Genomic DNA, 57,671 nt, shown 5'->3' with positions numbered 1-57,671 from the left:
TGATTAGCACGGTGGCTGCAGATTTATTACGCCGCTATTTGGAAAAGAAACCGATGTTTGGTGAGTATTTCTCGGTGACAAAAGTTAAAGAGATGTTTGTACCGAGCAGTCTCGTGAAATAAATCTGTTGGGTTAAGCGCGATTTGTTTTTGCCCACGCAGAAATGAAAAGAGCCAGCATATTTTTTGCTGGCTCTCTGTTTCTCGGTCAAAAAACACTAAGCGCGTTTTTCTTTCATCACGTAATTGACGTCACTCAATATCACATCTGTTTTCGCGCGGCAGATACACGGCAAAATCTCATTGCTTTGCGTATAGGCCATGGCAAAACCCACATACTCCACTTCGCCAGACTCAAGCTTGCAGCGACATGCACCACAGTGCCCATCCCGACAGTTATATTCTGGCAGCAACCCTGCTTGTTCCATCGTTTCCAAAATGGTGTTAGCACGATTGGATTCAAAACTGTGTAGTTTGTTGATGCGGATTTTAGGCATTAGAGTTCAAAACCCTCAAAATCGTCTGAGTGAACTTCGTTGTCAATTTGTCCTACCAAGTAAGAGGAAATTTCCGCTTCCTGTGGTGCCACTTGCACGTTGTCAGAAGACAACCAAGCGTTAATCCAAGGAATTGGGTTCGAGGTTGCATTCGGGTATGCGACTGGAAGACCAACGGCTTGCATGCGGATGTTGGTAATGTATTCAACGTACTGACAAAGAATGTCTTTGTTCAGGCCAATCATCGAACCATCTTTGAACAGGTATTCTGCCCATTCTTTCTCTTGCTCAGCTGCTTCTTTGAACAAATCAAAACACTGTTGCTTGGCTTCTTCTGCTATTTGCATGAAAGAGAAATCATCTTGACCATTGCGCAGTATGTTAATCATATGCTGAGTACCGTTAAGATGCAGTGCTTCGTCACGAGCGATCAGTTTGATGATTTTTGCATTGCCTTCCATAAGCTCACGCTCTGCGAAAGCAAATGAACATGCAAAGCTCACGTAGAAGCGAATGGCTTCGAGCGCGTTAACGGACATCAGACACAAGTAGAGCTTTTTCTTCAGCTCGTACAGGCTAACTTTAATGGTTTCGCCATTCACCACGTGCTCACCTTCGCCAAAGCGGTGGTAGTCGTTGGTCAATTGAATCAAATCATCGTAGTAGTGTGCGATATCTTTCGCACGCTTAAGAATATGTTCGTTTTCGACGATGTCATCAAACACGACACTTGGATCATTGACGATATTACGAATGATGTGCGTGTAAGAACGAGAGTGAATCGTTTCAGAGAAAGACCAAGTTTCAATCCATGTCTCTAGCTCAGGAAGAGAAACTAACGGAAGCAATGCCACGTTCGGGCTACGGCCTTGGATCGAATCAAGCAGCGTTTGGTACTTCAAGTTTGAGATGAAGATGTGCTTCTCATGATCAGGCAGTTTGTTGTAGTCGATGCGATCGCTCGATACGTCGACTTCTTCTGGGCGCCAGAAGAAAGACAATTGTTTTTCGATCAGCTTTTCAAAGATCTCGAACTTTTGCTGGTCGTAACGTGCAACGTTAACCGATTGGCCCAAAAACATCGGTTCTTTGAGCTGGTCATTTTTAGTTTGGTTAAAAGTACTGTAAGCCATGATGCCTCAATTCCTTTTAACCTCCCCTTCAGGGGAGGCATTCGATAGTCTGTATTGGTTTCGATTATGGGTGGGGAAGATTAAATCTTACAACCGCCGCCTGCACAATCGTCATCTTGTGGTTGAACTGCGTCTTTTTGCTCGTCTTTCGCGCCATCACGGGTGTTATGGTAGTAAAGCGTTTTTACGCCAAACTTGTACGCGGTGAGCAAATCTTGCAGCAGTTTCTTCATTGGCACTTTACCGCTCTCGTAGCGAGCAGGATCATAGTTCGTGTTTGCCGAAATGGCTTGGTCTACGAACTTCTGCATGATACCAACAAGATGTAGGTAGCCATCGTTTGAGCCGATATTCCACAATAGCTCATAGTTGTTCTTCAACTCGATGAAGTCAGGCACAACCTGCTTCAAAATACCGTCTTTCGATGCTTTGACCGACACATAACCACGTGGTGGCTCGATACCGTTCGTCGCGTTAGAAATCTGAGAAGAGGTCTCGGAAGGCATTAGCGCGGTGAGTGTCGAGTTACGTAGACCATGTTCCATGATCTCAGCACGCAGTGCATCCCAGTCGTAATGAAGGGGTTCATCACAGATCAAATCGATGTCTTTCTTGTACGTGTCGATCGGCATTAAGCCTTTTGCATAGTTGGTTTCGTGGAACAGTGGGCACTTACCTTGTTCTTTCGCCAACTCAACCGATGCTTTCAATAGGTAGTACTGAATCGCTTCAAACGTACGGTGAGTCAAACCATTGGCACTGCCATCTGAGTATTTCACACCATGTTTGGCAAGGTAGTACGCGTAGTTGATCACACCCACACCCAAAGTACGACGGTTCATCGTTGATTTGTACGCCGCTGGTAGTGGGTAATCTTGATAATCAAGCAGTGCATCCAGAGCACGCACCACCAATTCAGACAACTCTTTTAGATCGTCAAGTGTGTTGATTGCACCAAGGTTGAAAGCCGACAAGGTACAGAGCGCGATTTCGCCTGAATCATCTTCTACGTTAGCAAGTGGTTTGGTTGGCAGTGCAATTTCCAGACACAAGTTTGACTGGCGAACTGGCGCGACTTCTGCGTCAAACGGGCTGTGTGTATTACAGTGGTCCACGTTCTGAATGTAAATACGGCCAGTAGACGCACGCTCTTGCATGAGCAATGTAAACATCTCGAGCGCTTTTACCGTCTCTTTCTTAATTGACGGATCGTTTTCGTATTTCACATACAGACGTTCAAATTCCGCTTGGTTCTCGAAAAACGCATCGTAAAGTCCTGGGACATCGGATGGTGAGAACAGAGTGATGTTGCCACCCTCAACTAGACGTTGGTACATCAGTTTGTTCAACTGAACGCCGTAGTCCATGTGGCGGACACGGTTTTCTTCAACGCCGCGGTTGTTTTTCAGTACCATGAGTGAGCGAGCTTCGCCGTGCCACATTGGGTAGAATACTGTTGCTGCACCACCACGCACACCACCCTGAGAACAACATTTCACGGCAGTTTGGAAGTATTTGTAGAACGGAATACAACCCGTGTGGAACGCTTCACCACCACGGATTTCAGACCCCAACGCACGAATACGACCTGCGTTGATACCGATACCCGCACGTTGAGAAACGTAACGTACGATAGAGCTCGCTGTCGCATTAATCGAATCTAGGCTGTCACCACATTCGATCAGAACGCATGAGCTGAACTGACGAGTCGGTGTACGCACGCCAGACATGATTGGCGTTGGTAGCGAAATCTTAAAGGTCGATGTCGCGTCATAGAAACGCTTAACGTAATCTAGGCGTGTCTCTCTTGGGTATTTTGCAAATAGGCAAGCGGCTACCAAAATGTACAGGAACTGTGCACTTTCGTAGATTTGACCACTTACACGGTTTTGCACGAAATACTTACCTTCAAGCTGTTTTACAGCCGCGTAAGAGAAATCGAGGTCACGTTTGTGATCGAGGTAAGCATCCAGTTCATCGAGCTCTGCTTTGGTATAGTCTTCAAGGATATGCTTGTCGTATTTGCCCATATCAACGAGGCGCGCAACGTGATCGTACAGCGTTGGTGGCTCATATTGACCGTATGCTTTTTTACGCAAGTGGAAGACTGCAAGACGAGCCGCCAAATATTGGTAATCTGGCGTCTCTTCAGAAATCAAGTCAGCAGCAGATTTGATGATAGTCTCGTGGATATCGCTCGTCGTGATGCCATCATAGAACTGAATGTGAGCGCGCAGTTCTACTTGTGAAACAGAGACGTTGTCTAGGCCTTCGGCGGCCCAAGTAATCACGCGATGGAGCTTCTCTAGATCGATGTTTTCTTTACGGCCATCACGCTTGGTGACGGTAAGTTGTTGGTTCATTCTGCTTTCTTTCCCTAACAAAACTGATAAAAGCCTTATTTTTGTGTGTTTCTATTGAAACAACTGTAAATTTCTTCGTGGCTTTGTGATCAAAGTCTATCTACATATTGTAGTTCAAACACAACATATAGGGGTACTAATGTTTTCGGGTTACAAGATAGTGCTATTGGCATCGGTTTTCAAGGCACAGACTCTGGATGACTTGTGGATAACTTGCAAAATTACAAAAAACTGTAAGTAAACACTTACCGATGAGAAAAGAGCGCACTTGGATGAAGAAAAGTGTGATTTTTGGATCGGTTTATTCTTAACCGCAAACGAAAATATTTTTCTTGATCTTTATGCTTTTTTGTATGCGAAAACTGGCTTGGTTAAAATGGAATCGCAAGCACAAAAAACGTGCATGCTTTAACTAAAAAAGGCAGTAGTTTTGTGCTACTGCCTTTAAAAATTACATTCACTTTACGTTAAAACTTCTGAGTGTGAACGATGTAATTGACATCAACATTACGCCCTAATTTGTAGGTGTCGCTCAGCGGGTTGTAGTGCAAGCCGGTGATGCCTTGTTCACACAAATCGGTTTGGTCGATCATCTTAATCAATTCAGAAGGGCGGATGAACTTGTCATGGTCGTGTGTTCCTTCGGGAACGATTTTCAATAGTTTCTCCGCACCAACAATCGCAAACAGATACGATTTGATATTGCGATTTAAGGTAGAAAAGAACACGTGGCCGCCCGGTTTAACCAGTGCGGCACAAGAACGAATTACAGACTGTGGGTCGGGAACGTGCTCTAGCATTTCCATGCATGTCACGACATCGTACATTTGTGCATTTTCAGCAGCGTGATCTTCAATAGTGCTTTGGATATACGTGAGTTTGGTACCGGTTTCAAGAGCATGCAGACGAGCAACCTCAAGGGGTTCTTTGCCCATGTCCAATCCCGTCACAACAGCGCCTTCTTTTGCCATGCTTTCGGCTAAAATGCCACCGCCGCAGCCGACATCGAGCACTTTCTTGCCAAATAAACCATCTGCTTTTGACAGTACGTAATCCAGACGCAACGGGTTGATTTGGTGAAGTGGCTTAAACTCACCTTCCAAGTCCCACCAGCGAGAAGCCATGTCTTCGAATTTTTTGATTTCGTTTGGGTCAACGTTTTGTGTTTTAGTCATAAGCGCTGCTCTGGATGATTCTGCTTCCTTGAAAATAGGACGGCATTATAACGCCTTCGCTTTTTTCCTCCATAGAGAAACTGCTTTTTGTGCTGAACTGGTCAAAATTACATCCTTTATCAGCAGCATAGACAAAAAATGTGCAATTTCTCTTCGATTGATTCTCAACCGAGGTCACAACCTGATAAAAGGACAGGGAAAGTGATGCCGAACTAGGGAATTGTGTGTTATATTTTTGCACCTTACACGTATTGTACATACGATCAGAAAATAGAGGGATAATGGCTCTATGAGCGATCTAGCTAAAGAGATCACGCCCGTAAACATTGAAGATGAGCTAAGAGGTTCATACCTTGACTACGCGATGTCCGTTATCGTGGGTCGTGCTCTTCCGGATGTGCGTGATGGCCTAAAACCAGTACACCGCCGCGTGCTTTACGCGATGAATGTACTAGGCAACGACTGGAATAAACCATATAAAAAATCTGCCCGTGTCGTCGGCGACGTAATCGGTAAATATCACCCTCATGGTGATAGTGCGGTATACGACACCATCGTGCGTATGGCACAACCGTTCTCGCTACGTTACATGCTGGTCGATGGCCAAGGTAACTTTGGTTCGATCGATGGTGACTCCGCGGCAGCAATGCGTTATACCGAAGTTCGCATGGCGAAAATCGCCCACGAGCTTTTGGCTGACCTAGATAAAGAAACCGTGGATTACGTACCAAACTATGACGGTACAGAACAGATCCCTGCGGTTCTTCCTACGAAAATTCCAAACCTGCTGGTCAACGGTTCTTCCGGCATCGCAGTAGGTATGGCAACCAACATTCCTCCGCACAACTTGACGGAAGTGATTGATGGCTGTCTTGCATACATCAATAACGAAGCCATCACGATTGATGAGCTGATGGATTACATTCCTGGTCCAGATTTCCCTACGGCTGCTTTGATTAGCGGACGTAAAGGCATTATTGACGCGTACAAAACTGGTCGCGGCAAAATCTACATGCGTTCAAAAGCGGAAATCGAAGTCGAGAAGAATGGCAAAGAGACCATCATCGTTACTGAGATCCCATATCAAGTGAACAAAGCTCGTTTGATCGAAAAGATCGCTGAGCTGGTGAAAGATAAGAAAGTTGAAGGCATCAGTGCACTGCGCGACGAGTCAGACAAAGACGGTATGCGCATTGTTATTGAATGTAAGCGCGACGCAGTGGGTGAAGTGGTTCTAAACAACCTTTACGCCCAAACTCAGCTGCAAACGACTTTCGGCATCAACATGGTTGCGCTTGATAACGGCCAGCCAAAGCTATTCAACTTGAAAGAGATGTTGAAGTGCTTCGTTGATCACCGTCGTGAAGTCGTCACTCGTCGTACTATCTTCGAGTTGAAGAAAGCACGCGATCGTGCCCACATCCTTGAAGCATTGGCGCTGGCTCTTGCGAACATCGATGAAATCATCGAACTGATCCGTAACGCAGCGACTCCTGCAGAAGCGAAAGCGGGCTTAGTAGCTCGTGGCTGGGATCTGGGCAACGTAGCTGCCATGCTTGAAAGCGCCGGGACTGACGCTGCTCGTCCAGATTGGCTTGAACCTCAGTACGGCATCCGTGATGGTCAGTACTTCCTAACGGAAACTCAGGCTCAAGCGATTCTTGATCTACGCCTACACAAGTTAACTGGCCTAGAACACGAGAAGATCCTAGACGAATACAAAGCGCTACTGGACGAAATCAAAGAGTTGATGCATATCCTTGCAAGCACTGAACGTTTGATGGAAGTGATTCGTGAAGAGCTGCAATCGGTTCGTGATGCCTTTGGCGATGTTCGCCGTACTGAGATCACAGCGGCTACGCATGATATCGATTTGGAAGAGCTGATCGCTCGTGAAGACGTTGTTGTGACGCTTTCTCACGAAGGTTACGTTAAGTACCAAATTCTAAGCGACTACGAAGCACAGCGTCGTGGTGGTAAAGGTAAGAGCGCAACTAAGATGAAAGATGAAGATTACATCGAACGTCTGTTGGTTGCGAATACGCACGATAACATTCTATTGTTCTCAACACGTGGTAAGACTTACCGCCTGAAAGTATACCAATTGCCTCTCGCCAGCCGCACGGCTCGTGGTAAGCCAATTGTTAACTTGTTGCCGCTTGAAGAAAACGAACGTATTACGGCTATTCTGCCTGTGACAGAGTTCAGTGCTGATAAGTTTATCTTCATGGCGACTGGTGATGGTACCGTTAAGAAGACCTCACTTGATCAGTTCTCTAACGTACGTGCAAATGGTCTTATTGCTGTTAACTTACGTGACGAAGATTCGCTGATTGGTGTAGATATCACTGACGGCGAAAGCGAAATCATGTTGTTCTCTAAATCTGGTAAAGTGGTGCGCTTCAAAGAAGCTGAAGAGAGCCCAGTACTGGATGAAAATGGTCAACCAGTTCTTGATGAGAATGGTCAGCCAGAGATCAAGTTCAAAGGTGTACGTCCAATGGGCCGTACCGCGGCGGGTGTTCGTGGTATGAAACTCGCTGACGGCGATCAAGTTGTATCGCTGATCGTGCCTAAGAATGAAGGCGATGTACTGACTGTGACTGAAAATGGTTACGGTAAACGTACAGTGCTGTCAGAGTACCCAACCAAAGGCCGCGGCACTCAGGGTGTTGTGTCTATCAAGGTTTCTGAGCGTAACGGTAGTGTTGTTGGCGCGGTTCAAGTTGAAGACGGCGACGAATTCATGATGATCACGGACGCTGGTACACTAGTACGTACTCGTGTGGCGGAAGTGAGCCAAGTGGGTCGTAACACTCAAGGTGTCACTCTGATCCGTACTGCAGAAGACGAATCGGTCGTGGGCTTACAGCGCATTGATGAAGTTGAAGAAACTGAGCTGCCAGAAGGCGAAGAAGTGGACGCAACGGAAGCAACTGAGCAAGCACCTCAGGCACAAGCTCCTCAAGCAGACAACGATGACGCAGCCGACCAAGAGTAATCTTGCTTAGCAACGACATAACAAAGCCAGATAGTGCAAACTATCTGGCTTTTTTCTTTTTTGTCGATAGGAAGTTGGTAATGGGTCAAAGCGGGCGCTGAAAAAGTTTGCTAAGCTGAATGCTCATTTTCTAAAGGATAATCATATGGATAGCTGGTTAATTATCGCGACAATTATGATGCTGTTTTTTCTGATCAGTATCTGGATGGCGGCCGCGAAATGGGCGGCGAAACAATGGTATCTACTTAGCTTCTTAACGCTGGTTGGTGCTGTGATTACCTATGGTGTACTGCAGAGCTCCCGCCCTGAACCAAAGCCAGAAAATGCGATGTTAAAGAGCATGACGGTAGAGGACTTGATGGCGCAACTGCAAGTTCAATTAAAAGAGAATCCGAATGATGCGGAGTTGTGGTTTCAACTTGGGCAAGGGTACCTGCTTAATAAAGAGTTGGATGCTGCTTTGATCTGTTTCGACTATGCAATACAGCTGACCGAGCAGCCGTCCTCTACTCAACTTGCGGCAAAAGCAACCGCATTGTACTACCTTGGATCTCAGCAAATGGGTGATGAGGTCAGTCTTTTACTTGAGCAAGCCTTACAACTTGAACCTTACAATGAAGCCGCCTTATCGCTGGTCGCGAATGATCATTTTATCTCTTTTCGTTTTCAGCAAGCGATTAATACGTGGACCTATTTGCTGGATTCTAATGATCCTAAATTGGACAGAGAATCGGTCATCCGCTCCATTGATCAAGCCAAGGCATTGATGCAAACTCCAACCCGTTAAGCGTTTTGTGGCTAAGCAGTACATTAATTGGCGTTGTTCAAGTAAATGTTGCCAAACATGAGATGGGTTTCGGGATTTTTGAAACTGGGTGCTGCCATATGACCATTTTCCTAACCAACTCTGCTATCCTCCTCAGGTAATTCCTTGGCGCAAGCGTCAGCAAGGTTGTTGTATGGCTTACTCACTCTAAGCAAAGAGTTTGCTGTGTTTAAACAGGTGGCCTGACCGCGAATTGTAACGCTAAGCTGCTAGGGTATTGTTTAGGTATATGGAAGTATTCTTATAGGGAGGTAACCAGGATGGAACTACTCTCAACCTATCTGACGATCATTATGGTAATGCTTATTGCTTATCCGTTTGTTTTAGTCGGTTTAAAAGCGGCCAGTAACGGATGTGAGGTTACAAAAGTCAAAGTAACCAATCGTTTTAACTATGGATTTTCGTTGATTCTTTTGATTTTCATGATAGCGCATATCCAGACAGAAACTTTTTACGCCGCAGGTTTGCTTGAAATGTTCAAACCAGAATAAGCAACAATCGCTCAATAAAAACGTCAGCCTGAAGGCTGACGTTTTTGGTTAGTTGTACTTGGCTAGTATTTAGACTCGCGCTCCGCAGCGGCTTTATCCCAGTCAGGCACAACGGTTTTTAAGAAGTGTTGTTTCTCTGCGTTCATTTTCTCCATATCCATACCAAGTGCTTTTTGTGCAGCAGCTTTGCTGGAAATGTCTGGAATTTGAACTGGCTCGGTAATGCCTTTCGTAGCAAGGAGACGAACGAGCTTGGTTCTGGCATCTGCTGCACGATCGACCGCAGTGCCTAACACTTCAAGTGCCACTTCAGGTGCGTGCATATGGACGCCGTGTGATGCGATCGCGTAGTCCCAACGCCATTGAGCATGACGAATATCTTGCAAAATCGGTTTCATCTCATCTTCAGTAGCGCCCGCTTTCCACGCTGCACCCGCTTCAAAGTGAGCCGCTACGATTTGTTTTTCGGCAGTCAACTTCATGTTTAGTACCTGCGCTTTGCGGGTAGAGACAATTTCACGTAGCTGATCTTTACTCTGAGTGTGGCACTGTGCACAGGTATCTTCGAAACGGTCGAAAGGATTACCTACTTTGTGATCGGTGTAGACGGTACCATCTTCTTTCTTCACTTTCGGCATATGGCAATCAACACAAACCACTTTATTTTTGCCATGAATACCTTCACGCCAGGTCTCAAAACCTGGGTGCTGCGCTTTTAACATGGGTGCTTTAGAGACCGCATGCGTCCAGTCAGCAAAGCCTAGAGCGTCATAGTACTCTTCCATTTGTTGTACGCCTGTGCCCATATCCCAAGGGAATTTGACGGCTTTGGTTGGGCCAGTAAAGTAGTATTCAACGTGGCACTGAGCACAAACCGATGCTTGTTTGTCTAAGCGAGATTGCTGTTCAAACGGTTTGTTGATCGCTTGGAAAGCGCGTTCTACATAAGGGCGGGTCAATGCGAGCTCTGGCTCACCGTTTTTGAACTTCTCGCTACGGGTATCGTGACAGTCGGCACAGCCAATAGGATTAGCAATTTCCGCCCCTAAACGTGCCCACTTACCTTCAAAGTAACCATCTTCGCCACGCTCATCAATTACGCGGGCAACATCTGGGCTTTTACAGCTCCAACAAGCCATTGGCATTGGGCCTGATTTCGCATCTTGGGGTCCGCCAGTACGCAGTGTCTGTCTGACATCGTCCAATGCGTAAAAGTGGCCGCGCGCTTTGTTGTAATCTTTAGCAAAGCCATAGCCCGCCCAGAGAATCACCATATTTGGATCTTCTGCTAAGGCATCTTCAATTTCGACGCTTTCAGAGGTTTTTTTCCAAGATTGATATTGGTCTGGGTGATTTAGTTCAAATGCGTCGTTACGCGGATCAACCAGTCCTTTTTCTTCTGCAGAAACTGCAGTGATATTCAGCAATGCTGTCATCACAAGGGCAGTCACTGAGACTGAGGAAGCCATCCAGTGTTTTATGCTCACGGTGTTATCTCCATATTCGTTTTTATTAGCAGCGTTGTGAGTTTGCTATTTCCAAATAAGAATTGGAGATCTGATGTTTATATTAGGTCAGTAACATTTAGAAAAGAATTGGCGAAAATATATTCATTGCTTTAGATCAATTTAGATAGGTGATCGCTATCACGATAAGATCTATATACCCCTAAAGGGGTAGGTTTATTCTTTTTTAACTCAATGATTTAGCAAAATTTCACAACAGAAAATGAGTGACTAAGGTCGCTTTTTAAGCAAAAAATAGATACTACTAAAGAGTAGTAGAGTTATGATGAATGGCAGGTATAGCGTTGTGGCTTTTCCGAAATAAGAATTGATGTCATTTGAAATAATCGTGTTATTTCGAAGGAATTAATTTATCACCAAAGAAATAATTGAAAATAATTCTCAATTATTATTTGGATAAGGAAAGGATAAAATGGGCAATATAAAATTGGCCATAGTCATAATGCTGAAATCTATTCTCGCATTCTCTTTCTATGGCTATTCATTCTCAGCGATAGCAGACACTTCTGTAGCCACAGAAGCCACTGACTCGTCGCGATTCCAGGTCGAACTGATCCGTGACCGTGATTACAAATGCGTTCAATGCCATAAGGACTCGAAGGAAACACTTTCTGGTTCTCATGGAGAAGATGCGCATAAAATTCTCGGTCGAGAAGTTAACTGTACGGAATGTCACAACAACATTGGACCAGACCACCGAGAGGGCGCACCCCTTGTTACTAAATACTCTTCGGCGCAATCTAAACAAGGTACGGAAAAAGTGTTCATGGACACCAGTGCTATTCTGAAAGCCAACAGTGCTTGTACCGACTGCCACCAACCTCAGTATCTGCAAGAAGACAGTTGGACCCATGATGTGCACGCGAAAAATCTGACTTGCTCGAATTGTCATGATGTTCATGCCAACAAAGCCAAAGTATTGGGCTTGGAGCGCAAAGAGAAAATCAAGATGTGTGTGGATTGCCACTCTGACTTTAACCAGAAAGAAGAGGAGAGGTAATATGAGTTGTTCAAGACGAAATTTCCTAGCTGGTGGTGGTGCGTTGATCATGACAACGGGCATTGCTGGCACTTCTATGGTGACTGGGCGCTTAGCGTTTGCGGAGGAGGATAAGGGCCAAGCGATTCGTTATGGCATGATCCACGACGAGACCGCCTGTATCGGATGTACGGCTTGTACCGATGCCTGCCGAGAAGTGAATAAGGTTCCTGAAGGTGTGAGTCGGTTGGAGATCATACGCAGTGAGCCGCACGGTGAGTATCCGAATGTCGATTACCGTTTCACCCGTAAATCTTGCCAACACTGTGAAAACCCACCTTGTGTTTATGTTTGCCCTACCGGTGCGGCGTACAAAGATGAAAAAACGGGTATCGTGGATGTACACAAAGAAAAATGTGTCGGTTGCGGTTATTGTCTTGCCGCGTGTCCATATCAAGTGCGCTTCTTTAACCCAGTTGATCACTCGGCCGATAAATGTAATTTCTGTCGTGACACCAATTTGGCTCAAGGCAAACTACCTGCATGTGTGGAATCTTGTCCAACTAAGGCACTAATTTTTGGTGATTTAAATGATCCGCAAAGTGACGTGAATCGAGTATTGACTGAGAAGGTCTATTACCGCGACAAAGTGCACTTAGGCACGAAACCCAAATTATTCAAAATCCCACATCAAAAAGGGGAGGTGTAGCATGAACGGATTTGAATCTGCATTCCACTTTGATTCTCTGGTTTGGGATTGGATCATTGCGATCTATCTTTTCCTTGCCGGTATGTCTGCAGGGGCGGTGATGATCACCGTGTACTTAAAACGCAAGGTGATTGTCGGCGATCCAGCACAAAATGGCATCATGAAAGCGATGGCTTGGCTGGCGCCGTTTGGCATCATTTCGGGTTTAACGATCTTGATTTTTCACTTAACCAAACCTCTTGAGTTTTGGAAGATCATGATTTTCTACAATCCAACTTCCGTTATGTCGATGGGGGTTATTCTCTTCCAAGTGTACATGGCTGTGTTGTTTGTTTGGATTGGGATTATCTTTCAGAAAACGATCGTTGATTTTCTCGGTGATAAGTTGACCTTTGTTGATGGCTTGTTGACCTGGTTCAAGCGTTTTGAAAACAGCATCGAGTTGTTTTTAGCCTTTTTAGCGTTAGTGCTCGCGGCTTATACGGGTTTCCTGCTGTCTGCATTGAAAACGTATCCGATGCTCAATAATCCAGTGTTGCCACTGCTGTTTCTTTTCTCCAGTTTGTCTTCAGGTGCTGCCGCGTGTTTGATGTTCGGTATTTTGGTGTTTAAAGAGTCAGTAAAAGATCCAAGTGTCAGTTGGGTACATGGCTTTGAGCGTCCTGTGGTCTTGTTTGAGTTATTTGTATTGGTCACATTCTTCACCGGGTTGATCTTTGCGGGTGGACAAGCGGAAATGGCGGCTTGGAATGCTATCTCTGGTGGATTTTGGGCGCAGTGGTTTTGGGTTGGTGTGGTGCTGATTGGTATGTTGCTACCGCTGACACTCAACTGGTTAGTACCAGCCGAAGTGAGGCATAAACATGCTTATATTTTTGTGGTCACGACACTTAGCATGGTTGGCGTTTTGATGCTGCGTACCTTTATTTTGTACGCCGGCCAGATGACGGTTGTCTAATTAAGGAGTATAGATGGAGGCAGAACTGGGCCTAATTTGCCTGATTTTTGCGGCAGTCGGCAGTAGTGTGGCAGTGATACTGCATGCCATGAATCGACTGTTATCGAAGCAAACACCCCTCGCATTAATGTTGGGTTGTGGGTATTTAGTGGCGCTCAGCTCTGCTTTTTCCTTGTTGTATCTGATTCTTGCTTTCGTTGCTGATGATTTCGCATTGGCTTACGTGGCAAGCCATTCCAATAGCCAATTACCCGTGATTTTTAAAATTGCGGCGAGTTGGGGAGGACATCAAGGCTCGATGCTGTTTTGGGTCGTCACCTTAAGTTTATGGGCTTGCTTGATTCGATCTCGTGATGAGTTCTCATCGCAGTATAAAGCCGATTATATTGCGGTAATGCTCATGCTGACTGCCATTTTCGCCTGGTTTACTCTGTTAACCTCAAACCCATTCGAGTACGCGCCATCACTGGCCAGTGATGGACGCGATCTCAACCCAATGTTGCAAGATGTTGGGCTCATTTTGCATCCTCCGTTACTGTACCTTGGTTATGTTGGTTTCGCTTCTATCCTGGCGTTGGGGGTGGCGGCGTTGTTACAGCCATCGTCCATCCATCATTGGTTTCAGGCTGGCCGAGACTGGGCGATGGTTGCGTGGGGCTTTCTCACCTTAGGCATTATTGTCGGCTCCTGGTGGGCATACAATGAATTAGGCTGGGGAGGTTGGTGGTTCTGGGATCCGGTTGAAAATGCCTCTTTGCTACCTTGGTTAACAGCAACCGCCTTGTTACACACACTTGTTCAATCAAAGCGGCAAGGTGGGGTCAATAAATCCAGCTATGTGCTCGCGTTTTTGACCTTCGGTTTCAGTGTTCTCGGCACTTTTATTGTCCGCTCGGGGATTTTGACATCGGTCCATGCGTTTGCCGTGGATCCAACCAAAGGTATTGTGCTTTTGCTGGTCATGGCGTTCATTTTTTTATTCACTTTTGCGTTATTGATCCTCAAAAGCGATAGCATTCCCGCCAAAGCCATTACCCATTGGCTAAGTCGCCAATACCTTACACTGGTGGCGATGGGACTGTTACTGATCGCAACCAGTACCGTGTTCCTTGGCACCTTCTACCCAATGATTTATGAGCTGTTGCGGCTTGGAAGCATCTCAGTGGGTGCACCGTATTTCAATACGATGATTGCACCATTAAGCCTCTTAGGGCTGCTAGCAATGGGGTGGGGGCCGTTACTAAAATGGCAGCAAGGACTGTTTCAGAGCCGCAAACGCGTTTTGACGGAGTTTGTGCTCTCAGCGGTACTCGGTGCCATGCTCTATTTGCTGCAAGTGCAGGTATGGGCGCCAATGACTTTGTTGTTCTGGTGTGTTACGACCTGGGTGATCGTCAGTCACCTTCGGCTATTGTTTGTGATGCCACCGACAAAGAGGCGCCAAAAACTGCCAATGGTGCTTTCTCATATTGGTATTGCATTGGTGTGCCTGGGCGCGATGATGAATGCCCAACATTCGTTTGAACGAAATGTTCGTGTGGAACCTGACTCGTACCATCAGTTTGATGGCTTTTCCATTCGTTATCAGGGGATTGACTGGTCCATTGGACCAAACTATACCGCAGAGCGAGCGTCGGTCGCACTCATCCTTGCCGATAGGCAATTTCAATTGTTGCCTGAAAGACGGCATTATCCGGTGAGGGTTATGAACATGACAGAGCCCGCGATCAAGTCTTTTTGGCATGGGGATTACTACCTGACTCTGGGTGAGAAAGTCGGGCCCAAAGCCTATGCGTTGAAGATCCAATACCGTGCTTACATTTGGTGGATCTGGCTAGGCGGTTTGATGGTTGTCGCTGCGGTGTTCACTGCATTGCAGCCAGTTCAGCAACGCGTTAAGGTGGAGCGCTACTGTGAACAACAAAGTTATTAAGTTGCTTGTGTTGGTGAGCATCGTCGGCATCGTTACGTTTACCGCAGTCTTGGGCATTGAACGACAAAATGCTGGTCACACAACGCCTGCCACTGTGATTCCCTTGCCCAATATTGACGCAAAAGATCTTTTTTCGGCGAATACGATCACAACGCAAGATCTTATTTCCGATCAATACCGTGTGATGAACGTTTGGGCATCTTGGTGTGGGATTTGTCGAGATGAGCATACGTTTATTATGTCGCTTAAACAGCAGGGTATTGACGTGATTGGCTTAAATTATCGTGATAATAAGCGAGAAGCGTTGGACTATTTGGAAAGTGAAGGTAACCCTTATTCCAAGGTGATTTATGATCCAGACGGGATCGTCTCAATCGATTTTGGCGTGATTGGCACACCGGAAACCTACTTAATAAACCCTAATGGGGAAATAATGATCAAATTTCGAGGTAAATTAGATCAAAAACAGTGGGATAAACATTTTGCTACGTATTTTAAATAGAACATTATTATCGACATGGATTGTCTTATTCATTGCTTTTGTCTCTTTCTCTAGTCAGGCAGAGAACGTGAATACAAGCTCTAATCACGTTGATTTGTTTCAGTTTCATAGTGTCGAGCTGCAAGAGAGAGCAATACGTTTATCCAAGGAACTGCGCTGCCCCCAATGCCAGAATCAGAATCTGCTTGAATCCAATGCGCAAGTGGCGCGAGATCTGCGTTTTATTGTGTATAGCCAAATAAATGATGGGAAAAGCGATCAAGAAGTGGTGGACTTTATGACCAGCCGATATGGCAATATGGTGTTATATAATCCGCCAATAAATAGCAGTACATTATTACTTTGGATCTTTCCTGTCGTTATTTTGATCATTTTCTTTGTTATTTCGATCCGAAATATTCACACAAAAAGAATGTGACAATTATTCCATAACAAGTAATTAATTGTGCAATTATCATACAAGCTGTTATCATTTTTGAAAATTATATGAAATAGTTAATTCAGTTATTGTAGGTTTACTGACGGGTAATCAGAGTGGATACAATTAAGACGCAATTAAAAAAGGATTTTTATTCGCAAATTTATTCACTGCAATCAAGTGCATCGTCGCATACGACTTCAACACTTGCTTTACTTACAGAAGAAGAAATCAGTGAACTTGAAGCGTTATGGATTGAATTGGTGGTTTGGAAGAAGAGCCAAACACATTAAAAGCAAACGAATTTAAACAAAAAACCTCAAACCATGTTTGAGGTTTTTTGTTTCTCAGCATCCCGTAGGTGCATTGTCCTTCGCAGCAAGTGCATGCTAGTTAAAACGCAGTGCTAATCTGGGTAACGGCAAGTAGAGGCTCTCAATCATTTCATCCAGCATCTCATCGTAGCAACGGAAAATCGTGGCTGAGATGAGCGAGGTTAGCTCATAGGCGTTAACCTTGTTCAACTTTTCCTGCTGCAAGTTCGCGTACATTTCTAGCTCGCGTATGACTTCTACGCTCGCCGGTGCTGCAATGTGATAAGGGCTAAGTAAAGTGAGCTGATTCAAACGCCTAACCATGCGCTGCGCACAATGGGCAAAGCGTTCCCTTCCTTGTGGTTGATGTAAGTCTTGAATCGCAATACGCAATTGCGTCAATGCATCGAGATTTTCAATGATCACCTGCCAATGACAATGATACTCATCAATTAGTTCGTCGCGCTCAGATTCCGCTAGCCAAGCCACGGTCGTTTCATCGACAAGAAACAATGTGTGGCGCAGCATTTTGCCGTGCAAAAACTGATTCTTGGCAATGCTCTGTTCCTGCCAGTGTGAGAATAGAGTTTGATATTGACTGAGTAAAATCCGATACAACGGTTTGCTTTCTCCTGAAGCAAGCTCGATCAGTGCTTGGCATTTGGCCAGTACTTCCGTTTGGGTACGATGGATTTCGCTAGAGTGCACTTGTTTATACAAAAGACTCAAGTGGGTTGCGCTGCGATGCTGTCTCAAAAGCTGCACAATCTCACGTAGTGTGCTGATCACTTGATATTTTTGCTCTTGTTGACGCTCTCGTTTGTGGGAGAGATAAAACAGTACGAGCAAGATTGCAATTGAAATGAGAGATGATAGTAGAACGAACATAGCAGACTCCTTGTATGCATGATACTCAGCCCTTCCATGTTGGATCTACTACGGTGCGTTGTGGTTCTCTACAGCACAAGATCTCTATGCGTAGGGAGAATCACTCATACTCTATCGACCAGCAGTAGCAACTGGCTTGGGCATGGCATAATAGGAGCAGTTTTGATGCCATATTAAATCTCTTTACAAAACAATGAGATGAAATGTTCTAATTTGAGTCTATGGTTAATTTGGTGCATCAAATGCACTAATAGTGTGATTTTGGGCACAAAAAAGCCCTGCGGGTGCAGGGCTTTGAAAGATTGAAGTGTTGAATTACATCACGCGCATGCCTGGCTGCGCGCCTTCATGTGGTTCAAGGATCCAAAGATCTTTGCCACCAGGGCCTGCCGCTAGGATCATGCCTTCAGACATACCAAACTTCATCTTACGTGGTTTCAAGTTTGCCACAACCACTGTGTACTTGCCGACAAGATCTTCAGGATTGTACGCCGCTTTGATACCAGAGAAGACTTGACGCATTTCACCGCCGATATCCAATTGGAATTTCAACAGTTTGTCAGCTTTTGGCACCGATTCACAAGCAACGATTTTGGCAATACGAAGGTCCACTTTGGCGAAGTCATCAAACTCAATTTCTTCGGCAATTGGATCTTTGCTTAGCTCAGTCTCTTGAGCTGCATTAGAGGCTTCTGCTTTCTCTTTTGCCGCCATTTCAGCCGCCGCATCTTCTTTTGATGCTTCAATCATGGCTTCGATGTTTTTCGGATCGATACGATTGAACAGCGCTTTAAATGCGGTGATTTCGTGTGCCGTTAATGGCTGAGCAACACCTTCCCAGGTCAGCTCTTCATTTAAGAAGGCTTCAGTGCGAGCGGCGAGAGCAGGCATGACTGGTTTCAAGTAAGTCATTAGAACGCGGAACAGGTTAATACCAACAGAACAGATTTCCTGAAGTTCCTGATCTTTGCCTTCTTGTTTTGCCACAACCCAAGGTGCTTTTTCATCAACGTATTGGTTAGCTTTGTCCGCCAATGCTGTGATTTCACGGATTGCACGACCGAACTCACGCGCTTCGTAAAGTTCAGCAATACGATCTGCCGCGGCAACAAATTCGTTGTAAAGCTCTGGCTCGACGAAGTTTTCAGCGAGCTTGCCTTCAAAGCGTTTCGCAATGAAGCCTGCATTACGTGATGCTAGGTTAACAATTTTGTTGACGACGTCAGCGTTTACGCGCTGAGTAAAGTCTTCAAGGTTAAGGTCTAGGTCGTCAATGCGGCTGTTTAGTTTCGCGGCGTAGTAGTAACGCAGACACTCTGGATCTAGGTGGTCAAGGTAAGTGCTCGCTTTCACGAACGTACCTTTAGACTTCGACATCTTCGCACCGTTTACGGTTACGTAGCCGTGAACAAAAACGTTATTTGGCTTACGGAAACCAGAGCCATCCAGCATTGCTGGCCAGAACAGGCTGTGGAAGTAAACGATGTCTTTACCGATGAAGTGGTACAGCTCCGTTTTGCTGTCTTTATTCCAGTATTCATCGAAATCAAGATCATCACGCTTATCACAGAGGTTTTTGAATGAACCCATGTAGCCGATTGGCGCATCTAGCCAAACGTAGAAAAACTTGTCTTTTTCGCCTGGAATTTCAAAACCGAAGTAAGGTGCATCACGTGAGATATCCCACTGCTGCAGACCAGACTCAAACCACTCTTGCATTTTGTTTGCGGTTTCAGTTTGTAGAGAGCCAGAGCGAGTCCACTCTTTTAGCATGCTTTCAAACTGAGGCAGGTCGAAGAAGAAGTGCTCTGAATCTTTCATCACTGGCGTCGCGCCTGAGACGGCAGATTTTGGATTGATCAATTCTGTTGGGCTGTAGGTTTCGCCACAAGCATCACAGTTGTCACCGTATTGATCTTCAGACTTGCACTTCGGACACGTTCCCTTCACGAAACGATCGGGTAGGAACATCTCTTTTTCTGGGTCGAACAGCTGAGAAATAGTGCGGCTTGAAATAAACCCATTTTTTTTCAGTTGCAGATAAATGTGAGAAGCCAGTTCACGGTTCTCATCGGAATGCGTACTGTGATAGTTATCGAAGCTAATATCAAAGCCAGCGAAATCTTTTTGGTGCTCGATGCTCACCGCAGCAATCATCTCTTCTGGAGACATACCCATCTGTTGCGCTTTAAGCATGATTGGCGTGCCGTGAGCGTCGTCAGCACAGATGAAGTTTACAATGTTGCCGCGTAGGCGTTGGTAACGAACCCAAATGTCCGCTTGGATATGCTCAAGCATATGGCCAAGGTGGATCGAACCGTTAGCGTACGGAAGGGCACAAGTTACCAGCAATTTCCTTGGGGGAAAGTTTCTTGGATCGTTTGCCATACTTAATATTCGCTTATCTCGATAGGTATAAAAATTGATTGGTAATACTAACTCAGGAAACCTTTAAGTCCAAGGTGCTGACAAGGATAATCACCTGGTTTTTTTAGGGTTCAGTCAGACAAGACTCGGTGATAGGATGTCGAAAAAGGAGGAGTTATGCATCAGTTCACTTCTAAACAAGATTTTTGTCATTGGTTGAATCAGTTTGAGCACGAAACGTTAGCCCCGCAATGGAGCGAAGTGCATGGTGTTGTGATGGTTCAAGCCGATGGTACTTTCGCCATTCAGTTCCCATTTGCTGCTCAGCAACTTCAAGACGCGCTCAGCGAGTGGATTGTTCAGCAACAGCAGCGTGGTGCGGTTCCACCGTTTGCATTCACGGTAAGTCAGCAAGTTAAGGCGTTAGAAACTCAAGTTTCTCAGCCTGTTCGTGGGGTTAAGAATATTATTGCCGTCACGTCCGCTAAAGGCGGTGTGGGTAAATCAACCACAGCGGTGAATTTTGCGCTAGCGATCGCTTCTCAAGGCGCAAAAGTGGGATTACTAGACGCGGATATCTATGGGCCTTCTTTGCCTATCATGCTGGGGAGTGTCGATCAAAGACCGGATGTTCGTGACGGAAAATGGATGCAGCCGATCCTCGCGCACGGCATCTACACCAACTCTATTGGTTACTTGGTGGATAAGAATGAAGCGGCCATTTGGCGTGGGCCGATGGCATCGAAAGCGCTCTCTCAACTACTGAATGAAACTGAGTGGCCAGATTTGGACTACTTAGTGATCGATATGCCTCCTGGCACTGGGGATATTCAGTTGACTCTTTCACAGCAAATACCCGTTACTACCAGTGTTATCGTCACCACACCGCAGGATCTTGCGTTAGCCGATGCGAAGAAGGGCGCCGCGATGTTTGAAAAGATCGGTGTTCCCGTGGCGGGTATTGTGGAAAACATGAGCTACCACATTTGCAGACAATGCGGTGCCAAAGAGCACATTTTTGGCCAAGGTGGTGCGGTACAAATGGCGCAACAGTTTGGTTTATCTTTGCTGGCGCAAGTGCCATTGCATATCAGCGTTCGTGAAGATCTCGACTCGGGTGTGCCGACGGTGGTCGCAAGGCCAGAGAGCGAGCACGGCAGAATATACCGTCAGCTTGCTTTGCAGATATGCAGCTCGATGTATTGGAATGGTAAGGCAAAGCCTGAAACGATCCTGTTTACCCGTATAGACGGATGATTTTATTGCGAGTTAAAGAATAAATAATGACCAGGTAAACGTTTGCCTGGTTTATTATTCTTCGTAGTACACACAATGCACCACGAAACTGGGAAAAGCGACTAGTATCTAATGAGTGAACTCCTTATAATCAGGCGGTTTATCTTATTCCCACTGCAAAAAATCATCATCGGGTGCAACTAATGTCTGAAAAAAGTCAATGCGTCATCGTCGGTATTGCTGGCGCTTCTGCTTCTGGTAAAAGCCTCATCGCCAGTACGATTTATAACGAACTACGTGCAAAGGTGGGAGACCATCAAATCGGTGTGATTACGGAAGATTGCTACTATAACGACCAAAGCCATCTGAGTATGGAAGAGCGCGTTAAAACAAACTATGACCACCCGAATGCACTTGATCACGATCTTCTTTGTGAACACTTAGAAAAGTTAATGAAAGGCGAGTCGGTTGAAGTACCTGAATACAGCTACACGGAACACACTCGTACTGAAAACACCACCACGATGACACCAAAGAAGGTGATCATTCTAGAAGGCATCCTGCTTCTGACGGATCCTCGTCTGCGTGATCTGATGCATGCGACTGTGTTTATGGACACGCCACTTGATATCTGTCTACTTCGCCGTGTGAAACGCGATGTGGAAGAGCGTGGTCGTACGATGGAATCGGTACTCAAACAGTATCAAAAAACCGTTCGTCCAATGTTTATGCAGTTTATTGAGCCGTCTAAACAGTACGCAGATATCATCGTTCCACGTGGTGGTAAAAACCGCATCGCGATTGACGTACTGAAAGCGCACATTGCAAAACTATTGAAAGCTTAAGTCATTGTCTTGTCAGCGAGCTTTATTTTTATTTAAGAAAGTGGCACTTTAAGTGCCACTTTCTTTTTTTGGAGCAAGAACCGCGTAAAATAGGTGTTATCTCTGTTCTTGTCTCAACTCTTGCATGCAAAGGAATACGCATATGAAAAAACTGTTCCTTATTCTGGCTGCGCCTATCACGGTTGTCGTAATGGCTGCGATAGCGCTAGTGACCTTAGTGAACCCCAATCAATTTAAACCGCTGATCACCGAACAAGTGGCCAAGCAAACGGGTTTAGAATTGGTGATTGAAGGCGACATTGAATGGCAATTTTTTCCTTCGATTGGTTTTTCTCTAGGCAAAACGGAATTAAAGAATCCTCAGGGCTTTTCTCAAGAAAACTTATTTAAAGTTGAGAGCGTTGGGATCGATATCTCGGTGATGCCTCTGCTTGATAAAGTCTTGCAAATTGGTGATGTTCGCCTTGATGGTGCGGAGTTCCATCTAGAGACGCGTAAAGATGGGCAAAAGAATATTGATGCGTTGACTCAGCAGCAGAAAGCGCAACAAGAAACGGTTCAGCAAGAGGTGAGTTCGGAGCCTACCACGGATGCATCCCAGCAACCTGGTGCGGCGGCAGGTTGGCGTATGGAGCTGGCCGGGATCACGGTGAGCAATGCCAAACTCGTTAACCAAGATCGACAAGCAGGTACTTCACTTGAACTCTATGATGTGAATTTCTCACTTTCAGAGTTCGCCTTTGATCAATGGACCAAAGCGGAATTTTCAGCCAAAGGAAAAAACAACCAGCAACAGTTCAGTGCAAACGGCAAGCTTGAGTTTCAGTTGGCGCAAGATTTCTCTTCTTATGCTCTGCGTAATATCGAGCTAAACAGCCAGTTTAGCGATCCAGCCACGAAGATGGATACCATCAAGTTGGTACTGGACACTTTCGAGTTTGATAAAGACAACGCACTGACATTTGAAATCAAAGGCCAAGCATCGGGCATGGAGCTTTCGGCCAATGGCTCGGCGCAGTTGCATGTGGATGCAGCCATCAGCACAGTGATGGTGAAGGCATTCCAGTTGGAGTCACAATTAAATGGGAAATCACTGCCTCAATCGCCAATGAAGGTGGCAATGAGCTCCGAGGTGACCTTTGATGTGCCAAGCAGCCATCTATCGCTTGTGCTGAATAAACTGACCGCCAACGCCATTGCATTAGACGGTAAAGCCGATGTGACGTTAGCTGAGATTCCGAAAGTGCGCTTTTCATTGCATAGTCCAGAGATTGATCTCGATGAATTTCTCGGCCTAACGCAGCCATCGCAAGAAACGGCAAGCACAAACAGCAGCAATGACAAAAACGCGCATCCAGAGGCAAACAACGAAGTTGAGCCTGACCTGAGTGCATTAAAAACGTTGGATGTGATTGGCCAAGTGAGTATTGATAAGCTCAAAGCCAATAATGCCAAGCTGCAAAATGTCATCACCAAGTTCACGGTGAACCGTGGCATCGCGACGTTAGATCGCTTTGATGCCAATCTGTATCAAGGTTCTATTAATGCCAGCGCGAAACTGGATGCACGTCGTTCACCAGCCACTTATAGTGTGAAAAAACGCATCAAAGGTGTTCAGGTGCAACCGCTGTTGGTGGACGTGGCACAAAACGACAAGCTGGAAGGTACTGGCAATATCGATGTTGATGTGAAGGGATCAAGCTTAACGCCAAGCGGTATTCAGAAAAACCTTGTCGGCACGGTTGAAATTAATTTTGCTGATGGTGCCGTCAACGGCATTAACGTCGCGCAAATGATTCGTGAAAACTACGCCAAGATTAAAGGTAAAAAGTTAGATGCCACTGATGGGGTGCAAAAAACCGACTTCAGTTCAATGACGGCAACGTTGACGTTGAACAAAGGCAAGGTGACAACCAATAACATGCACATGCAATCTCCGCTACTGCGTATTCGTGGGAAAGGGGAAGCAAACTACATCAATCAAACGGTTGATTTTACGGTCAGCACTTCAATTGTGGGATCGCTAGAAGGCCAAGGCGGTAAGGACATCGACGAACTGAGAGACGTGACCATTCCTATTAATATTTCAGGCAGTTGGGCGGATCCAAAATTCAAGTTGGTGTTTGATGATGTGTTAAAGCAAAAAGCCCAAAAAGAGATTGACCGTGGAGTCGAGAAGTTGACCGATAAGATCAAAGATGAGAAAACCAAAGAGGCGGTGGATGGTTTACTTAAAGGCTTGTTTAACTAGCTAAGTCATAGAAAGAGCAGGGCGACATCATGTCGCCCTGTTTATAGATTGGCGTAGGTAAAAGCATTTCCGTTACCAGTCGACACCTTTTAGTGCCTTGATGCCCGATTCAAACGCATGTTTCACATTTTTTACTTCGGAGACGGTATCAGCCATCTCAATTAAGGTGCGATGAGCGCCGCGTCCAGTAATGATGACCGATTGCATTTTGGGCCTATTATTGAGCGCTTCAACCATCTCATCTAATTCGACATAGCCATAGCTCACCATGTAGGTTAGCTCATCAAAGAGCACCACATCGATCGAGTCGTCTTGAAGCATACGCTGACACTCTTTCCATACCGTTTGAGCGGCTTGAGTGTCGCTTTCCTTGTTTTGTGTTTCCCAAGTGAAACCCGTCGCCATCACTTGAAACTCAACGCCCAGTTTTTCTAAAAGATTACGCTCGCCATTGTCCCAAGTTCCTTTAATGTACTGAGCGACGGCGCATTTTTTCCCGTGCCCAACTGCGCGAGCGATCGTCCCAAAACCGGAGGTTGATTTGCCTTTTCCATTGCCCGTAATGACGAGAAGCAGTCCCTTTTCTTCCTGAGCTTGAGCAATTTTAGCGTCGACTTGCTCTTTCACTTTTTGTTGGCGCTCTTTGTGTCGCTGAGCCTTTACTTGCTCTGTGGATAGGTTTTCGCTTGATACGCTTTCGTCAGACATAGACATCCCTTTTCAGCTTTTCGATTTTGCGGCTATGATAGACCATGTCGAATGGAAGAAAAACCACTGATATTACAGGGGATAGAATGAAGAAAATTTTGGTTGTCTGTATGGGAAACATTTGTCGTTCCCCAACTGGAGAGGCCGTATTAAGAGCAAAAGCACAGCAACTGGGGGTTGATGTAGAAGTGGATTCTGCAGGGACGATAGGTTACCACGCAGGCAACACGCCGGATCATCGGGCCATGCAGGCAGGGCAGCAACGTGGTTACTCTTTTAGTGGCATTCGTTCGCGTCAAGTTGACGCCGAAGATTTTGTTAAGTTCGATATGATTCTAGCGGCAGACAAAGCGAACTTAGCTGACCTTTTTGATATTTGCCCAAAGGAGTATCGTCACAAAGTGTCACTGTTTCTCAGCCATGCAGAGTTGGATGTGGATGAAATTCCTGATCCTTATTACGGCGGTGAGGAAGGGTTTGATTTGGTGCTGGATCTTATCGAAGCCGCGTCAGAAGCGATTCTTGAGAACGTTGCAAAGAACTAACGACCCTACAAAAAAGGGGATGACGTGAACTCATCCCCTAAAGTGATTATCCCGCGAGTACGTCGGTGGCGACTTTATAGCTCGGATCTTCTTTGACGTTAATCTCGACCAAACTTCCAGCCTTATCAAGCAACTTGCGGCAATCTGGACTCAAATGACGCAGGTGCAGCGTTTTGCCTACGGCAGAGTATCGCTCCGCCAATGTTTCGATCGCTTCGATTGCCGAGTGATCGGTAACACGAGAATCGGCAAAGTCGACGATGACATCGCTTGGGTCTTGCTGCGCGTTGAATAGTTCAAGGAAGTTAGCCGTTGAACCAAAGAAGATAGGACCGTGAATCCTGTACTCTTTAGAACCTTCCTCGTTCATACGGGTATCTGCGTAAATGTGTTTTGCGTGGTTCCAAGCAAACATCAGTGCTGAAGCTATCACGCCGACAGCAACTGCCACTGCTAGGTCTGTCATCACTGTTACGACCGTCACGAGCACGATAACAAAGAAATCTTGCTTAGGTACGCGGCGTGCCAGCTTGAAGGTGGCCCATTCAAAGGTACCGATCACCACCATAAACATTACCCCAACGAGAGCAGCAAGAGGGATCATTTCAATCAGTGCGGCAGCAAACAAGATAAACATCAGAAGCGCCACAGCAGCAACGATGCCTGAAAGACGCCCTCGGCCACCTGAATTGACGTTGATCATCGATTGGCCGATCATCGCACAGCCACCCATTGCTCCGAAGACAGAACAGGTCATGTTTGCCATACCCTGCCCGATACACTCTCGGTTTGACTGACCACGGGTGTTGGTCATTTCGTCCAACACGGTGAGCGTTAATAGTGATTCAATCAAACCAATAGCCGCAAGAATCACCGCGTATGGGAAGATGATTTGCAAGGTTTCCAGATTAAAAGGAACCATCGGTAAAGCAAAGGTCGGTAGGCTACCCGCGAGAGTGGCGCCTTCGTCACCAGACATGGTACGTAGGAAATCAACCACCGTACGAGTTTCAAGATCAAAGCCAATCACTAAGCCTGTTACCGTCACGATGGCAACAAGAGATGAAGGGACGGCCGTGGTTAACTTTGGTAAGAAGTGGATGATGGCCATAGTAAGAGCGACAAGGCCCAACATCAGCAACATCTGATCTTGAGGTAACCAAGTGAGTCCACCTGCTGCATCCGCCATTTTAAACTGGCCGAGTTGCGCGAGGAAAATCACGATCGCGAGACCATTGACGAAGCCGATCATAACTGGATGCGGCACGATACGGATAAATTTGCCCAGTTTAAATAGACCAGCGGCAATCTGCAAAATACCTGCGAGCATAATCGCGGCAAACAGATACTGGACACCATGTGAAGAAACGAGCGAAACCATGACAACTGCCATTGCGCCAGTTGCGCCGGAAATCATACCTGGACGTCCACCGAAAATCGAAGTGACTAAACCCACAATAAAGGCTGCGTAGAGGCCAACCATAGGGTCAACGCCAGCAACGAAGGCAAAAGCAACGGCTTCTGGCACCAATGCTAGCGCAACGGTGAGCCCGGAGAGCACATCATTTTTTACTGAGTGCTTTGAAAATTGAGGAAATTCGAACATGTGTTTTGGCTAATATCGTTAAATGAATTTACCCGACACAAGTTCGCAAAGCATTAAAACTGAAACCTATCCTTGATCTGCGATTGAGGTTCGCTGATTGAGGAAAAAAGAGCTTGTTTGCACCCGTGCCGAAAAGCTGAGTCGCAAGATGCTACAGAAAAGTGTGATTAAGTTCAATAATGATTAGGGTGATGAATGGATATTTACAAGTAATAAAAAGGGCCATCCGAAGATGACCCTTATGTTTTTAGCTTAAGGCGTTACACCATTTCAGGCTTTGTCATTGCCGCTGAGGCTTGACTTGTCGCCACTTGGCTACCCGCACCACGCTGTGAATAGCGCTCTGCTTTAAATGGTGCCGCGACAACTTGGATCTCAATAAGCTCTTGAGGGCCAGGTGCCTTAGTCATCGGTGCTGAAGCTTGCGCTTTAATTACCTTGATAGAGCTTCCGACTACTGCCACAGTTGCTTCGGTTTCGTTTGCGACTGTTTCCGTTGCGCTTTCCACTTCTGCGACAACCTCAGTCGTTTCAACGATTTCTGCCACTACTTCTGTAGTTTCGATAGAAACCTGTTCTACTGGTTGTGAAGCACTTTCAACTTGAGGCTCGATTTTCTGAATTTCAGTTTCTTGAATCGGTGCTACAGCCGCGTTCTCTACCATTGGTTCTTCAGTAACCACCTCAACAACGGCTGCTTTTGCTGGCCTGTTGTGACGAGATTTAGAACGTTTTGGCTTCGTTTCAGTCGGTGCTTGTGCAGCGGTGATATCGCGACTGATGATCACTTTACCCATCGCCATTTCTGGACATGCGACACCACCTTGCATTGCAGGTACTGCAGCAACGGCTGTTACAACCTCTTCTTTAACCGCTTCTTCTTTCTTAGCAACTGGTTTTGGAATGTAACGAGGCATCACTTTACCCATGGCCATTTCTGGAGAGGCAACCCCACCTTTACGTAGGCGGAATGGGTTAGGGCGACGATCACGACCGCGACGACGACGTTGTCCACTTGCTCGTAGATGACGAGGAGAACGACGATTACGACGTGGTTTTTCTTCGTTTTCGTTGTTGTCCATCGCATCGACAGAGTCAGCAACCACTTTCTCTGATTTCTCAGATACCGGTGTGTTTTGCTTATTAAAGACTTCTGCTTCAACGACTGGAGCTACATCCATAAGCGTTTCTTCAGCTTGTTCTAGCTGATCTTTCACGCGAACAGGTTTGTTGAGTTTACGACGCTGACGGCGCTCTTTCACTTTCTCCGCTTTGCTTGGCGTTTTCTGACCTTCTTGCTTCGACGCACCTTGTGCTTCGGCAGCAAGCTGTAGGCCTTTTTCTGCCACTTTCGCGTTTGCTTTGCTCTCTACTGCATTATCTGCTTTGTTTTGAGCCGGTCTCTGCTTACGCTTTTGCTGAGAACGTGGTTTGATTGCTTCATCTTGAGTCTCAACGACGTTTTCATCACGATTGCGCTGACGACGTTTGCCATCACGGTCACGATTGTTGTCGCGGTTGTCGCGGTTATTACGACGACGATCGTTACGGTCACGTTTTTGACGACGGTTGCCTTTTTCACGGTCGTCTTTGCGTTCGGTCTTCTCTGCTTCTGCTTTTTCTTCAGCAGAACCGAATAAGAAGCTACCCAATGCTTTGATTAAGCGACCAAACAAACCCGGTTTCTCTTCTGCCTGCGGTTTTTCATTTGCCACTTTAGCAACCACTGCTTTTGGCGCTGGAGTTGGAGCTGGCACAGATTGCGCTGGAGAAGCAAAACCTTTAAGCACAGGCTCTTCGATTTTCTTCGGCTTGTATTCGGTTTCGGGGCTCTCTTTGCCTTCCGCTTCTTTCATTGCTTCGAGTTTCTTCGGTAGCAGGTAAGAAAGCAGATCCACTTCTTCACCTTCACGCACACGAATCACTTCGAAATGCGGCGTTTCCATATCAGAGTTTGGAACAACGGTGATCTTCACTTCTTGAATACGTTCAATGTGGTTCACAGAGCGACGTTTTTCATTTAGAAGGTAAGAGGCGATAGGCACTGGTACAACAGCCAATACTTGAGCAGTGTTGTCTTTAAGTGCTTCTTCTTCGATAAGACGAAGAACAGAAAGAGCAAGAGATTCGTTATCGCGAACCACACCTGTACCACTACAACGAGGACAGATATGATGGCTTGCTTCTGCAAGAGAAGGGCTCAAGCGTTGGCGAGACATCTCTAACAGACCAAAGCGAGAAATACGGCCGATTTGAACGCGAGCGCGATCGAGACGAACGGCTTCACGCAGACGGTTTTCTACCTCACGTTGATGGCGTACGGGTGTCATATCGATGAAGTCGATCACCACAAGACCACCAAGGTCGCGAAGACGCAACTGGCGAGCGATTTCATCTGCTGCTTCTAAGTTGGTGTTCAGTGCGGTTTCTTCGATATCGCCGCCCTTTGTTGCACGAGCAGAGTTGATATCGATAGACGTCAGTGCTTCTGTTGGGTCGATAACGATAGAGCCACCGGAAGGCAGACGCACTTCACGTTGGAAAGCCGATTCGATTTGGCTTTCAATTTGGTAGTGGCTAAACAGTGGCACTTCACCGTCATACTTCTTCACGCGATTAACAAAATCTGGGCGAACCAACTGAATGTGTTCTTTGGCACGTTCATAGATGGTGTTGCTATCAATAAGAATTTCACCAATGTCACGGCGTAGATAGTCGCGGATCGCGCGAACGATTACGTTACTTTCTTGATGAATCAAAAAAGGTGCTGGATTGGATTCAGAAGCATCTTTGATGGCGGCCCAGTGCTTAAGCAGAACGTTTAAATCCCACTCTAGCTCTTCAGCGCTCTTACCAACGCCTGCCGTACGCACGATAAGACCCATACCTTGCGGTAGTTCCAGTGTGCTTAATGCAGATTTTAATTCGGTGCGTTCATCCCCTTCGATACGACGGGAGATACCGCCGGCACGTGGGTTGTTTGGCATAAGAACTAAGTAACTACCCGCTAGGGAAATAAAGGTGGTCAATGCCGCACCTTTGCTACCACGTTCTTCTTTTTCGATTTGAACGATGACTTCTTGACCTTCAGTCAGCACCTCTTTGATGCTTGGGCGACCTTGGTAAGAGTAACCATCTGGGAAATATTCTTTGGCAATTTCTTTTAGAGGAAGGAAACCGTGACGCTCAGCTCCGTAATCTACAAATGCAGCTTCCAAGCTAGGTTCAACACGGGTAATACGTCCTTTATAGATATTTGCTTTTTTTGACTCATGTCCAGGACTTTCGATATCTAGATCGTAAAGTCGCTGGCCATCAACCAAAGCGACACGCAACTCTTCTTTTTGAGTTGCGTTAATCAACATTCTTTTCATTGATAATTTCTCGTTGTCTTTATCTTTTATTGTCTTAATTACCTGTCACTGAATATCGCTATCTCATGGTGCCTGATCCCGTGGTTTACGCGTTGCAGCCTCCCGGCTGGAAGGGGATGCTCTAAGGGCACGTCAGTCATCACAAACAAAGAATTGCCTGTGAGCCGCATTAATATCGGTAATTACTCAACATGAGTGTGCGATGAGTAGTGTGACAGTTATGTCGGTTTTGATATGTCTTACGCCAATTGCTGCATTCAAACACCAACAAACTACTCATTTGCTTGTGGATAAATGGTCGGTTTTGCATAAAATTCAACCAGACCTACCTTCGCAGCTGTGAACTATAGCAGTGGACGGTAATATCAGCAACGAGCATTGCGGCAAACGATGAAATTTTTTCGTGTTTCATTCAATTTTGCGTTTGCTAACTGATTGTTTAATAAACAACGATTGAGTTATTAGTAACCTGTGAGTAACTTTGAACTGCTCTATTACACGGTCAGCAAAAATTCTACGGTTTTCCTAGTCGTGGAAAACCGCTAAAATGTGCGGCTTTGCGAACAAATAGCACAAGTTTGCCATAATAATGACTTGCTCGATGCTTGTATCACAACAAGTCAGCAGACCCAGCAAATTTACCTTTAGAATAGCGCCATGAATGAAATAAGAACTAAAGTCCAAATCGTCGATATTGATGAAGATATGGCAGGGCAGCGTATTGATAATTTTCTACGCAACCAACTGAAAGATGTTCCGAAAAGCATGATTTACCGAATTGTGCGTAAGGGAGAAGTGCGCGTAAACAAAAAGCGAGTTAAGGCCGAATATAAATTGGCTGCTGGTGATGTTGTTCGCATTCCACCGGTAACCGTTGAGAAAAAAGATCCTGAAACGGCACCGAGTACGAAACTAAACAAAGTGGCTGAACTGCAAGATTTGATCATTTATGAAGATGACCATCTGTTGGTGTTAAATAAGCCTTCAGGTACCGCCGTCCATGGTGGAAGTGGTCTCAAGTTTGGTGCTATCGAAGCGTTACGTGCACTGCGACCAGAAGCGCGTTTTCTTGAACTCGTGCATCGCATCGACCGTGATACCTCTGGTATTCTTTTGGTGGCGAAAAAACGGTCAGCTCTGCGTCATTTGCAAGCGCAGTTTCGTGAGAAAACAGTACAGAAATACTATTTTGCACTAGTGATGGGAGAGTGGAAAAACAGTTGCAAAGTGGTTAACGCCCCATTACTGAAAAACGAAGTCAACAGCATTGTGCGCGTCAATCCAAACGGTAAGCCATCAGAAACCCGCTTTAAGGTAATCGAGAAGTTTGAACAAGCGACGCTGCTCCAAGCTAGCCCTATTACGGGAAGAACCCATCAAATTCGAGTTCATACTCAATATAGTGGGCACCCCATTGCCTGGGATGACAGATACGGCGATCGACGTTTCGATGCTTATACTGCTCAGCATGGACTGAACCGCTTGTTCCTTCATGCCGCCAACATTCGCTTTACACATCCGGCGACAGAACAACCAATGGAAATCAACGCGCCGATGGGTGAGCAGTTGGAAAAGGTCGTTCAATCATTACGAACCAGTCGATAAGGAAAAAGGGATGAGCGAATCATCCCTTTTTCTTTTGTATCAACCCAAAATGTGCATGCCTTGTTGAGCTAGTAAGTCAATGAGGTCGATTAAGGGGAGGCCAACTAAGGTATTGGGATCTTTGCCTTCTAACTTTTCAAACAAAGCAATCCCTAATCCTTCACTTTTGAAACTGCCAGCACAGAAGAATGGCTGTTCTTTATCCACATAGCGCTCAATTTGAGCTTGGGTCAGTGGGCGAAAATGCACTTTGAACTCATCAATGCAAGAGCGTGTTTCTCCGGTTTCGCTGTTGTAAACCGCCAACCCAGTATAAAACACAATGGATTGGCCACTTTGAGCGGTCAGTTGTGCGATGGCATTTTGTCGACTATGAGGTTTACCCACAATGTTACCGTCAATAACGCACACTTGATCGCTGCCTATCACCAAGCTTGGTTGGTTGATTTGACACGATTGCGCTTTGCTTTCGGCAAGTCTCAAGACCAACTGTTGTGGGGACTCGCCTTCCAGTGGGGTCTCATCGCAGTTTGGAGAGAGAGTTGAAAAAGGAATTGCCAGTTTTTCCAGCAGTTGCTGACGAAATGGTGAGGTAGACGCTAAAACTAGTTGGTAATTTTCCATTTTGGCTTACAATTTGACGGAGCATTCTTCATAGCATAACGGATTCCCGTTGGAGCATGCTAATGCTCTGTATAACAAGCGCAAAAAAGTACAACTTTTTTGCCTTTTCCTTTGACTAAATTCTTTTTGGAAGATAATATTCGCGCCCTATGCAAAAGGTAAAAATACCGCGAACGGTGGATCCAGCCAAAGCCGCGCAGAAGAGATTGGATTACGATGGCATCATCCAAGCCAGTCTGTTTAAGCGTCTAGCTGAAATGACCGAAGGCGTAAAACGCGACGCAGAAGTCTATTTGTCATTTGAGATAGATGAACAGCGACTTGTTGTTATCTCTGGTAAAGCTAACATCGAAGTCGGTTTAGAATGTCAACGTTGTAATGAGACCTTCACGCATCTGTGTGAAGTAGAGTTCACTTATACTCCTTACTACAGTGAGAAAAGTGAGCAAGATGCCCCAGAATGTTACGATTTGGTAGATCTTAACGAATATGGCGAAGTCGACCTTATTCAACTTGTTGAAGATGAGTTCATCTTAGAATTACCTCAAATTGCAATGCATGACGAAGCGGATTGCAGCGTTGATTCAAATAACATGGTTTTTGGTGAGATTCCTGAAGAAATTGAGGAAACAAAACCAAATCCGTTCGACGTTTTAAAAAGCCTAAAGCGCTAAGCTTTAAGCTGAACCATAACATAGGAGTAGGGTCAATGGCCGTACAACAAAACCGTAAGACACGTTCTAAGCGTGGCATGCGTCGTTCACACGATGCGCTAACTACAGCTGCACTATCTGTAGACGCGACTTCAGGTGAAACTCACCTACGTCACAACGTAACCGCTGAAGGTTACTACCGTGGCAAAAAGGTTATCAACAAGTAAGGTTGATCCTTTGCAAAGTATTACCGTTGCACTTGATGCAATGGGCGGGGATTTCGGTCCGCGCGTCACAGTGCCTGCCGCCGTGCAGGCACTGTCTCATTTCCCAGAGCTAAAAGTGATTCTTACAGGTGATCAACAACAGATCACGTCCCAACTTTCCTTATTAGGTTACAAACCTGATGCTCGCCTGAGCGTTCAGCATTGTGATCGAATGATTTCTAATTCCGAAAAGCCTTCTTTAGCCCTGCGCAACAGCCAAGGCAGTTCAATGCGACATGCAATCGAGCTTGTTGCGGACTCAACCGCCGATGCATGCGTCAGCGGTGGCAATACTGGCGCACTCATGGCGCTTTCTCGTTTTATTCTCAAATTGCTGCCGGGAATCGACCGGCCTGCATTGATCTCCGCTTTACCAACCGTAACGGGTGGTCGCAGTTGGATGTTGGATCTTGGTGCCAATGTTTCGTGCGATGCGGATACTTTGTTTCAATTCGCGGTCATGGGCTCTGCACTTGCTGAAGAGCATTTGAACCGTGCTCCAAGAGTCGCGGTGTTGAACGTGGGCGAAGAAGAAACGAAAGGCAATGATTTGGTGAAGCGTTGCGCTGAACTGCTATCGCAGACACAAGCGGTTCACTTTGTCGGCTACATTGAAGGGAACCAAATCTTAAAAAACGCAGCAGACGTGATTGTATGCGATGGATTTGTTGGCAACGTCTGCCTAAAAGCCAGCGAAGGAACTGCGCAGCTGTTTATCGAAAAAATAAAAACCAGCATGATGGCTTCGTCGATAAAGGGTTGGATAGCCAGAATATTGTTTTCTGAACTATTTAATGAACTAAAAACACTGAACCCCGACCAGTATAACGGCGCAAGTTTGCTAGGATTGCGCGGCATTGTGATAAAAAGTCATGGAAGTGCTGATGTGTCTGCCTTAGTTAATGCGATTGGTGAGGCGGTACACGAGGTCAAACGACAAGTACCAAGCCGTATAAGCGATCGTTTGGAAGCGGTTTTACTCGAGAGGCATTATTAGTCTTCATGTATAGCAAAATTTTAGGTACTGGCAGCTACCTGCCATCTCAGATCCGCACCAATGCCGATCTAGAGAAAATGGTAGAGACAAGTGATGAGTGGATTGTTGCCCGCACCGGTATTAAAGAGCGTCGTATTGCTGCTGAAAATGAAACAGTCGCTGATATGGGTTTTTATGCGGCTCAAAACGCGATAGAGATGTCAGGTATCGACAAAGACGATATTGACCTGATCATCGTCGCGACGACAAGTGGAAGCCATACTTTTCCTTCATCTGCATGTCAGGTACAGGCAAAGCTTGGCATCAAAGGTTGTCCTGCGTTCGATTTAGCCGCGGCGTGCTCCGGCTTTGTCTATGCTCTTTCTATTGCTGATCAACATATTAAAACGGGTATGTGTAAAAACGTACTGGTTATTGGTTCTGATACTTTATCGAAAACTTGCGATCCAACGGACCGCTCGACCATTATCTTATTCGGTGATGGCGCAGGTGCTGTGGTTGTTGGAGCAAGCGAAGAGCCGGGTATTCTGTCTACTCACATCTACGCGGATGGTGAGTTTGGTGATCTTCTTAGCTTAGAAGTACCTGAGCGCGGCAAAGATGCCGACAAGTGGCTGCATATGGCGGGTAACGAAGTATTCAAAGTTGCGGTGACTCAGTTATCGAAACTGGTTAAAGATACTTTGGCTGCGAACAATATGCATAAATCTGAGCTCGACTGGTTAGTTCCTCATCAGGCCAACTATCGCATTATTTCAGCAACGGCGAAAAAATTGTCAATGTCTCTTGATCAAGTGGTGATTACCCTTGATCGTCATGGCAATACCTCTGCGGCAACCGTACCGACGGCATTAGATGAGGCGGTGCGTGATGGGCGTATTCAGCGTGGTCAGACGCTACTACTCGAAGCCTTTGGTGGCGGTTTCACTTGGGGTTCAGCGTTAGTTCGCTTTTAATTAAGAATTCATAATTTTGCTGTTGCTCGTGAGTAGTAACAGTATTTTATTTAGCTTCGGTTAAGGAAAATTACTATGAGCAAGTTTGCTATCGTATTTCCAGGTCAAGGTTCTCAAGCAGTTGGTATGCTGGCAGATCTTGGCGAACAGTATGAAATCGTTAAACAAACATTTGCACAAGCGTCAGAAGCGCTTGGCTACGATTTATGGGCACTGGTACAAAACGGTCCTGCGGAAGATTTGAATCAGACGTTCCGTACTCAACCTGCATTGCTGGCTTCGTCGGTAGCGATCTGGCGAGTGTGGCAAGAATTAGGTCTTGCTCAACCAGATAACTTGGCAGGCCATAGCTTGGGTGAGTACTCAGCATTAGTGTGTGCTGGCGTGATTGATTTCCAAGAAGCGATCAAACTTGTCGAGCTTCGTGGTCAACTTATGCAAGAAGCAGTACCAGCAGGGACAGGCGCGATGTACGCGATCATCGGTCTAGATGATGAAGCGATTGCCAAAGCTTGTGAAGAAGCGGCGCAAGGCGACGTGGTCTCTCCAGTGAACTTCAACTCGCCTGGCCAAGTGGTGATTGCAGGTAGCAAAGACGCAGTAGAGCGTGCGGGCGCACTTTGTAAGGAAGCGGGTGCCAAACGTGCTCTTCCTCTTCCAGTTTCTGTGCCTTCACACTGTGCACTAATGAAACCAGCAGCAGAGAAACTCGCGGTTGCACTGGAATCTATCGAATTCAAAGCCCCACAGTTGCCAGTGATCAACAACGTGGATGTGGTTGCAGAAACCGATCCAGCGAAAATCAAAGATGCCTTAGTTCGTCAACTGTACAGCCCAGTTCGTTGGACTGAAAGTGTGGAACTAATGAGTTCACAGGGTGTCGAAAAATTGCTTGAAATGGGCCCTGGTAAAGTATTGACAGGTTTGACAAAGCGTATTGTCAAATCACTAGAAGCAGTGGCAGTAAACGATGTTGCATCGCTTGACGCTGTAAAGTAATAGGGAATAAAAATGACTGACTTATTAAACCTAAGCGGTAAAGTTGCGTTAGTAACGGGCGCAAGCCGTGGTATCGGTCGTGCAATCGCAGAAACTCTGGTTGCACGTGGCGCGACAGTAATTGGTACCGCGACTTCAGAGAACGGCGCAGCGGCCATTTCAGAATACCTAGGCGAAAATGGCAAAGGCTTTGCTCTGAATGTGACGGATGCTGAATCGGTTGAAAGCGTACTAAAAGCAATTAATGATGAGTTCGGCGCGGTCGATATTTTGATTAATAACGCTGGTATCACACGCGATAATCTGCTTATGCGCATGAAAGACGACGAATGGAACGACATTATGGACACTAATCTAACGTCTATTTTCCGTCTTTCTAAAGCAGTGATGCGTGGCATGATGAAAAAACGTGATGGCCGCATCATCAACGTTGGTTCAGTTGTTGGCACAATGGGTAACGCAGGCCAAGCAAACTACGCGGCGGCGAAAGCGGGTGTTATTGGTTTCACAAAATCATTGGCTCGTGAAGTTGCATCTCGTGGTGTAACGGTCAATACTGTAGCGCCAGGTTTCATTGAGACGGATATGACTCGTGCTCTAAATGATGAGCAACGTGCCACCACTTTGGCGAATGTTCCAGCAGGTCGTCTTGGTGATCCTCGTGAAATTGCGGAAGCTGTGGTATTTTTGGCGTCGCCAGCTGCTGCTTACATCACTGGCGAAACACTGCACGTCAACGGCGGAATGTATATGGTCTAAATTGTGTTCACTGTCTGTGCATGATTTAGGTCAAATATGTAATGAAAATCGGTTAAAATCGCGTAAATTGTGGTTTGACCAGAAAAGTTGGTCTTGCAACTTTTAATAGTTTGAATAAACTACGGAAAACATCGCATAAAGCGAACTCTGTAAAGGAAAAGAAAAATGAGCAACCTCGAAGAACGCGTAAAGAAAATCATTGTTGAACAACTAGGTGTTGATGAGTCTGAAGTTAAAAACGAAGCTTCTTTCGTAGACGACCTAGGCGCTGATTCTCTAGACACCGTTGAACTAGTAATGGCACTAGAAGAAGAATTCGACACTGAGATCCCTGACGAAGAAGCTGAAAAGATTACAACTGTTCAAGCTGCGATCGATTACGTAACTGCGAACGCTCAGTAATCATCTCCCCCAGGCGGTCACCTAGACCGCCTGTGTTTTTTCTAACTTCTTCTATCCTCTCATAGAAATTCAATCCCCGGAGAATTATATCGTGTCCAAGCGTCGTGTAGTTGTCACTGGCATGGGTATGTTGTCACCGGTTGGCAACACCGTAGCAGAATCCTGGAAATCCCTGCTTGAAGGCAAAAGTGGTATCGTCAATATCGATCATTTCGATGCAACTAACTTCTCTACCCGTTTCGCCGGTTTGGTAAAAGACTTCAACTGCGAAGAATACATGTCTAAAAAAGATGCGCGTAAAATGGATCTCTTTATCCAGTACGGCATTGCAGCAGGTATTCAGGCTTTAGACGATTCAGGTCTTGAAATTACGGATGAAAACGCACACCGCGTTGGTGTTGCGATCGGCTCTGGTATCGGCGGTCTAGATCTTATTGAAGCAGGCCACACCGCTTTAGTTGAAAAAGGCCCACGTAAAGTTAGCCCATTCTTCGTTCCTTCAACCATTGTAAACATGGTTGCAGGTAATCTATCTATCATGCGTGGTATGCGCGGTCCAAACATCGCGATTTCTACGGCATGTACTACTGGTTTGCATAACATCGGCCATGCAGCGCGAATGATCGCTTACGGCGATGCTGACGCTATGGTTGCTGGTGGTGCAGAGAAAGCATCCACACCGCTTGGTATGGCTGGCTTTGGTGCGGCGAAAGCTCTTTCTACTCGTAACGATGAACCACAAAAAGCGTCTCGTCCTTGGGACAAAGATCGCGATGGTTTCGTATTAGGCGATGGTGCTGGCATCATGGTACTTGAAGAGTACGAACATGCAAAAGCACGTGGCGCAAAAATTTACGCTGAGCTGGTTGGCTTTGGTATGTCAGGTGATGCTTATCATATGACTTCACCAAGCGAAGACGGCTCTGGTGGCGCACTAGCGATGGAAGCGGCAATGCGTGACGCAGGTATTGTTGGTACACAAGTGGGTTATGTGAACGCTCACGGTACATCAACACCAGCAGGCGATGTGGCTGAAATCAAAGGCGTGAAACGTGCCCTTGGTGAAGAGGGCGCTAAACAAGTTAAAGTATCTTCAACGAAATCTATGACCGGCCACCTACTTGGTGCTGCAGGCTCTGTTGAAGCGATCATTACCGTGTTGTCGCTGGTTGATCAGATCGTTCCACCAACCATTAACCTGGATAACCCAGAAGAAGGTTTGGATATCGATCTTGTTCCACATACTGCGAAGAAAGTGGATATGGAGTACGCCATCTGTAACTCATTCGGCTTCGGTGGAACAAACGGCTCACTCGTATTTAAGAAAATCTAACACTCATTTAGGTTTCTGAAACTTGTATTTAAACGGCTTGATGCTTAGCATTAAGCCGTTTTGTTTTTATTGGGATATAGATAGCATGTATTGGGTCAATGGCGTTGTAGCAACGGAAGTTTCTCTCTCAGACCGATCATTCCAGTATGGTGATGGCTGCTTTACCACCATGAAAACATTGAATGGCCAAATCGAGCATTGGCCATTGCATATTGAACGGATGGAAGCGTGCTTACAGGTTCTTTCCATTCCTCTCCCTGATTGGGCATTGGTTGAACAGTGGCTGCACCAGGCCGCGTTGCCTGATGCGCGAGGTGGGTTGAAATTGCACATTAGCCGCGGAGAAGGTGGTCGCGGTTACAGTCCCAGTGGTGTTGCTACGCCTAACGTTACTATCTCGTGTTTTTCCTATCCTGTTCATTATTCCCAATGGCAACAACACGGTGTCGAGCTCGGTGTGTGCCAAACACCACTCGGTCTCAATCCTATTCTTGCAGGACACAAACATAATAATCGTCTTGAGCAAGTTCTTTGCAAAGCGGAGCTTGATGCGTTGGGGTACCAAGATGGGGTGACGTTTAATGTGCAAAACCATGTGATTGAAACTACAATAGCCAATCTTTTTTGGGTTAAGAATGGTGTACTTTTTACTCCCGATCTCACTTTGAGTGGGGTGTCCGGTGTGATGCGTCGCTTGGTGATGGGCGAGGCACAACGTCGTGCGATAGCGTGTCAGGAAATCAAAGCAGACTTGTCCTCTTTATTGGAGGCTGAGGAAGTATTCATGACCAACTCGTTACTGGGTGTTGCTCCGATCAACCAGATTCTCGAAACCCGGTACCCAATCGGTACCACAACACGATATTTTCAAGGAATTTTTAACTCGTGATAAAAAAAATAATAGGGCTGCTCTTTATTGCCGCGTTGATGATAGGCGTTGCCGCTGTTTGGGCATATTCACAAACCAAAACCTACGTTAACCAACCGCTAAAAATTGAGGGCAGTGAGATCATCACCATTCCTTCAGGAAGTGGCTTTGGCCGCACATTGGCCATACTGACAGAAAAAGGCTGGATTGATGAACCCACACCTCTGGCGCGCTTAATTCCAAAACTCTACCCAGAAATTACTCGAATTAAAGCAGGTACTTACCAAATCCAATCAGAGATGTCGCTTTATCAAGCGTTGGAAGTGTTCAATCTTGGCAAAGAGCATCAATTTACCATCACATTCGTCGAGGGAAGTCGTTTCCAAGAATGGATGGTGCAGATGGCACAAGATCCTTATTTGGTTCATGAATTAGCAGGTTTGAGCGAAGAAGAAATTGCCAAGCGACTGGAGATTCCCTATGAAAAGCTTGAAGGCCTTTTTCTTGCGGAAACCTATCACTATACCTACGGCACCTCTGATGTTGAGTTACTCAAACGCGCACATGAGAAGTTAAACCGAGTGCTGGATAAACATTGGCAGCAGCGCCAAGAGAAGTTGCCGTTAGACAACAGTTATGAAGCGTTGATTCTTGCCTCCATTATTGAGAAAGAAACGGCTATTGATGAAGAACGAGAGCGAGTCGCGTCTGTATTTGTGAACCGCTTGAATAAGCGAATGCGTTTGCAAACGGACCCTACGGTGATTTATGGCATGGGGGAGGCCTACGATGGCAACATTCGCAAGAAAGATCTGCGCACGCCAACGCCCTACAATACTTACGTGATTAACGGATTACCACCTACGCCAATTGCGATGGCTGGAGAAGCCTCTATCGCTGCCGCATTAAATCCAGAGAACAGCAGTTATCTTTACTTTGTCGCTAGCGGTAAAGGTGGGCATGTGTTCTCAAAAACATTAGCTGAACATAATAGAGCAGTAAGAGCATATCTGCGGGAATTAAAGAAAAGATGAAGCAAGCAAAATTTATTGTCATTGAAGGTTTAGAAGGCGCTGGGAAAAGCACGGCAATTCAAACAGTTTTGGACACATTACGCCAAGCAGGGATTAATGAGATTGCGCAAACACGTGAACCGGGTGGCACACCTCTGGCGGAAAAGATGCGAGCTCTGGTGAAGGAAGATCATCCTGGCGAGCATTTGCATGACATGACCGAGTTGCTACTGCTCTATGCTGCGCGAGTTCAGTTAGTTGAGAATGTCATTAAGCCTGCGCTACACGAAGGAAAGTGGGTGGTGGGTGATCGTCATGATCTCTCTTCCCAAGCGTATCAAGGCGGTGGTCGCCAAATTGATGCGACACTAATGAAAAATCTGCGTGACACTGCATTAGGAGAGTTTAAGCCAGCCTTTACTCTGTATATGGATATCGACCCTAAAGTGGGCTTGGAGCGAGCGAGAGGGCGAGGAGAGCTTGATCGCATCGAAAAAATGGACATCAGCTTTTTCGAAAGAACACGTCAGCGTTATTTGGAGTTAGCGAAGAGCGATGCGTCTATCGTTACGATTAACGCAGAGCAAAGCATTGAGCAGGTCGCGAACGACATTCGATCTGCGCTCAACCTTTGGCTAGAACAGTTACAGGATTAAGGTTTTGACACACTATCCTTGGTTAGCATCGACATGGCAAGGGCTGCAGTCGGCCATGTCGGCACAGCGGTTACCTGGTGCCATCTTGTTGCAATCTGACGTTGAACTCGGTGTTGATGAGCTTATCGAAAAGTTTTCGGCGGCTTTGCTGTGTAAGACTTACCCTGACGAGGGGTGTGGCTTTTGCCATAGTTGCGAGCTGTTAAAGTCGCAAAATCATCCTGATCTTCATTTCATTAGGCCAGAGAAAGAAGGCAAGGCTATTACTGTTGAGCAGATACGCCAATGTAACCGTCAGGCACAAGAATCCTCTCAAATGGGCGGATATCGTTTGTTTGTTATCGAGTCTGCGGAGGCGATGAACGAATCGGCTTCAAATGCGTTGTTGAAAACATTGGAAGAGCCGTCTGGGAGCTGCCTATTTTTGTTGATTTGCCACGATAAGAAACGGTTGTTGCCCACTATCATCAGCCGTTGTCAACAGTGGAGTATAACGCCTCCTGAGGTCTCTGAGTCTATGCAATGGTTGCAACAACAAGGGATCAGTGTGAATGAGTCCTTTCTGAAACTGGCTCATTACTCGCCCGTGACGGCAATGCACATGGCAAAAGAATCAGAGTTTCAACACTATGAAAAACTCGAAAGACAGTTTGTGGATTTCTTAATTCAGGCGGATTCTGACTACGTGTCACTATGTCAGACAATTCAAGCAGCAACGTTACGTAATCTCTCGTGGTTGTGGTTACTGCTTTCTGATGCGCAGAAGGTTCATTTTGGCTTGCAAAATGAAGAAACATTGCAAGGTAGTCAAGCGCTAGGCCAACTGCCTTTGAGCGGATTACAAACCTCAATGGTAAAACTCAATCAATTAAATCAACAGTTACATCAGTTTTCGGGTTTAAACGAAGAACTGATGATCATCAACTGGTTAATCGAAACTAGAGAGGCATTATGTTTGTAGATTCTCATTGTCACCTAGACAAATTGAATTACGATGATCTGCACATAGATGTTGCTGACGTGATCAACAAAGCCAAGCAGGTAAATGTTGAGCAATTGCTGTCTGTCGGTGTGACATTGGATTCTTTTCCAAAAATGCTTGAGCTCATTGAGCCTTTTGACAACGTACACGCCTCTTGTGGAGTGCACCCATTAGACGTGGAAAGTCCCTTTTGTTTGGACAAAATGAAAGCCTACGCCTCGCATTCTAAAGTTGTGGCTATTGGTGAAACGGGTCTTGATTATCACTATAAGCCAGAAACGCAAGCCTTGCAGCGCGAACGTTTTGAACAGCAAGTCGCACTCGCGGTTGAGCTGAATAAGCCACTGATTATCCATACGAGGCAAGCGAGAGAAGATACCTTAGCCATTCTTCGCAATGGGGGGGCAGATAAATGCGGTGGCGTGATTCACTGTTTTACCGAAGATCTTGCTTTTGCTGAAGCGGCAATGGCGCTCGGTTTTTACATCTCTATCTCTGGAATTGTCACGTTCAGACAAGCAACGGAGCTTAAAGAGGTTGTAAAACACATTCCTTTGGAACGGTTGTTGATTGAAACGGATTCCCCGTACTTGGCACCTGTACCTCATAGGGGCAAAGAGAATCAACCCGCCTATGTTATCGAAGTTGCTGCATATATCGCACAGCTTAAAAACATTTCCTTAGCAAGTGTTGGTGAAAAAACCACCCAAAACTTTAAAAATCTTTTTTTGCGATAGAAAAAGAAATATTGATTAAAAAGAGAGCAAATGCTCTCTTTTTTTATTTTTAACCCCATAAATTAAATTAAATTTTCTTGTTAACTAAATCTGTTGATTGAAATTGACGAAATTTAATCAAATGTAATTTTGTTACTAAAAATAACATTACAATCAATTTTATTTACCCATCGAAATTAATAGTGGTATTAATATAATCCTTATAAAACAATGATATATGATTAGATGTAAGCGTATTGATAGGCTTGTTTGTGTGTGATCCGTGACTTGTTTTGAAACTAATTTTCGTAACTCTGTAGAAAGTTTGAGGGGCATCAAGATATATTTAGAGGCGGAAAATATAATGCAACATGTGGTTACATTTTCATAGGGTGCTAACATTTAGGCTACGGGGGTGTGCCGTTAGAACCCAAAATACTAATAAATTAATCAGGAGCATAAACATGTTTAAGAACCTTTTTGCTAACCTGCAAAAAGTTGGTAAAGCGCTGATGCTACCAGTATCGGTTTTACCAGTTGCGGGTATTCTACTAGGTGTGGGTGCTGCCGACCTTAGCTTCATTCCAGATATCGTATCAAATCTGATGGAGCAGGCGGGTGGTTCTGTATTTGGTCAAATGGCACTACTGTTTGCGGTAGGTGTGGCACTTGGCTTTACGAATAATGACGGTGTAGCAGGTCTAGCTGCGATCGTTGGTTACGGCATCATGACAGCAACACTTGCAGTTATGGCTGGCGTAATGGGCGTTGAAAAAATCGACACAGGTGTCCTTGGTGGTATCCTAGTCGGTGGTGTTGCTGCTTGGGCATTCAACCGTTTCTTCAAGATTCAACTACCAGAATACCTAGGCTTCTTTGCTGGTAAGCGTGCTGTGCCGATCATCACTGGTTTCACGGCTATCGCTCTTGGTATCCTACTATCAATCGTATGGCCTCCAATCGGTGGTGCTATTGCTTCTTTCTCTGATTGGGCTGCTCATCAGAACCCACAAGTTGCATTCGGTATCTACGGTATTGTTGAACGTTCTCTTATCCCATTCGGTCTACACCACGTGTGGAACGTACCATTCTTCTTCGAAGCGGGTAGCTGTGTGAACGCTGCAGGCGAAGCTCAAAATGGTGTTCTAACGTGTTACCTAGTTGCAGATGAAGCTTCTCGTGCTGCGGGCAATGGCTTCGGTCAGCTAGCGGGCGGTTACATGTTCAAGATGTTTGGTCTACCAGCAGCAGCGATCGCTATCGCACACTGTGCTAAGCCTGAGAACCGCGCGAAAGTAATGGGTATCATGGCGTCAGCAGCGCTGACTTCATTCCTAACCGGTATTACTGAGCCAATCGAATTCTCATTCCTATTCGTTGCTCCTGTACTTTACGGTATCCACGCTCTACTAGCGGGTTCTGCATACGTTGTTGCTAACACTCTAGGTTTTGTACACGGTACTTCATTCTCTCACGGTCTGATTGACTTCCTAGTTCTATCTGGTAATGCGCAGAAGATGGGTCTGATGATTGGTGTTGGTCTCGTTTACGCAGCTATTTACTACGTAGTATTCCGCTTCGTTATTCAAGCGATGGATCTTAAGACTCCAGGTCGTGAAGATGAAACGGAAGAAGCAACAGCGACTTCTGGTTCAGACCTTGCTGGTGAATTGGTTGCTGCGTTCGGCGGTAAAGCAAACATCACAGGTCTAGATGCATGTATCACACGTCTACGTGTGGCTGTTGCTGACACAGCAGCGGTAGACCAAGATAAATTGAAGAAGCTAGGTGCTGCAGGTGTTGTTGTCGTTGCTGGTGGTGTTCAAGCTATCTTCGGTACTAAATCTGACAACCTAAAAACTGAAATGGATGAGTGGATCCGTAACCACGGTTAATCCCTAACACTCATTGATTGACAAAAGGAGGCTGAGGCCTCCTTTTTTTATTGTCCCTTCTCCTGTCCTTCCCGACTTGACGCTGAAGCGATGCAGGCTACGCTCGTTTATGGGATCGCCTGCCAGGCACCATCACATCGTGTATCTGTACTCAAGGGGATTCATTCATTTGCCGCTTATCTGCTACTCAAGTCATTTGGCTGCATCCTTCCCTCAATCTTCACACCCTCATTTGCAACGAATTATCGTAGGGCTAACCGTTGGCTGACATGGCGTAATGGCTATATGGACAAAATTGCATCACTGATATTACAGAGCAACGCAAAACCTGATCTGTGGCGATGTTTACAGCTTTTGTTTTTTTATTAATAGGACGTTTAGATGAAAAAGTGGTTAGTGGCTTCTCTTTGTTTATTTCCTTTCGCTACTCTAGCTGCAGAACAAAAGACCGACCTTGCTGTCGGTATGGCAGTGGACCAGCAGTTAAGTGTCGTGATTGAATTGAATCAGCAGTACCGAGGGGTGATTGGTAATGATGGTTTAGCATTGGATTACCTCGCGAAAAAAGGCACGTTTAATCAAGATATCCCTGTGACTTGGTATGTTGGCGTAGGTGGCTGGGCTGAGTGGAATGATGACTTTGGCTTTCGCGTGCCGCTGGGGCTTAATTGGGACCTCACTCACGGTTGGGATCTGTATGGTCAGATACAACCAGAGCTCAGTTTATACAAAGGTGCAGAATTGCAGCTTGGTGGCGCAGTAGGTATTAAATATCAGTTTTAGAAGACAAGAAAACCGGCTTAAGCCGGTTTTCATTTATGTGCAGTATTATCGAGAAATAAGAGACAAGTTATTGTTTGTCCATTGCTCGTTTAATACAGATGGCTGCACCACCCCAGGTAATGCCAAGGCCAATCAGCATCATGATAATTGCGCTCGTTGCCATAATTATGCTTCCTTACGATTTGTTGCGTTGATAACAAAGCCCATCACAAACAGCGCTGCGATAATTGCCCAGCCAAGCGTCAAGTCATAACCACCGTAGCCTTCGGTAAACAGCGTCATCAGCTTGGTGGCTAGAATCACAGCAAGAACCGCTGGGGTAATGAATTTCAGGCAAACATCGAACCAAGTGCCAATCGTGAAATCGGAAATCTTGTTCACGTATTCGCGAACATCGGCCACTTTGTTGAGCAGCCATGCCATTAGTATGATTTCAACTAAACCACCGGCCATGATACCGACGTTGTTTGCAAAGTGATCAACGAGATCGAGCAGTAACAAACCACCGTTGGTTGCAAATGCCATAGAGACAACCAGTCCACTACCGATGACAATAGTGGCCGCTTTTTTACGGCTCCAGTTTAGCTTGTCGATAAGCGCAGAAGTGACCGCTTCCATGATTGAAATGTGCGAGCTTAGACCTGCCACCACCAAAGCTAAGAAGAATAATGGACCAAGGATGTAAGGAGCGGGTAACAAGTTAATGGCTGCCGGGATAGTAACAAATGCGAGGCCCACACCAGCAGACACCACTTCCGTGATCGGTTTGCCTTGTTCTTGCGCCATATAGCCAAGTACCGAGAAAATCATAATGCCCGCAAGAATCGAGAAACCACAGTTGATTAATACGGTCATGAAAGCATTATTTGTGATGTCCGATTTCTCAGGTAGATAGCTTGAATAAGCCAGCATGATGGCAAAACCAATACTGAGGGTAAAGAAGATCTGCCCGTAGGCTGCCGCCCATACTTTAACGTCCCAAATCTTGCTAAAGTCTGGCTCAAACATGTAGTTCACACCATCCAAAGCTCCGGGTAAGAAGATCATACGACCAATCAGCAGCAGTACCATGATGAAAAGAATCGGCATCATGATCTTCGATGCTCGCTCAATACCAGATTTTACGCCACCCACGATGGCGGCATAGGTGATCCCCCACGCAATCAGCATTGCCAAAGCAATTTTCCATTGAATGGAACCTAGATTGGTTGGTGAGTTATCGCCAAGTGCCAGATATTCACTGAAGAAAAAGGCGTTGGTATCGCTTCCCCAACTTTGTGTAAATGACATGCCAAAGTAAGAGATTGCCCAGCCAATAACGGCGACGTAGTACACTGCAATAACGGCCGCTACGCCAACTTGGAACCAACCTAACCATTCAAATTTAGGGTGGATTTTACCTAAGGTTGCTGGCGCTGAGCCGCGGTATTTTTGTCCCATACTGAACTCTAGGATCATAAAGGGAATACCTGCGGTGATCATGGCAAAAAGGTAAGGAATAAAAAATGCGCCGCCACCGTTCTCGTAAGCCATATATGGGAAACGCCAAATATTGCCTAAACCGATCGCTGAACCGACTGCCGCTAAAATAAATCCCGCTCGGGATCCCCATTGTTCTCGCTTCATAACTAACTCCTTTACGACTCCCTGAGGAATGAAGCTTTTCTCTTTGAATGACGAGTATGTATGAAAAACGGTCTTTCATACTGTATTCGAGCAATTAACCTAATGTTAATGTCATTGTTAGTTTTTGTGTCGAATCAAGAGAGAAAATTCAGAATTAAATTCCAACTTATTTAATGTGTGTTTGCGTTGGTTGAAATATTCAACTGTCGCGTAAGGTGGAGAGTAGCGATTTATTTTGCGTTAAGCAACAGAATGTAATTGTTAAATTTGGATTTATATTTGGTTTTCATTTTTCTTTTTGGTGTGTATGCAAAGTTAAGCAATGGTGTTTTGTGGTCTTTTTAGTGGAATGTGTTGGTTTGTTGGTTGTTGCTGGGGGATGTTACTTTTTTGAACATTTAGGGCGTATAACTGATTTTTATACGCCCATTAGAATATTTTTGTTGTATTAATGTTAAAACTTGAAGGTTAATCCTAAATTAGATTGAAATTGGTTTACCCAATCGGTCTCAAATTGAATGACACAGTTTTGTCCCGTGGTGGGCACAACGCAAGCGGCGCTTGAGTCATTGTCGACCACTGTTCCTAGCCAACGAATTTGGGCTGAAATCAGCAAATTACTGGTAATTGGGTATTCAATTCCGCCAAAGATACTGGTGGAGAAACCAACTTTGTCATCTGCCCAATCTACATCAGCGTAAGAGGCACCGAGTCCCATACCGAGATAACTGCTTAAGCCAGAATCTGTTGGATAGTAAATGCTGCTTTGGAAGTATAAATAGTGGAAACCATAATCTTGTTTGATGACATCCACTTCTGAGCTTTGATAGGAGTAGAAAAGACCAACTCGTCCCTTATCCAGAGGGGTTTCGATGGCGATGGCGTAGTTTGGCGCGGCATTGAGATCGAATGTGTTCTGATTTTCATCTTCAACAGCACCACCAAAGGTATAACCAACAAAAGGCGTTACAATCAGTTTGTTGGCTGATGCCAGTGGCGCAAACATAAGTAAGAGTGTGCAACTGAGGAGGGAGAGATGTTTCAACATGATAAATTCCTTTTTCGCCAACTATTTATTTGTGATGCTAACGTCAAATTTGTATGACATCTTTAGACATTTTCCAGACATCCCCCATACTACTGTTATTACTTTGTTACAAGTTGGAGGTGTTTATGGAACACGATCTAAAAGCAGCCCTAATCATCACAGCAACTGTCTTTGCAGTTCTACTCTCTTTTGGTTTTATTGCGATCACTGCCGCTTAAATTTAGGTAACGCCGATGGCAATAAACAGTGGTATTGTCACGAACAGTTACACCAATCTTGACATAGAGCGGTACGCCAAATACCAACAGGGAAAAACATCTTTGGTTGCCCAAGGGGGGGGCCAAAGAGGGATTTTTACTGCTGGTGTTTTAGATGCTTTCATCCTCTCTGATTTTGACCCTTTCCATGAGTTCTATGGTACCTCTGCTGGCGCTTTAAATTTGTGTGCTTACTTGTGTCGTCAGCATGGATTAGGAAAAGCCTTCATACTCGATCTCACCACGGATTCTGAGTTTTTTAACCTATTTGGTTACATTCGGCAGAAGCAATATCTGGGTTTAGAATGGGCATTGGATAAAATTCGCTCTTATCCCTATAAGTTGGATCTTGATCTTGGTGAAACCATATTGGGTGAACGACAAGCGTATGCTTCGGTGACGGAAACATCGACATTAACTGACCGTTATTTGCCAATGTTTGGTCCGATATGGCACGACACCATGCTGGCAACGTGTGCCATTCCTAAGCTATATGCGAAGCCTGTGATGATCAATGGTACCGAGTATGTGGACGGTGGGGTATCGGCGTCTGTTCCGGTTCAGGAGCCGTGGCGACGTAATGCCCGTTCTATTGTGGTGATCCGAACCGAACCGTTTAGTGCAACCGAGAATACTGCGCCTCTTAATCTTAATGAGATGAAACCGAGAGAAGCTGATTGGTTTCGTAATTCATTCGGTAATGTGCAGTTGAAATGGCAGGATAGGGTGAGCCGCTGGCGTGAAGATTGGAGCTTGTTCTTTCAACAACAAATTGCCGATTCTCAAGCAACTCCCGATCACAAATTTCGCTTGTTGAACGGGGGGCGTTGGTTATTTGGTGCCGATAACATCTACCGCCTTAGCCACCTGATTGGTGACAATTTTGATTCGGGATTAGCCGATATGCTGATGGTGCATTATCAAACGTATTCGTTAACCCGAGATTTTCTTGCTAAGCCACCTGACGATACGTTTATCATTCAAATTACACCGGATGCGCCACTGCGATCCAGTTCATTGCTCAGTGGGCGAGACGAATTGCTGTTTGATTACGATTGTGGTGTGCAGGCCGGTTATCGCTTTATTAAACAGTATCAATTGGTTAAACAGCAAAGAATGCTGTCACGGTTGAATCAGACAAATGACAACCGCTGAAGGGCGGTTGTCATTATCACTAATGAAGATATTTAGTCGAAAACAGGCAGGATTCTCATGCAGTTAGTCGAGCCTTCAACATCCATGATGTCCCCCTGTGTGATGATCACTAAATCCCCAAAATCGAGCAGTTTTTTCTTTCTAAGCGTGCTCAATGCGGCCATTGCGACATCAAATCCAGTTTCTACTTTGGTATCAAAAAATACGGGAGTGACGCCACGATAGAGAGAGCAGCGATTAAGGGTTCGCTCATTAGGCGAAAGCGCAAAAATGGGCAGTGTTGAGTTCAATCTTGACGTCATTAATGCGGTTCTTCCCGATTCAGTCAACGTAACCATCGCTTTGACACCTTCCATATGATTTGCGGCGTAGATTGTCGACATTGCAATGGTTTCTTCGGCGGTGACAAAGGATTTATCGATGCGATAATTCTGGCTGCCCGGTTCCCACGTTTTTTCTGCCCCAATGCAAACTTCTGCCATAGAGCGCACCGTTTCGACTGGGTATTTACCAGCGGCGGTTTCCCCTGAAAGCATCACGGCATCGGTGCCATCTAGTACCGCGTTGGCTACGTCCATGACTTCTGCTCGAGTGGGCATTGGATTCTCAATCATTGATTCCATCATTTGTGTTGCCGTGATGACGACACGATTGAGTTCTTTGGCTCGTTTGATGAGTTTTTTCTGTACACCGATCAATTCCGGATCGCCGATTTCTACCCCTAGATCGCCACGAGCAACCATAATGACATCGGAAGCCATAATAATATCGTCGATGTTTTCATCGTTTCGAACGGTTTCTGCTCGTTCAACTTTGGCAACAAGTTTGGCTTCCAAGCTGGCATCTCTGGCCAAGCGACGAGCGTAGTCCATGTCGGCACCATTACGTGGAAAGGAGATCGCGAGATAATCGACTTTGATCTCGGCGGCGAGCAAGATGTCTTGTTTGTCTTTTTCCGTCAGAGCGTCAGCAGAGAGTCCGCCCCCTTTTTTATTGATACCTTTATTGTTTGACAGTGGTCCGCCCACAATCACACGAGTGTTCACCTTGTTACCATCGACTGTCAGTACTTGCAGTTGTACACGTCCATCATCAAGCAGAAGAATATCTTCTGGCCCCACATCCTGAGGCAGTGCTTTATAGTCTAATCCCACTGATTTCTGATCGCCTTCGCCTTTGGGCAAGTCGCTGTCTAAAGTGAAGAGGTCACCCACTGAAAGGAAAATTTTCCCTTCTTTAAAGGTGGATACTCGGATCTTCGGGCCTTGCAAGTCACCTAAAATAGCCACTTGTCTGCCAAGTCTAGCGGCAATATTTCGTACTTTTTCTGCGCGAGTTTTATGATCCTCTGCGCTGCCGTGAGAAAAATTCATCCTGACCACGTTCGCGCCGGCTCGAATAATTTCTTCTAGTACATTATCTTTGTCAGTTGAAGGACCTAAAGTGGTCACAATTTTTGTTCTTCTTAATGGCTGAGTCATAGCTTCTCCTGCGATAGACGTATGTCATAGATAGTTATACAGAGAAGCGTGGTCTCTTTGCTGTTGACTTTCCACAAAATTCAGAAATTTTTTCAAGAAAAATAAGTTTGAGGTGATGCGATGTGTCGCCGACTAAATGATGGATATTTGATTCGATACACAAACATTCATGTTTATACGTGATGCTGGTCACGGGGATTTATCAATTCACTTCACAATTACTTCGCAAAGTAAAAAAATTGCTCCGTTATAGAATGTTGGAGTGCAAGATGTACATGGCTCAACCGGGCCATATTGATCATATCAAACAGGTCAATGCTGGTCGTGTATACAAATTAATTGACCTTAAGGGTCCAATCTCTCGAATCGATTTGTCAAAAGAAAGCGAGCTGGCACCGGCGAGTATTACGAAAATTACCCGTGAGTTGATAGAAGCACATCTTGTGCACGAAACTACCGTGCAAGAAGCGATTAGCCGAGGAAGACCAGCGGTCGGTCTTCAAGTGAATAATGCTGGATGGCAATTTCTTTCGATGCGGCTTGGACGAGGTTATCTCACCATTGCACTCCATGAATTGGGTGGTGAAGTCCTGATCGATACAAAAATCGATATCCACGAAAGGGATCAAGATGACGTTCTTGCTAGACTCCTACACGAAATCGAAGAATTTTTCCAAACCTACGCCGATCAACTGGATCGTGTAACCAGTATCGCGATTACGTTGCCTGGTTTAGTCAATTCAGAACAAGGTATTGTGCTGCAAATGCCGCATTACAATGTTGAAAACCTCGCTCTCGGTCCAGAGATTTACAAAGCGACGGGGCTCCCGGTTTTCATCGCCAATGACACACGAGCTTGGGCTTTGGCGGAAAAACTATTTGGTCACTCTCAAGGTAACGAAAACTCGGTGCTTATTTCGATCCACCATGGTTTAGGTGCCGGTATCATACTTGATGGACGGGTATTGCAGGGCCGTCATGGGAACATCGGCGAATTAGGTCATATCCAGATCGATCCACAAGGCAAACTTTGCCATTGTGGCAACAGAGGGTGCCTTGAAACGGTCGCAAGTTCTAAAGCCATTCGTGAAGAGGTAATGGAACGCATCGCTAACGGAGAGTCGTCCATTCTCGAAGAGCTGGAAGACGTCACAATTGAAAGCATTTGTGAGGCCGCAGCGAATGGAGATGCATTAGCTGTGGATGTCATTGAGAAACTCGGCCGCTATCTCGGCTCGGCGATTGCGATTGTCATTAACCTATTTAACCCAGAAAAAGTGCTGATCGGCGGTGTAATCAACCAAGCGAAGGAAGTTCTCTATCCGGCTATTCGACGCTGCATTGAAGAGCAAAGTTTGCCTGTTTATCACCAAGATCTTGAACTGGTGGAATCGCGTTTCTATAAACAGGCAACCATGCCAGGGGCGGCATTGATTAAGCAGGCGCTTTACGATGGTTTGCTATTAATGAAAGTGGTCGAAGGTTAATTCCCAACTCGCGGCAAACCTGGAGCTTCTCCAGGTTTTGTTTTATTCAGCCTTGAAATCAGTGACCTGCCTATCTCAATTGTCCCTCATCAATTGATCTCTGTTTTTCATTCATGTACTTTTGCCATGACTTATGTTTTTTAGGCTATTTTTAATAGAGTTTTAACCCATTAGGATGTTGTATGTCTGGAGTTTTAAATACTGTAGACCAGCGAACCAATTTGGTTGGTGAAAACCGTCTGGAACTTCTGCTGTTTAGTTTAAATAGCCGTCAGTTATTTGCGATCAACGTATTCAAGGTGAGGGAGGTACTGAAAGTGCCACCGCTGACCAAGTTACCTGGCGCTCACGCAAACATCCGAGGCGTCGCTTCCTTGCGAGGTGAGCCAGTTCCGGTTATTGATCTTAGACGCTCGATAGGTTTCCCTGCCTCGAAATTAGAAGGGCAAGAAGAGAACCTCATTATTACCGAATACAACCGATCCATTCAGGGATTTTTGGTTGGCCAAGTGCGCAATATTATTAATACCGCTTGGACGGAAATTCAGCCGCCGCCGAAGACGTCAGGGCGCAGTAATTATTTAACGGCGATTACCCATGTGAAAGAGGGGAAAGAGAGCAAAATCGTCGAGATTATTGATGTTGAAAAAGTACTGGCAGAAATCATTGATTACGACGTAACGATTTCTGAAGGCATTTTGGATTCGAAGCTGTCGAATGAAATGGTGGGGCGTAAAGTGTTAGTGGTGGATGATTCGTCTACGGCACGTAATCAGATACGCGATACTTTATCTCAGCTTGGCCTTCATATTATTGAATGTTGCGATGGCCTAGAGGCACTGAATCTGCTCAAATCTTGGTGTGATGAGGGCAAGGATTTAAATAAAGAATTGCTGTTAATGATCACCGATGCGGAAATGCCAGAAATGGATGGTTATAAACTCACACACGAAGTGCGCAGTGATCCGCGTATGTCTAAGTTGTTTATTACGCTCAATACATCATTAAGCGGCAGTTTCAACGAAGCGATGGTACAAAAGGTAGGGTGTGACCGATTTATTTCTAAGTTCCAACCAGATCTACTGGTGCAAGTCACCCAAGATCGCTTAAGAGAAATCATTTAACGGTGGTTAAAAGGAGTGAAAATTCACTCCTTTTTTATTGCCTTTGGTTGGCATTTTTTCTTAATGAAACTCACGAGATTTTGGACTTAAACCCGAAAGCTTCTCCGTCAGATCAATCAATCTTCCTGCGATCACATGTATGACGTCTCCTTCGCGCTCCAAAATGCCTTTCACCATTAACAGTCTCGCGGTTAAGTAGGCTTGCTTTTGTGCTCTTGAGGTTGCCTGCCAGACCACCACATTAATATTCCCCGTGTCGTCTTCTAAAGTGAAAAACGTGACACCCGCGGCGGTTCCGGGAGATTGTTTTCCGGTCACCAGCCCGATCACCGTCACCAATGAGCGATGAGAGCATTGGTTTAATTGGTTGGCGCGCGTAAAGCGTGTTAAGCCGCCCGCTTTTTCTAGCAGAGCGACGGGATGCTCAGCCAAAGAGAGCCCTGTTGCCGCATAGTCCTCTAATGCATTTTGATAATCGCTTGGCTTCGTTAAAGGGTTGTTGCTTATGCTGGGTAATGTTTGGAATAAAGGCAGTTCATTAAGGTTGTCCATCACCTGCCAGCGAGCCAAATAGCGATTGTCAGCCAATTGATAAAAAGCATTAGCAGAGGCAAGGCTCTGGATATCTTTTGCCTGACGCAGGATTTGTTTCACTTCGCTTATGCATTGGTAGCCTTGTGCGGGGCGATGAGTCAGTAGGCGAGTGATGCCTTCGTGGCTTAACCCTTTGATCAGATTGAAACCAAGGCGAATGGCTAACTCGCCGGATGCTAACGTCACCAGTTGATGTTCTGCATTAGAGAGATTGACACAGATGGGTAGTACGGCAATACCATGCCTTTTGGCGTCTTGCACCAGCTGTGATGGGCTATAAAAACCCATGGGCTGGCTGTTGAGTAGCGCAGTATAAAACTCAGCTGGGTAGTAGTGTTTTAACCAAGCAGAGCAATAGGCTAAAACTGCGAAGGAAGCGGAGTGGCTTTCTGGAAAACCGTATTCACCAAAGCCGCAAATTTGCTCAAAGATACGTTCTGCAAAGTCTAACTCATAGCCTCTTTCCAACATGCCATTGATTAACTTTGTTTTGAATTTGAAGACGTGACCGTTTTTTTTCCATGCCGCCATAGCGCGGCGCAATTGATCGGCTTCTCCGCCGCTGAATCCCGCAGCCACCATCGCCAATTTAATCACTTGTTCTTGGAAAATCGGTACACCGAGTGTTCGTTCTAATACTTCTTGGACGTGTACCGATGGATAACTAATCGGCTCCTCTCCATCACGTCTTTTTAGAAAAGGGTGGACCATATCACCTTGAATCGGGCCTGGGCGGACAATCGCAATCTGAATCACAAGATCGTAGTAACACGCAGGTTTAAGCCGTGGCAACATACTCATTTGCGCTCGAGATTCAATTTGAAAGACGCCGATAGTGTCGGCTTTTTGAATCATCTTGTAGACGGCTTGGTCATCTTGGCGGCGAGTAATGTCGGCAATAGAAAGTCGTTGTTGGTGATGTTGCTCAATTGAGCGGAAGCACTTACGGATTGCGGTAAGCATACCAAGAGATAAAACATCGACTTTCAGTAACTTTAGGCTCTCAAGATCGTCTTTATCCCATTGGATAATGGTGCGCTCAGGCATGGCGGCATTCTCGACTGGAACCAGTTCGTATAGTGGCCCAGAAGAGATAACAAACCCACCCACATGCTGTGAAAGATGACGAGGGAAACCAATGATTTCTTCGACTAACTGAATAAAGTGTTGCCCTTTGAGTGAGTCGGGTCTTAAACCCAGTTCGACGAGTTGCACTTGCCAGCCAGCCTGGCGATCACGACGGTTGATGTTCTTCAAGAAAAAATCGAGCTGTGTTTCCTCGATACCCAAGGCTTTTCCTACCTGTCGAACGGCACTTTTGAAACGATAGGAGATAACCGTCGCTGCCAGCGCGGCTCTTTGGCGACCATACTTTTGATAGATATACTGAATGACTTCTTCACGTCGCTCGTGCTCGAAATCAACGTCAATATCTGGCGGCTCATCACGCTCTTTACTGATAAAACGCTCGAATAGTACCGCGATCTGTCTAGGGTCAACGGAGGTGATCTGTAAGCAATAGCAGACGACGGAATTGGCCGCCGAACCTCGCCCTTGGTAGAGAATGCCTTGCTGTTTGGCAAACATGACAATGTCATGGATAGTGAGGAAGAAAAATGGGTATTTTTGCTCTTTAATCAGGGCGAGCTCTTTTTGAATCGTTTGCTCGATAGCGTTAGGGACTCCTTCAGGAAAGCGCTGTTTCTTGCCCTGTTCGACAAGATGTTCGAGGTAAGAGTTGGGTGTGTAGCCATCAGGAATCAACTCGCTTGGGTATTCATAACGTAAACTGTCAAGGTCAAAACTGCATAGGCTGGCGATATACAGACTCTCTGCTAGCCACTGAGGTTTGAACAGCTTGCGGAGTTTCTTCTCCGAACGCAGAGACTGCTCTGCATTGGTCAATAACTGTGTGCCCAGTTGTTCTACCGTACAACCTTGGCGAATGGCGGTGAGCGTGTGCTGTAGAGGTAATCGCTCGGGTCTGTGCATTAATACTCCACCGCAGGCTGTGATGGGCAAATCAAACTGGTTTGCCAATGTTTGGCAGTGATGAAGGTAATGTTCATCATCATGGCGAAGATGGCGCTGTAAGCCAAGCCAAAGACGTGATTGTTGATAACGAGAAAGCCATGTCGCCCATTGTTCATCGCTCGTTTGCCCTGTCGGAAGCCAGATGAGCAAGCAATGTTTTATCGACATGATATCCCACTGCGACAGTTGGTATTGGCCTTTTTCACAACGTCGACGAGCGTTGGTGATGATTCGACATAATTCAGCGTAGGCTTCGCGGTTGGGGCAGAGCAAGACAAACTGACATTCTGTATTGAGTTTAAAAAAGCTACCAACGATTTGTTTGACCGAAAGTTGATGTTGCTTAATGGCACTGTGGGCTCTTACGATGCCTGCCAGTGAGCACTCATCCGTGATCGCCAGCGAGTGGTAGCCTAAAAAATTCGCCTGCACGATGAGTTCTTCAGGGTGAGAAGCCCCCGTCAGAAAAGAGAAGTTGCTTTGGCAAAAGAGTTCAGCGTAAAACATAACGACCTTCATTGATTAACAAAATAAACCGTGTAAAAACCACTGCTTTTTTTGATCGCGAAATACCCAAAGCCACTGGCCTTGATCGGTTCTCGCAATGAAATAATCACGCATGATCTCATCGCCATCCCACCAACCACTGACAATACGTTCAGGACCATGTATCAAAGAAACATGATGCTGCAAGGGCGCTGGTGCAGGGAGTAA

The 57,671-nt window shown here is 45.7% G+C and carries 52 protein-coding genes (2 of these 52 only partly in view); 35 read left to right on the top strand and 17 right to left on the bottom strand.

Going from position 1 to position 57,671, the window contains the following annotated elements; genetic code table 11:
• On the top strand, positions 1 to 122 hold the end of the coding sequence (locus AOT11_RS01480; protein WP_017422334.1) for a CinA family nicotinamide mononucleotide deamidase-related protein. The gene continues 1,114 nt to the left of window position 1, outside the view; the window shows 122 of its 1,236 coding nt (coding positions 1,115-1,236); the start codon falls outside the window, past its left edge; its stop codon occupies positions 120 to 122.
• Between the two features lie 95 nt (positions 123 to 217).
• On the opposite strand, the gene yfaE is transcribed toward AOT11_RS01480, so the two are convergent.
• From yfaE to ubiG, 4 genes are all read right to left on the bottom strand, one after another.
• Positions 218 to 496: a class I ribonucleotide reductase maintenance protein YfaE gene (yfaE, locus tag AOT11_RS01475; RefSeq protein ID WP_017422333.1), complete on the bottom strand. Its 279-nt coding sequence runs from the start codon at positions 494 to 496 to the stop codon at positions 218 to 220.
• Complete coding sequence (gene nrdB / locus AOT11_RS01470) at positions 496 to 1,629, bottom strand: class Ia ribonucleoside-diphosphate reductase subunit beta (RefSeq protein WP_017422332.1); 1,134 nt, start codon at positions 1,627 to 1,629, stop codon at positions 496 to 498. The genes yfaE and nrdB overlap by 1 nt, the downstream gene beginning before the upstream one ends.
• Positions 1,630 to 1,709: 80 nt before the next feature.
• The gene (nrdA, locus tag AOT11_RS01465; RefSeq protein ID WP_026060844.1) at positions 1,710 to 3,992 is read right to left on the bottom strand and encodes a class 1a ribonucleoside-diphosphate reductase subunit alpha; all 2,283 of its coding nucleotides are present in this window, start codon (positions 3,990 to 3,992) and stop codon (positions 1,710 to 1,712) included.
• A 467-nt stretch (positions 3,993 to 4,459) separates the two neighbouring features.
• On the bottom strand, positions 4,460 to 5,167 hold the full coding sequence (ubiG, locus tag AOT11_RS01460; protein ID WP_017422330.1) for a bifunctional 2-polyprenyl-6-hydroxyphenol methylase/3-demethylubiquinol 3-O-methyltransferase UbiG: 708 nt from the start codon (positions 5,165 to 5,167) through the stop codon (positions 4,460 to 4,462).
• Between the two features lie 289 nt (positions 5,168 to 5,456).
• Between ubiG and gyrA the strand changes: the two genes are divergently transcribed.
• The 3 genes from gyrA (at position 5,457) to AOT11_RS01440 (ending at position 9,485) form a co-directional block, all read left to right on the top strand.
• Complete coding sequence (gene gyrA / locus AOT11_RS01450; RefSeq protein WP_017422328.1) at positions 5,457 to 8,168, top strand: DNA topoisomerase (ATP-hydrolyzing) subunit A; 2,712 nt, start codon at positions 5,457 to 5,459, stop codon at positions 8,166 to 8,168.
• A gap of 145 nt (positions 8,169 to 8,313) precedes the next feature.
• Positions 8,314 to 8,955 carry a TPR domain-containing protein gene (locus AOT11_RS01445; RefSeq protein ID WP_017422327.1) on the top strand — a complete coding sequence of 214 codons (642 nt, stop codon included), beginning with the start codon at positions 8,314 to 8,316 and terminating at the stop codon, positions 8,953 to 8,955.
• Positions 8,956 to 9,254: 299 nt separating this feature from the next.
• Positions 9,255 to 9,485, top strand: a complete 231-nt coding sequence (locus AOT11_RS01440) for a hypothetical protein (RefSeq protein ID WP_017422326.1) — start codon at positions 9,255 to 9,257, stop codon at positions 9,483 to 9,485.
• Between the two features lie 62 nt (positions 9,486 to 9,547).
• On the opposite strand, the gene nrfA is transcribed toward AOT11_RS01440, so the two are convergent.
• On the bottom strand, positions 9,548 to 10,972 hold the full coding sequence (gene nrfA, locus AOT11_RS01435) for an ammonia-forming nitrite reductase cytochrome c552 subunit (protein WP_017422325.1): 1,425 nt from the start codon (positions 10,970 to 10,972) through the stop codon (positions 9,548 to 9,550).
• 451 nt (positions 10,973 to 11,423) lie between these two features.
• Between nrfA and nrfB the strand changes: the two genes are divergently transcribed.
• The 7 genes from nrfB (at position 11,424) to AOT11_RS23560 (ending at position 16,803) form a co-directional block, all read left to right on the top strand.
• On the top strand, positions 11,424 to 12,011 hold the full coding sequence (gene nrfB / locus AOT11_RS01430) for a cytochrome c nitrite reductase pentaheme subunit (protein WP_017422324.1): 588 nt from the start codon (positions 11,424 to 11,426) through the stop codon (positions 12,009 to 12,011).
• 1 nt (position 12,012) lies between these two features.
• Positions 12,013 to 12,699 (top strand): cytochrome c nitrite reductase Fe-S protein, encoded by a 687-nt coding sequence (gene nrfC / locus AOT11_RS01425; protein ID WP_017422323.1) that lies wholly within the window; start codon positions 12,013 to 12,015, stop codon positions 12,697 to 12,699.
• Between the two features lies 1 nt (position 12,700).
• Complete coding sequence (gene nrfD / locus AOT11_RS01420) at positions 12,701 to 13,657, top strand: cytochrome c nitrite reductase subunit NrfD (protein WP_011080838.1); 957 nt, start codon at positions 12,701 to 12,703, stop codon at positions 13,655 to 13,657.
• Between the two features lie 13 nt (positions 13,658 to 13,670).
• Positions 13,671 to 15,590, top strand: coding sequence for a heme lyase CcmF/NrfE family subunit (locus AOT11_RS01415; protein ID WP_017422322.1), 1,920 nt, complete (start codon positions 13,671 to 13,673; stop codon positions 15,588 to 15,590).
• A complete protein-coding gene (locus tag AOT11_RS01410) occupies positions 15,571 to 16,092 on the top strand; it encodes a DsbE family thiol:disulfide interchange protein (protein ID WP_017422321.1) in 522 nt (173 codons plus the stop codon). The genes AOT11_RS01415 and AOT11_RS01410 overlap by 20 nt, the downstream gene beginning before the upstream one ends.
• Positions 16,073 to 16,510, top strand: coding sequence for a heme lyase NrfEFG subunit NrfF (nrfF, locus tag AOT11_RS01405; protein WP_017422320.1), 438 nt, complete (start codon positions 16,073 to 16,075; stop codon positions 16,508 to 16,510). Before AOT11_RS01410 ends, nrfF begins: the two co-directional genes overlap by 20 nt.
• A gap of 116 nt (positions 16,511 to 16,626) precedes the next feature.
• The gene (locus tag AOT11_RS23560; protein ID WP_011149954.1) at positions 16,627 to 16,803 is read left to right on the top strand and encodes a hypothetical protein; all 177 of its coding nucleotides are present in this window, start codon (positions 16,627 to 16,629) and stop codon (positions 16,801 to 16,803) included.
• Between the two features lie 96 nt (positions 16,804 to 16,899).
• Here AOT11_RS23560 and AOT11_RS01395 read toward each other — a convergent pair whose 3' ends face one another.
• Both AOT11_RS01395 and metG read right to left on the bottom strand, forming a co-directional pair.
• Positions 16,900 to 17,712, bottom strand: coding sequence for a hypothetical protein (locus AOT11_RS01395; RefSeq protein WP_017422319.1), 813 nt, complete (start codon positions 17,710 to 17,712; stop codon positions 16,900 to 16,902).
• Between the two features lie 315 nt (positions 17,713 to 18,027).
• The gene (metG, locus tag AOT11_RS01390; RefSeq protein ID WP_017422318.1) at positions 18,028 to 20,100 is read right to left on the bottom strand and encodes a methionine--tRNA ligase; all 2,073 of its coding nucleotides are present in this window, start codon (positions 20,098 to 20,100) and stop codon (positions 18,028 to 18,030) included.
• Between the two features lie 156 nt (positions 20,101 to 20,256).
• On the opposite strand from metG, the gene apbC reads away from it, so the two are divergent.
• From apbC to AOT11_RS01375, 3 genes are all read left to right on the top strand, one after another.
• Positions 20,257 to 21,336 (top strand): iron-sulfur cluster carrier protein ApbC, encoded by a 1,080-nt coding sequence (apbC, locus tag AOT11_RS01385; protein ID WP_017422317.1) that lies wholly within the window; start codon positions 20,257 to 20,259, stop codon positions 21,334 to 21,336.
• Between the two features lie 182 nt (positions 21,337 to 21,518).
• Positions 21,519 to 22,160 carry a uridine kinase gene (udk, locus tag AOT11_RS01380; RefSeq protein ID WP_011080832.1) on the top strand — a complete coding sequence of 214 codons (642 nt, stop codon included), beginning with the start codon at positions 21,519 to 21,521 and terminating at the stop codon, positions 22,158 to 22,160.
• A 142-nt stretch (positions 22,161 to 22,302) separates the two neighbouring features.
• Positions 22,303 to 24,411, top strand: a complete 2,109-nt coding sequence (locus AOT11_RS01375; RefSeq protein ID WP_026060843.1) for an AsmA family protein — start codon at positions 22,303 to 22,305, stop codon at positions 24,409 to 24,411.
• A 72-nt stretch (positions 24,412 to 24,483) separates the two neighbouring features.
• Here AOT11_RS01375 and cobO read toward each other — a convergent pair whose 3' ends face one another.
• Positions 24,484 to 25,125, bottom strand: a complete 642-nt coding sequence (cobO, locus tag AOT11_RS01370; RefSeq protein ID WP_017422316.1) for a cob(I)yrinic acid a,c-diamide adenosyltransferase — start codon at positions 25,123 to 25,125, stop codon at positions 24,484 to 24,486.
• Positions 25,126 to 25,205: 80 nt separating this feature from the next.
• On the opposite strand from cobO, the gene AOT11_RS01365 reads away from it, so the two are divergent.
• The gene (locus AOT11_RS01365; RefSeq protein ID WP_026060841.1) at positions 25,206 to 25,664 is read left to right on the top strand and encodes a low molecular weight protein-tyrosine-phosphatase; all 459 of its coding nucleotides are present in this window, start codon (positions 25,206 to 25,208) and stop codon (positions 25,662 to 25,664) included.
• Between the two features lie 46 nt (positions 25,665 to 25,710).
• Here the strand turns inward: AOT11_RS01365 and AOT11_RS01360 are convergent, their stop codons facing one another.
• Both AOT11_RS01360 and rne read right to left on the bottom strand, forming a co-directional pair.
• Positions 25,711 to 27,270: a SulP family inorganic anion transporter gene (locus tag AOT11_RS01360; protein WP_017422314.1), complete on the bottom strand. Its 1,560-nt coding sequence runs from the start codon at positions 27,268 to 27,270 to the stop codon at positions 25,711 to 25,713.
• 260 nt (positions 27,271 to 27,530) lie between these two features.
• Positions 27,531 to 30,644 (bottom strand): ribonuclease E, encoded by a 3,114-nt coding sequence (gene rne, locus AOT11_RS01355; RefSeq protein WP_017422313.1) that lies wholly within the window; start codon positions 30,642 to 30,644, stop codon positions 27,531 to 27,533.
• Positions 30,645 to 31,301: 657 nt separating this feature from the next.
• Here rne and rluC point away from each other — a divergent pair.
• Positions 31,302 to 32,249 (top strand): 23S rRNA pseudouridine(955/2504/2580) synthase RluC, encoded by a 948-nt coding sequence (gene rluC, locus AOT11_RS01350; protein WP_017422312.1) that lies wholly within the window; start codon positions 31,302 to 31,304, stop codon positions 32,247 to 32,249.
• Between the two features lie 39 nt (positions 32,250 to 32,288).
• Here the strand turns inward: rluC and AOT11_RS01345 are convergent, their stop codons facing one another.
• A complete protein-coding gene (locus tag AOT11_RS01345; protein ID WP_017422311.1) occupies positions 32,289 to 32,873 on the bottom strand; it encodes a Maf family protein in 585 nt (194 codons plus the stop codon).
• 149 nt (positions 32,874 to 33,022) lie between these two features.
• On the opposite strand from AOT11_RS01345, the gene yceD reads away from it, so the two are divergent.
• The 15 genes from yceD to AOT11_RS01270 all read left to right on the top strand — a co-directional run bounded on the left by yceD (position 33,023) and on the right by AOT11_RS01270 (position 46,151).
• A complete protein-coding gene (gene yceD, locus AOT11_RS01340) occupies positions 33,023 to 33,547 on the top strand; it encodes a 23S rRNA accumulation protein YceD (protein WP_011080824.1) in 525 nt (174 codons plus the stop codon).
• Between the two features lie 35 nt (positions 33,548 to 33,582).
• Positions 33,583 to 33,753: a 50S ribosomal protein L32 gene (rpmF, locus tag AOT11_RS01335; protein WP_011080823.1), complete on the top strand. Its 171-nt coding sequence runs from the start codon at positions 33,583 to 33,585 to the stop codon at positions 33,751 to 33,753.
• 10 nt (positions 33,754 to 33,763) lie between these two features.
• A complete protein-coding gene (gene plsX, locus AOT11_RS01330; protein ID WP_011080822.1) occupies positions 33,764 to 34,789 on the top strand; it encodes a phosphate acyltransferase PlsX in 1,026 nt (341 codons plus the stop codon).
• Positions 34,790 to 34,794: 5 nt separating this feature from the next.
• Complete coding sequence (locus AOT11_RS01325; protein WP_017422310.1) at positions 34,795 to 35,745, top strand: beta-ketoacyl-ACP synthase III; 951 nt, start codon at positions 34,795 to 34,797, stop codon at positions 35,743 to 35,745.
• Positions 35,746 to 35,820: 75 nt separating this feature from the next.
• The gene (gene fabD / locus AOT11_RS01320) at positions 35,821 to 36,744 is read left to right on the top strand and encodes an ACP S-malonyltransferase (RefSeq protein WP_017422309.1); all 924 of its coding nucleotides are present in this window, start codon (positions 35,821 to 35,823) and stop codon (positions 36,742 to 36,744) included.
• A gap of 12 nt (positions 36,745 to 36,756) precedes the next feature.
• Positions 36,757 to 37,503, top strand: a complete 747-nt coding sequence (gene fabG, locus AOT11_RS01315; protein WP_011080819.1) for a 3-oxoacyl-ACP reductase FabG — start codon at positions 36,757 to 36,759, stop codon at positions 37,501 to 37,503.
• Positions 37,504 to 37,668: 165 nt separating this feature from the next.
• Positions 37,669 to 37,905: an acyl carrier protein gene (gene acpP / locus AOT11_RS01310; RefSeq protein WP_011080818.1), complete on the top strand. Its 237-nt coding sequence runs from the start codon at positions 37,669 to 37,671 to the stop codon at positions 37,903 to 37,905.
• 91 nt (positions 37,906 to 37,996) lie between these two features.
• Positions 37,997 to 39,238, top strand: coding sequence for a beta-ketoacyl-ACP synthase II (gene fabF / locus AOT11_RS01305; RefSeq protein ID WP_017422308.1), 1,242 nt, complete (start codon positions 37,997 to 37,999; stop codon positions 39,236 to 39,238).
• Positions 39,239 to 39,323: 85 nt separating this feature from the next.
• On the top strand, positions 39,324 to 40,127 hold the full coding sequence (gene pabC / locus AOT11_RS01300) for an aminodeoxychorismate lyase (protein ID WP_017422307.1): 804 nt from the start codon (positions 39,324 to 39,326) through the stop codon (positions 40,125 to 40,127).
• Entirely contained in the window at positions 40,124 to 41,140 is a 1,017-nt protein-coding gene (gene mltG / locus AOT11_RS01295; protein WP_017422306.1) for an endolytic transglycosylase MltG, read from the top strand. The genes pabC and mltG overlap by 4 nt, the downstream gene beginning before the upstream one ends.
• On the top strand, positions 41,137 to 41,775 hold the full coding sequence (gene tmk, locus AOT11_RS01290) for a dTMP kinase (protein WP_017422305.1): 639 nt from the start codon (positions 41,137 to 41,139) through the stop codon (positions 41,773 to 41,775). The genes mltG and tmk overlap by 4 nt, the downstream gene beginning before the upstream one ends.
• A gap of 4 nt (positions 41,776 to 41,779) precedes the next feature.
• Positions 41,780 to 42,736: a DNA polymerase III subunit delta' gene (locus AOT11_RS01285; protein ID WP_017422304.1), complete on the top strand. Its 957-nt coding sequence runs from the start codon at positions 41,780 to 41,782 to the stop codon at positions 42,734 to 42,736.
• Positions 42,727 to 43,494, top strand: coding sequence for a TatD family hydrolase (locus AOT11_RS01280; protein WP_011149973.1), 768 nt, complete (start codon positions 42,727 to 42,729; stop codon positions 43,492 to 43,494). The genes AOT11_RS01285 and AOT11_RS01280 overlap by 10 nt, the downstream gene beginning before the upstream one ends.
• A gap of 443 nt (positions 43,495 to 43,937) precedes the next feature.
• Positions 43,938 to 45,368, top strand: a complete 1,431-nt coding sequence (gene ptsG / locus AOT11_RS01275) for a PTS glucose transporter subunit IIBC (protein WP_013572065.1) — start codon at positions 43,938 to 43,940, stop codon at positions 45,366 to 45,368.
• Between the two features lie 381 nt (positions 45,369 to 45,749).
• A complete protein-coding gene (locus AOT11_RS01270) occupies positions 45,750 to 46,151 on the top strand; it encodes a porin family protein (RefSeq protein WP_017422302.1) in 402 nt (133 codons plus the stop codon).
• Positions 46,152 to 46,218: 67 nt separating this feature from the next.
• Here AOT11_RS01270 and AOT11_RS01265 read toward each other — a convergent pair whose 3' ends face one another.
• From AOT11_RS01265 to AOT11_RS01255, 3 genes are all read right to left on the bottom strand, one after another.
• Positions 46,219 to 46,314: a MetS family NSS transporter small subunit gene (locus AOT11_RS01265; protein ID WP_017422301.1), complete on the bottom strand. Its 96-nt coding sequence runs from the start codon at positions 46,312 to 46,314 to the stop codon at positions 46,219 to 46,221.
• A gap of 2 nt (positions 46,315 to 46,316) precedes the next feature.
• Complete coding sequence (locus tag AOT11_RS01260; RefSeq protein ID WP_017422300.1) at positions 46,317 to 47,777, bottom strand: sodium-dependent transporter; 1,461 nt, start codon at positions 47,775 to 47,777, stop codon at positions 46,317 to 46,319.
• A gap of 454 nt (positions 47,778 to 48,231) precedes the next feature.
• Complete coding sequence (locus AOT11_RS01255) at positions 48,232 to 48,825, bottom strand: hypothetical protein (RefSeq protein ID WP_026060840.1); 594 nt, start codon at positions 48,823 to 48,825, stop codon at positions 48,232 to 48,234.
• Between the two features lie 125 nt (positions 48,826 to 48,950).
• Between AOT11_RS01255 and cydH the strand changes: the two genes are divergently transcribed.
• Both cydH and AOT11_RS01250 read left to right on the top strand, forming a co-directional pair.
• A complete protein-coding gene (gene cydH / locus AOT11_RS23230) occupies positions 48,951 to 49,043 on the top strand; it encodes a cytochrome bd-I oxidase subunit CydH (RefSeq protein WP_026060839.1) in 93 nt (30 codons plus the stop codon).
• A gap of 15 nt (positions 49,044 to 49,058) precedes the next feature.
• The gene (locus AOT11_RS01250) at positions 49,059 to 50,237 is read left to right on the top strand and encodes a patatin-like phospholipase family protein (protein WP_017422298.1); all 1,179 of its coding nucleotides are present in this window, start codon (positions 49,059 to 49,061) and stop codon (positions 50,235 to 50,237) included.
• A gap of 32 nt (positions 50,238 to 50,269) precedes the next feature.
• On the opposite strand, the gene pyk is transcribed toward AOT11_RS01250, so the two are convergent.
• A complete protein-coding gene (gene pyk, locus AOT11_RS01245) occupies positions 50,270 to 51,718 on the bottom strand; it encodes a pyruvate kinase (protein ID WP_017422297.1) in 1,449 nt (482 codons plus the stop codon).
• 269 nt (positions 51,719 to 51,987) lie between these two features.
• Here pyk and mlc point away from each other — a divergent pair, with 269 nt between their 5' ends.
• Both mlc and AOT11_RS01235 read left to right on the top strand, forming a co-directional pair.
• Positions 51,988 to 53,205, top strand: coding sequence for a sugar metabolism global transcriptional regulator Mlc (gene mlc, locus AOT11_RS01240; protein WP_011080805.1), 1,218 nt, complete (start codon positions 51,988 to 51,990; stop codon positions 53,203 to 53,205).
• 182 nt (positions 53,206 to 53,387) lie between these two features.
• Positions 53,388 to 54,329, top strand: a complete 942-nt coding sequence (locus tag AOT11_RS01235; protein ID WP_017422296.1) for a chemotaxis protein CheV — start codon at positions 53,388 to 53,390, stop codon at positions 54,327 to 54,329.
• 60 nt (positions 54,330 to 54,389) lie between these two features.
• Here the strand turns inward: AOT11_RS01235 and AOT11_RS01230 are convergent, their stop codons facing one another.
• Together AOT11_RS01230 and AOT11_RS01225 are read right to left on the bottom strand one after the other, a co-directional pair.
• Positions 54,390 to 57,464 (bottom strand): error-prone DNA polymerase, encoded by a 3,075-nt coding sequence (locus AOT11_RS01230; protein WP_017422295.1) that lies wholly within the window; start codon positions 57,462 to 57,464, stop codon positions 54,390 to 54,392.
• Positions 57,465 to 57,479: 15 nt separating this feature from the next.
• Positions 57,480 to 57,671, bottom strand: the 3' end of a protein-coding gene (locus AOT11_RS01225) for a Y-family DNA polymerase (RefSeq protein WP_026060838.1). Its footprint extends 1,206 nt past the window's final position; only the last 192 of its 1,398 coding nucleotides appear in the window; the start codon falls outside the window, past its right edge; it ends in the stop codon at positions 57,480 to 57,482.

The sequence above is a fragment of the Vibrio vulnificus NBRC 15645 = ATCC 27562 genome, assembly GCF_002224265.1.
GTDB classification, from domain to species: domain Bacteria; phylum Pseudomonadota; class Gammaproteobacteria; order Enterobacterales; family Vibrionaceae; genus Vibrio; species Vibrio vulnificus.
The sequence above is the reverse complement of the archived record's forward strand: the minus strand, read 5'-3'. Positions and strand labels throughout refer to the sequence as shown.

Excerpts from the sequence above, each read along its gene's own strand:
- acpP (WP_011080818.1), top strand. The coding sequence starts at position 37,669 with ATGAGCAACCTCGAAGAACGCGTAAAGAAAATCATTGTTGAACAACTA.
- AOT11_RS01345 (WP_017422311.1), bottom strand. The coding sequence starts at position 32,873 with ATGGAAAATTACCAACTAGTTTTAGCGTCTACCTCACCATTTCGTCAG.
- nrdA (WP_026060844.1), bottom strand. The coding sequence starts at position 3,992 with ATGAACCAACAACTTACCGTCACCAAGCGTGATGGCCGTAAAGAAAAC.
- AOT11_RS01395 (WP_017422319.1), bottom strand. The coding sequence starts at position 17,712 with ATGTTCGTTCTACTATCATCTCTCATTTCAATTGCAATCTTGCTCGTA.
- AOT11_RS01375 (WP_026060843.1), top strand. The coding sequence starts at position 22,303 with ATGAAAAAACTGTTCCTTATTCTGGCTGCGCCTATCACGGTTGTCGTA.
- ubiG (WP_017422330.1), bottom strand. The coding sequence starts at position 5,167 with ATGACTAAAACACAAAACGTTGACCCAAACGAAATCAAAAAATTCGAA.
- tmk (WP_017422305.1), top strand. The coding sequence starts at position 41,137 with ATGAAGCAAGCAAAATTTATTGTCATTGAAGGTTTAGAAGGCGCTGGG.
- AOT11_RS01440 (WP_017422326.1), top strand. The coding sequence starts at position 9,255 with ATGGAACTACTCTCAACCTATCTGACGATCATTATGGTAATGCTTATT.
- rne (WP_017422313.1), bottom strand. The coding sequence starts at position 30,644 with ATGAAAAGAATGTTGATTAACGCAACTCAAAAAGAAGAGTTGCGTGTC.
- fabG (WP_011080819.1), top strand. The coding sequence starts at position 36,757 with ATGACTGACTTATTAAACCTAAGCGGTAAAGTTGCGTTAGTAACGGGC.
- AOT11_RS01270 (WP_017422302.1), top strand. The coding sequence starts at position 45,750 with ATGAAAAAGTGGTTAGTGGCTTCTCTTTGTTTATTTCCTTTCGCTACT.
- yfaE (WP_017422333.1), bottom strand. The coding sequence starts at position 496 with ATGCCTAAAATCCGCATCAACAAACTACACAGTTTTGAATCCAATCGT.
- nrfB (WP_017422324.1), top strand. The coding sequence starts at position 11,424 with ATGGGCAATATAAAATTGGCCATAGTCATAATGCTGAAATCTATTCTC.
- nrdB (WP_017422332.1), bottom strand. The coding sequence starts at position 1,629 with ATGGCTTACAGTACTTTTAACCAAACTAAAAATGACCAGCTCAAAGAA.
- cydH (WP_026060839.1), top strand. The coding sequence starts at position 48,951 with ATGGAACACGATCTAAAAGCAGCCCTAATCATCACAGCAACTGTCTTT.
- metG (WP_017422318.1), bottom strand. The coding sequence starts at position 20,100 with ATGGCAAACGATCCAAGAAACTTTCCCCCAAGGAAATTGCTGGTAACT.
- rluC (WP_017422312.1), top strand. The coding sequence starts at position 31,302 with ATGAATGAAATAAGAACTAAAGTCCAAATCGTCGATATTGATGAAGAT.
- nrfC (WP_017422323.1), top strand. The coding sequence starts at position 12,013 with ATGAGTTGTTCAAGACGAAATTTCCTAGCTGGTGGTGGTGCGTTGATC.
- udk (WP_011080832.1), top strand. The coding sequence starts at position 21,519 with ATGTCTGAAAAAAGTCAATGCGTCATCGTCGGTATTGCTGGCGCTTCT.
- AOT11_RS01230 (WP_017422295.1), bottom strand. The coding sequence starts at position 57,464 with ATGTTTTACGCTGAACTCTTTTGCCAAAGCAACTTCTCTTTTCTGACG.
- gyrA (WP_017422328.1), top strand. The coding sequence starts at position 5,457 with ATGAGCGATCTAGCTAAAGAGATCACGCCCGTAAACATTGAAGATGAG.
- AOT11_RS01325 (WP_017422310.1), top strand. The coding sequence starts at position 34,795 with ATGTATAGCAAAATTTTAGGTACTGGCAGCTACCTGCCATCTCAGATC.
- AOT11_RS01235 (WP_017422296.1), top strand. The coding sequence starts at position 53,388 with ATGTCTGGAGTTTTAAATACTGTAGACCAGCGAACCAATTTGGTTGGT.
- AOT11_RS01265 (WP_017422301.1), bottom strand. The coding sequence starts at position 46,314 with ATGGCAACGAGCGCAATTATCATGATGCTGATTGGCCTTGGCATTACC.
- AOT11_RS01360 (WP_017422314.1), bottom strand. The coding sequence starts at position 27,270 with ATGTTCGAATTTCCTCAATTTTCAAAGCACTCAGTAAAAAATGATGTG.
- cobO (WP_017422316.1), bottom strand. The coding sequence starts at position 25,125 with ATGTCTATGTCTGACGAAAGCGTATCAAGCGAAAACCTATCCACAGAG.
- AOT11_RS01415 (WP_017422322.1), top strand. The coding sequence starts at position 13,671 with ATGGAGGCAGAACTGGGCCTAATTTGCCTGATTTTTGCGGCAGTCGGC.
- apbC (WP_017422317.1), top strand. The coding sequence starts at position 20,257 with ATGCATCAGTTCACTTCTAAACAAGATTTTTGTCATTGGTTGAATCAG.
- rpmF (WP_011080823.1), top strand. The coding sequence starts at position 33,583 with ATGGCCGTACAACAAAACCGTAAGACACGTTCTAAGCGTGGCATGCGT.
- pyk (WP_017422297.1), bottom strand. The coding sequence starts at position 51,718 with ATGACTCAGCCATTAAGAAGAACAAAAATTGTGACCACTTTAGGTCCT.
- AOT11_RS01255 (WP_026060840.1), bottom strand. The coding sequence starts at position 48,825 with ATGTTGAAACATCTCTCCCTCCTCAGTTGCACACTCTTACTTATGTTT.
- yceD (WP_011080824.1), top strand. The coding sequence starts at position 33,023 with ATGCAAAAGGTAAAAATACCGCGAACGGTGGATCCAGCCAAAGCCGCG.
- pabC (WP_017422307.1), top strand. The coding sequence starts at position 39,324 with ATGTATTGGGTCAATGGCGTTGTAGCAACGGAAGTTTCTCTCTCAGAC.
- AOT11_RS01280 (WP_011149973.1), top strand. The coding sequence starts at position 42,727 with ATGTTTGTAGATTCTCATTGTCACCTAGACAAATTGAATTACGATGAT.
- fabD (WP_017422309.1), top strand. The coding sequence starts at position 35,821 with ATGAGCAAGTTTGCTATCGTATTTCCAGGTCAAGGTTCTCAAGCAGTT.
- ptsG (WP_013572065.1), top strand. The coding sequence starts at position 43,938 with ATGTTTAAGAACCTTTTTGCTAACCTGCAAAAAGTTGGTAAAGCGCTG.
- mlc (WP_011080805.1), top strand. The coding sequence starts at position 51,988 with ATGTACATGGCTCAACCGGGCCATATTGATCATATCAAACAGGTCAAT.
- nrfD (WP_011080838.1), top strand. The coding sequence starts at position 12,701 with ATGAACGGATTTGAATCTGCATTCCACTTTGATTCTCTGGTTTGGGAT.
- AOT11_RS01365 (WP_026060841.1), top strand. The coding sequence starts at position 25,206 with ATGAAGAAAATTTTGGTTGTCTGTATGGGAAACATTTGTCGTTCCCCA.
- AOT11_RS01250 (WP_017422298.1), top strand. The coding sequence starts at position 49,059 with ATGGCAATAAACAGTGGTATTGTCACGAACAGTTACACCAATCTTGAC.
- AOT11_RS01260 (WP_017422300.1), bottom strand. The coding sequence starts at position 47,777 with ATGAAGCGAGAACAATGGGGATCCCGAGCGGGATTTATTTTAGCGGCA.
- AOT11_RS01445 (WP_017422327.1), top strand. The coding sequence starts at position 8,314 with ATGGATAGCTGGTTAATTATCGCGACAATTATGATGCTGTTTTTTCTG.